General features: G+C 72.9%; 50 protein-coding genes and 3 pseudogenes (1 of these 53 only partly in view). 35 read left to right on the top strand and 18 right to left on the bottom strand.

All coding sequences use genetic code 11. From position 1 onward, the window contains the following. From ACFYZL_RS07355 to ACFYZL_RS07345, 3 genes and pseudogenes are all read left to right on the top strand, one after another. A pseudogene (locus ACFYZL_RS07355) lies at nt 1-95 on the top strand (lytic transglycosylase domain-containing protein); the annotation flags it as partial. A gap of 61 nt (nt 96-156) precedes the next feature. Continuing rightward, nucleotides 157-474: pseudogene (locus ACFYZL_RS07350) on the top strand (transposase); the annotation flags it as partial. A gap of 137 nt (nt 475-611) precedes the next feature. Then, complete coding sequence (locus ACFYZL_RS07345) at nt 612-1289, top strand: hypothetical protein (RefSeq protein ID WP_388676904.1); 678 nt, start codon at nt 612-614, stop codon at nt 1287-1289. 181 nt (nt 1290-1470) lie between these two features. Here ACFYZL_RS07345 and ACFYZL_RS07340 read toward each other — a convergent pair whose 3' ends face one another. Continuing rightward, a complete protein-coding gene (locus ACFYZL_RS07340; protein WP_388676901.1) occupies nt 1471-3804 on the bottom strand; it encodes a collagenase in 2334 nt (777 codons plus the stop codon). Nucleotides 3805-4021: 217 nt separating this feature from the next. Here ACFYZL_RS07340 and ACFYZL_RS07335 point away from each other — a divergent pair, with 217 nt between their 5' ends. Next, nucleotides 4022-4555 (top strand): hypothetical protein, encoded by a 534-nt coding sequence (locus ACFYZL_RS07335; protein WP_388676898.1) that lies wholly within the window; start codon nt 4022-4024, stop codon nt 4553-4555. A 40-nt stretch (nt 4556-4595) separates the two neighbouring features. On the opposite strand, the gene ACFYZL_RS07330 is transcribed toward ACFYZL_RS07335, so the two are convergent. The 3 genes from ACFYZL_RS07330 to ACFYZL_RS07320 are packed head-to-tail and all read right to left on the bottom strand — an operon-like array spanning nt 4596 to nt 7396. After that, entirely contained in the window at nt 4596-5216 is a 621-nt protein-coding gene (locus tag ACFYZL_RS07330) for a hypothetical protein (protein WP_388676895.1), read from the bottom strand. A gap of 55 nt (nt 5217-5271) precedes the next feature. Next, nucleotides 5272-5916 (bottom strand): hypothetical protein, encoded by a 645-nt coding sequence (locus ACFYZL_RS07325; RefSeq protein ID WP_384755267.1) that lies wholly within the window; start codon nt 5914-5916, stop codon nt 5272-5274. A 43-nt stretch (nt 5917-5959) separates the two neighbouring features. Next, nucleotides 5960-7396 (bottom strand): FAD-binding oxidoreductase, encoded by a 1437-nt coding sequence (locus tag ACFYZL_RS07320; RefSeq protein WP_388676892.1) that lies wholly within the window; start codon nt 7394-7396, stop codon nt 5960-5962. A 390-nt stretch (nt 7397-7786) separates the two neighbouring features. Between ACFYZL_RS07320 and ACFYZL_RS07315 the strand changes: the two genes are divergently transcribed. The 7 genes from ACFYZL_RS07315 to ACFYZL_RS07285 all read left to right on the top strand — a co-directional run bounded on the left by ACFYZL_RS07315 (nt 7787) and on the right by ACFYZL_RS07285 (nt 15889). Beyond that, on the top strand, nt 7787-8029 hold the full coding sequence (locus tag ACFYZL_RS07315; RefSeq protein ID WP_384755261.1) for a hypothetical protein: 243 nt from the start codon (nt 7787-7789) through the stop codon (nt 8027-8029). 581 nt (nt 8030-8610) lie between these two features. Then, a complete protein-coding gene (locus ACFYZL_RS07310; protein WP_388676889.1) occupies nt 8611-9834 on the top strand; it encodes a cytochrome P450, cyclodipeptide synthase-associated in 1224 nt (407 codons plus the stop codon). Nucleotides 9835-9946: 112 nt separating this feature from the next. Further along, on the top strand, nt 9947-10339 hold the full coding sequence (locus ACFYZL_RS07305) for a nuclear transport factor 2 family protein (protein WP_388676886.1): 393 nt from the start codon (nt 9947-9949) through the stop codon (nt 10337-10339). Between the two features lie 45 nt (nt 10340-10384). Continuing rightward, nucleotides 10385-12394, top strand: coding sequence for an AAA family ATPase (locus ACFYZL_RS07300; protein WP_388676883.1), 2010 nt, complete (start codon nt 10385-10387; stop codon nt 12392-12394). Between the two features lie 115 nt (nt 12395-12509). Next, nucleotides 12510-13994 (top strand): MFS transporter, encoded by a 1485-nt coding sequence (locus ACFYZL_RS07295; protein ID WP_384755250.1) that lies wholly within the window; start codon nt 12510-12512, stop codon nt 13992-13994. 56 nt (nt 13995-14050) lie between these two features. Beyond that, nucleotides 14051-14491, top strand: a complete 441-nt coding sequence (locus ACFYZL_RS07290) for an SRPBCC family protein (protein WP_384755247.1) — start codon at nt 14051-14053, stop codon at nt 14489-14491. A gap of 33 nt (nt 14492-14524) precedes the next feature. Continuing rightward, nucleotides 14525-15889 (top strand): carotenoid oxygenase family protein, encoded by a 1365-nt coding sequence (locus ACFYZL_RS07285; RefSeq protein WP_388676879.1) that lies wholly within the window; start codon nt 14525-14527, stop codon nt 15887-15889. 70 nt (nt 15890-15959) lie between these two features. Here the strand turns inward: ACFYZL_RS07285 and ACFYZL_RS07280 are convergent, their stop codons facing one another. Beyond that, nucleotides 15960-16238, bottom strand: a complete 279-nt coding sequence (locus tag ACFYZL_RS07280; protein ID WP_388676876.1) for a DUF6296 family protein — start codon at nt 16236-16238, stop codon at nt 15960-15962. A 337-nt stretch (nt 16239-16575) separates the two neighbouring features. Here ACFYZL_RS07280 and ACFYZL_RS07275 point away from each other — a divergent pair, with 337 nt between their 5' ends. After that, complete coding sequence (locus tag ACFYZL_RS07275; protein WP_384755539.1) at nt 16576-16743, top strand: hypothetical protein; 168 nt, start codon at nt 16576-16578, stop codon at nt 16741-16743. Between the two features lie 72 nt (nt 16744-16815). Here ACFYZL_RS07275 and ACFYZL_RS07270 read toward each other — a convergent pair whose 3' ends face one another. Continuing rightward, a complete protein-coding gene (locus tag ACFYZL_RS07270; protein ID WP_384755541.1) occupies nt 16816-17421 on the bottom strand; it encodes a phosphatase PAP2 family protein in 606 nt (201 codons plus the stop codon). 141 nt (nt 17422-17562) lie between these two features. On the opposite strand from ACFYZL_RS07270, the gene ACFYZL_RS07265 reads away from it, so the two are divergent. The 3 genes from ACFYZL_RS07265 (at nt 17563) to ACFYZL_RS07255 (ending at nt 21262) form a co-directional block, all read left to right on the top strand. Beyond that, complete coding sequence (locus tag ACFYZL_RS07265; RefSeq protein ID WP_384755544.1) at nt 17563-17937, top strand: BlaI/MecI/CopY family transcriptional regulator; 375 nt, start codon at nt 17563-17565, stop codon at nt 17935-17937. Then, nucleotides 17934-18869, top strand: coding sequence for a M56 family metallopeptidase (locus ACFYZL_RS07260; protein ID WP_388676871.1), 936 nt, complete (start codon nt 17934-17936; stop codon nt 18867-18869). Before ACFYZL_RS07265 ends, ACFYZL_RS07260 begins: the two co-directional genes overlap by 4 nt. Before the next feature lie 164 nt (nt 18870-19033). Next, nucleotides 19034-21262 carry a choice-of-anchor J domain-containing protein gene (locus ACFYZL_RS07255; protein WP_388676868.1) on the top strand — a complete coding sequence of 743 codons (2229 nt, stop codon included), beginning with the start codon at nt 19034-19036 and terminating at the stop codon, nt 21260-21262. A 27-nt stretch (nt 21263-21289) separates the two neighbouring features. Here ACFYZL_RS07255 and ACFYZL_RS07250 read toward each other — a convergent pair whose 3' ends face one another. Beyond that, complete coding sequence (locus ACFYZL_RS07250) at nt 21290-21871, bottom strand: DUF6529 family protein (protein ID WP_384755553.1); 582 nt, start codon at nt 21869-21871, stop codon at nt 21290-21292. Between the two features lie 244 nt (nt 21872-22115). Here ACFYZL_RS07250 and ACFYZL_RS07245 point away from each other — a divergent pair, with 244 nt between their 5' ends. After that, complete coding sequence (locus ACFYZL_RS07245) at nt 22116-23102, top strand: hypothetical protein (protein WP_388676864.1); 987 nt, start codon at nt 22116-22118, stop codon at nt 23100-23102. Between the two features lie 12 nt (nt 23103-23114). Here the strand turns inward: ACFYZL_RS07245 and ACFYZL_RS07240 are convergent, their stop codons facing one another. Together ACFYZL_RS07240 and ACFYZL_RS07235 are read right to left on the bottom strand one after the other, a co-directional pair. Then, complete coding sequence (locus ACFYZL_RS07240) at nt 23115-23762, bottom strand: response regulator (protein WP_388676861.1); 648 nt, start codon at nt 23760-23762, stop codon at nt 23115-23117. Continuing rightward, nucleotides 23747-24739, bottom strand: a pseudogene (locus ACFYZL_RS07235) (sensor histidine kinase); the annotation flags it as partial. The pseudogene ACFYZL_RS07235 and the gene ACFYZL_RS07240, both read right to left, overlap by 16 nt. Between ACFYZL_RS07235 and ACFYZL_RS07230 the strand changes: the two are divergent. From ACFYZL_RS07230 to ACFYZL_RS07210, 5 genes are all read left to right on the top strand, one after another. Further along, nucleotides 24740-25246, top strand: a complete 507-nt coding sequence (locus tag ACFYZL_RS07230; protein ID WP_388676858.1) for an aminotransferase class I/II-fold pyridoxal phosphate-dependent enzyme — start codon at nt 24740-24742, stop codon at nt 25244-25246. Then, nucleotides 25240-25764 (top strand): aminotransferase class I/II-fold pyridoxal phosphate-dependent enzyme, encoded by a 525-nt coding sequence (locus tag ACFYZL_RS07225; protein ID WP_388676855.1) that lies wholly within the window; start codon nt 25240-25242, stop codon nt 25762-25764. The genes ACFYZL_RS07230 and ACFYZL_RS07225 overlap by 7 nt, the downstream gene beginning before the upstream one ends. A gap of 32 nt (nt 25765-25796) precedes the next feature. Beyond that, nucleotides 25797-26288, top strand: a complete 492-nt coding sequence (locus ACFYZL_RS07220) for a DUF2975 domain-containing protein (protein ID WP_384755562.1) — start codon at nt 25797-25799, stop codon at nt 26286-26288. After that, nucleotides 26288-26548, top strand: coding sequence for a helix-turn-helix domain-containing protein (locus tag ACFYZL_RS07215; RefSeq protein WP_388676852.1), 261 nt, complete (start codon nt 26288-26290; stop codon nt 26546-26548). The genes ACFYZL_RS07220 and ACFYZL_RS07215 overlap by 1 nt, the downstream gene beginning before the upstream one ends. 94 nt (nt 26549-26642) lie before the next feature. Continuing rightward, a complete protein-coding gene (locus tag ACFYZL_RS07210; RefSeq protein WP_384755568.1) occupies nt 26643-26918 on the top strand; it encodes an isoamylase early set domain-containing protein in 276 nt (91 codons plus the stop codon). Nucleotides 26919-26944: 26 nt separating this feature from the next. On the opposite strand, the gene ACFYZL_RS07205 is transcribed toward ACFYZL_RS07210, so the two are convergent. Next, entirely contained in the window at nt 26945-27937 is a 993-nt protein-coding gene (locus ACFYZL_RS07205; protein WP_384755571.1) for a sigma-70 family RNA polymerase sigma factor, read from the bottom strand. A gap of 406 nt (nt 27938-28343) precedes the next feature. Between ACFYZL_RS07205 and ACFYZL_RS07200 the strand changes: the two genes are divergently transcribed. The 4 genes from ACFYZL_RS07200 (at nt 28344) to ACFYZL_RS07185 (ending at nt 33984) form a co-directional block, all read left to right on the top strand. Continuing rightward, complete coding sequence (locus ACFYZL_RS07200) at nt 28344-29273, top strand: DUF3626 domain-containing protein (RefSeq protein WP_388676848.1); 930 nt, start codon at nt 28344-28346, stop codon at nt 29271-29273. 474 nt (nt 29274-29747) lie between these two features. Further along, a complete protein-coding gene (locus ACFYZL_RS07195; RefSeq protein ID WP_388676845.1) occupies nt 29748-31274 on the top strand; it encodes a hypothetical protein in 1527 nt (508 codons plus the stop codon). Nucleotides 31275-31450: 176 nt separating this feature from the next. Beyond that, nucleotides 31451-32731: an MFS transporter gene (locus ACFYZL_RS07190; protein ID WP_388676842.1), complete on the top strand. Its 1281-nt coding sequence runs from the start codon at nt 31451-31453 to the stop codon at nt 32729-32731. Next, nucleotides 32728-33984 (top strand): anhydro-N-acetylmuramic acid kinase, encoded by a 1257-nt coding sequence (locus ACFYZL_RS07185; protein WP_388676839.1) that lies wholly within the window; start codon nt 32728-32730, stop codon nt 33982-33984. Before ACFYZL_RS07190 ends, ACFYZL_RS07185 begins: the two co-directional genes overlap by 4 nt. Here the strand turns inward: ACFYZL_RS07185 and ACFYZL_RS07180 are convergent. Continuing rightward, nucleotides 33971-36478, bottom strand: a complete 2508-nt coding sequence (locus ACFYZL_RS07180; RefSeq protein WP_388676836.1) for an MDR family MFS transporter — start codon at nt 36476-36478, stop codon at nt 33971-33973. The two genes, ACFYZL_RS07185 and ACFYZL_RS07180, sit on opposite strands and share 14 nt — an antisense overlap. Nucleotides 36479-36616: 138 nt before the next feature. Here ACFYZL_RS07180 and ACFYZL_RS07175 point away from each other — a divergent pair, with 138 nt between their 5' ends. From ACFYZL_RS07175 to ACFYZL_RS07165, 3 genes are all read left to right on the top strand, one after another. Beyond that, nucleotides 36617-37057, top strand: coding sequence for a hypothetical protein (locus tag ACFYZL_RS07175; protein WP_384747042.1), 441 nt, complete (start codon nt 36617-36619; stop codon nt 37055-37057). A gap of 116 nt (nt 37058-37173) precedes the next feature. After that, on the top strand, nt 37174-38415 hold the full coding sequence (locus tag ACFYZL_RS07170; RefSeq protein ID WP_388676833.1) for an FAD-dependent oxidoreductase: 1242 nt from the start codon (nt 37174-37176) through the stop codon (nt 38413-38415). Nucleotides 38416-38721: 306 nt separating this feature from the next. Beyond that, a complete protein-coding gene (locus tag ACFYZL_RS07165) occupies nt 38722-39336 on the top strand; it encodes a hypothetical protein (RefSeq protein WP_388676830.1) in 615 nt (204 codons plus the stop codon). A gap of 135 nt (nt 39337-39471) precedes the next feature. On the opposite strand, the gene ACFYZL_RS07160 is transcribed toward ACFYZL_RS07165, so the two are convergent. Together ACFYZL_RS07160 and ACFYZL_RS07155 are read right to left on the bottom strand one after the other, a co-directional pair. Further along, a complete protein-coding gene (locus tag ACFYZL_RS07160) occupies nt 39472-41523 on the bottom strand; it encodes a hypothetical protein (RefSeq protein ID WP_388676827.1) in 2052 nt (683 codons plus the stop codon). A gap of 295 nt (nt 41524-41818) precedes the next feature. Beyond that, complete coding sequence (locus tag ACFYZL_RS07155) at nt 41819-42031, bottom strand: hypothetical protein (RefSeq protein WP_384747048.1); 213 nt, start codon at nt 42029-42031, stop codon at nt 41819-41821. Nucleotides 42032-42078: 47 nt separating this feature from the next. Here ACFYZL_RS07155 and ACFYZL_RS07150 point away from each other — a divergent pair, with 47 nt between their 5' ends. Then, nucleotides 42079-42486, top strand: coding sequence for a hypothetical protein (locus ACFYZL_RS07150; protein WP_388676824.1), 408 nt, complete (start codon nt 42079-42081; stop codon nt 42484-42486). A gap of 131 nt (nt 42487-42617) precedes the next feature. Continuing rightward, complete coding sequence (locus ACFYZL_RS07145) at nt 42618-43787, top strand: amidase family protein (RefSeq protein WP_384747050.1); 1170 nt, start codon at nt 42618-42620, stop codon at nt 43785-43787. Between the two features lie 157 nt (nt 43788-43944). On the opposite strand, the gene ACFYZL_RS07140 is transcribed toward ACFYZL_RS07145, so the two are convergent. Continuing rightward, a complete protein-coding gene (locus tag ACFYZL_RS07140) occupies nt 43945-44550 on the bottom strand; it encodes a hypothetical protein (protein ID WP_384747052.1) in 606 nt (201 codons plus the stop codon). A 217-nt stretch (nt 44551-44767) separates the two neighbouring features. Between ACFYZL_RS07140 and ACFYZL_RS07135 the strand changes: the two genes are divergently transcribed. Then, nucleotides 44768-45553 carry a hypothetical protein gene (locus ACFYZL_RS07135; protein ID WP_388676821.1) on the top strand — a complete coding sequence of 262 codons (786 nt, stop codon included), beginning with the start codon at nt 44768-44770 and terminating at the stop codon, nt 45551-45553. Between the two features lie 103 nt (nt 45554-45656). Here the strand turns inward: ACFYZL_RS07135 and ACFYZL_RS07130 are convergent, their stop codons facing one another. The 3 genes from ACFYZL_RS07130 to ACFYZL_RS07120 form a co-directional block, all read right to left on the bottom strand. Further along, a complete protein-coding gene (locus tag ACFYZL_RS07130) occupies nt 45657-47045 on the bottom strand; it encodes an oxygenase MpaB family protein (RefSeq protein WP_388676818.1) in 1389 nt (462 codons plus the stop codon). A gap of 189 nt (nt 47046-47234) precedes the next feature. Then, entirely contained in the window at nt 47235-47900 is a 666-nt protein-coding gene (locus ACFYZL_RS07125) for a response regulator (protein ID WP_384747057.1), read from the bottom strand. Continuing rightward, complete coding sequence (locus ACFYZL_RS07120; protein WP_388676814.1) at nt 47897-48856, bottom strand: sensor histidine kinase; 960 nt, start codon at nt 48854-48856, stop codon at nt 47897-47899. The genes ACFYZL_RS07125 and ACFYZL_RS07120 overlap by 4 nt, the downstream gene beginning before the upstream one ends. Nucleotides 48857-49201: 345 nt before the next feature. Between ACFYZL_RS07120 and ACFYZL_RS07115 the strand changes: the two genes are divergently transcribed. Then, on the top strand, nt 49202-49606 hold the full coding sequence (locus ACFYZL_RS07115) for a cation:proton antiporter regulatory subunit (protein ID WP_388676952.1): 405 nt from the start codon (nt 49202-49204) through the stop codon (nt 49604-49606). A gap of 5 nt (nt 49607-49611) precedes the next feature. Next, complete coding sequence (locus ACFYZL_RS07110) at nt 49612-50862, top strand: cation:proton antiporter (protein WP_384747062.1); 1251 nt, start codon at nt 49612-49614, stop codon at nt 50860-50862. On the opposite strand, the gene ACFYZL_RS07105 is transcribed toward ACFYZL_RS07110, so the two are convergent. Continuing rightward, the gene (locus tag ACFYZL_RS07105; RefSeq protein ID WP_384747063.1) at nt 50825-51121 is read right to left on the bottom strand and encodes a hypothetical protein; all 297 of its coding nucleotides are present in this window, start codon (nt 51119-51121) and stop codon (nt 50825-50827) included. The two genes, ACFYZL_RS07110 and ACFYZL_RS07105, sit on opposite strands and share 38 nt — an antisense overlap. Nucleotides 51122-51398: 277 nt before the next feature. Here ACFYZL_RS07105 and ACFYZL_RS07100 point away from each other — a divergent pair, with 277 nt between their 5' ends. Together ACFYZL_RS07100 and ACFYZL_RS07095 are read left to right on the top strand one after the other, a co-directional pair. Then, the gene (locus tag ACFYZL_RS07100; RefSeq protein ID WP_384747065.1) at nt 51399-52310 is read left to right on the top strand and encodes an ADP-ribosylglycohydrolase family protein; all 912 of its coding nucleotides are present in this window, start codon (nt 51399-51401) and stop codon (nt 52308-52310) included. A gap of 367 nt (nt 52311-52677) precedes the next feature. Beyond that, nucleotides 52678-53147, top strand: the 5' end (the start) of a protein-coding gene (locus ACFYZL_RS07095; RefSeq protein ID WP_388676809.1) for an SWIM zinc finger family protein. It continues 958 nt past the right edge of the window; 470 of the gene's 1428 nt are visible here — the first part of the coding sequence; the start codon lies at nt 52678-52680; its stop codon lies beyond the right edge, outside the window.

The following is a 53147-nucleotide window of genomic DNA, read 5'->3' as shown; positions in this document are numbered from 1 at the left end:
CCACCCAGATCAAGTGGGGCCTGGACTACATGAACTCCCGCTACGGCAGCCCCGTCGAGGCCTGGAACTTCTGGTCCGCCAACCACTGGTACTAACTGATCGTTTCAGAATGAATGGCTTTGACGACTGACGGCGTAGCCGGGCAGTGTCTGCAGGATGTCTGTCGATCTTGTTCCTGACGACCTCTGGAAACGCGTGGCTACGCTGCTGCCGACACGGCCTGCACGGCGTCATCGCCATCCTGGACGACTGCCAGTGCCTGACTGGGTCGCGCTGGGCGCCATCCTGTAGGTCTTGCGCACGGGCGTGGCCTGGCGCGACGTGCCTATCCAGATTGTGGGTTGCTCCGGCGTGACCGCCTGGCGTCGTCTGCCGGACTGGACAGAGGCCGGCCTCTGGCCCCGCCTGCACGCAGCACTTCCCGCGGAGCTGCGGGCTACTGGTCTGCTGGACAAGGACGACGTGGCGATCGACTGCCTCCGGCGGCTCCGGCACTCAGTCACAGCCCAGCAGTAAGCTCCCGACGCATGACGTACCTCCCATACGACAGGCCCGCGACACGTTGCCGTGAGCCCCTCCCTGAGCTCAACACTGGGGAGAGGGACGACAACATGCTGATCGAGAGGCTGCGGGCTCGTGCGTGGGACCCGGGCCGGCGCTTCGACGCAGCGGACGTTCCTGTTGCGTGGATAACCGAGCGTTACGGCAGCGAGCGGTTGGACCAGGACCGAGACGACATCGTGTCGTATGGCAGCAACGGAACAGTCCAGCTCAAGGCAGGGGCCGAGGAGGTAGCCGTCTACTACGCCGATGCTTCCCGTGGGCCGCTGTTCCCACCGATCGCTCTGGCCGAGGTGGAGAAGGCGGAACGACGAATCGGACGCCCTCTCCCCGAACTGCTGCGGCGCGTTTACACCGAGGTCGCCAACGGTGGCTTTGGCCCTGACAGTGGACTCGCCTCCCTGACCGAGGGCAATCGTCCACTCGGGCACCTCTACGACTGGCCGTGCGCGGTCAGCGTCTACGAACGGAACCGGACTCAGGGTGTGCCGGCGTCGTGGCTCCACCTCGCGTACGCCGGCTGCACGATGGAGTGGCACGTCTCTTTGACTGCGGTCGACAACCCGGTGCTCCTTTACGACGCTGACGGTTGGGAGCCCACATGGGGCGAAGACCCGCATGACGGCCTGCGACATGCGTCGTCATCGCTGCGACGTTGGCTCTGGAGCTGGGCCGATGGCGGCGACGTATGGAACGAGGTCCTCAACCGCCGCTCCGCCTATGAGTGACGTCTTGCCATGAGCCCATCTCATTCTGAAACGATCAGTAAACCGGCGGCAGTACGCGCAGTACGCGCAGCACGCGCAGTAGACGTACGAAGACGCTCGGCAGGGAACCCCTGCCGAGCGTCTTTCGCGTAAGCGACCGCCGAACCCTCCGACACCCGTCGGCCGGCCCCGGCGGCCCGGGTCACTTGGACTGTGTGGAGAGGCTCACGCCGCTGAAGTCCTGCGCGGCGGCGAGGCTGAAGTAGACCCAGCCGGACGGCGGGTTGTCGATCGTCAGGGTCTCGGCGTTGCCGGCGTTGGTGGACTTCGCCTGGTGGCTGCCGGTGGTGGCCCAGCTACTGCCGCCGTAGTACAGGTCGGCGTTCCCGGTGCCGCCGCTGCTGGTGATGGTCAGCTGCTTGACTCCGGCCGGCAGGTACACGAAGTGGTAGCTGTAGTTGCCGGCGGAGGCCGAAAGGTTGTCCCGGCGGCAGTTCTGGTCGAACTGGCGCGGGTCCGCCAGGGTGCACTGCGGGATGGACGGGGCCTCCGGCAGCGGGCCGCAGTCGTTCGTCGCGCAGGCCGTCGACAGCCAAGTGGCGAAGCCGGCGTCGTAACCGGTGCCGATGGTCTGCTTCAGGAAGGTGCGGGCACCGGTCCAGTCGCCGGCACGGTACTTGCCGAGCACCGTCTGGACGTCGGCCGGGTGCGCCTGGAGCATGTAGCGGACCGCGAGCCAGCCCCAGCGGTAGACCCGGTTCGAGTTGACGTCCGGGTTCTCGTCCTGGCCGTAGACGGTGTCGAACAGGTCGCTGAGCTTGTACGTGTTCTTGCGGGCCTCGGCGATCGCGTCGGCGTTGCGCTCGCCGCGGTAGCCGAACGAGATGTTCTCGGCGATGCCCTCGACCCACCAGATGGTCGGCGTGGTGATGCCCGCCTCGAAATCGCCGGCCATGTTGAAGCGGCCGTCGAGGTAGTGGGTGTACTCGTGGTTGAGGTTCCAGATCTGGAATTCCGGGCGCAGCCAGCTCGCCTCGTGGGCGATGAACCGGGCCTGGTTTCCGGGCGCGGACGGGTTGCCCTCCTCGTACATCCCGCCGTTGTCGACGTCGATGTTGTAGATCGCCCAGGCGTACAGCGAGTACTGGGTGTAGTCGTCGAAGACGACGACTTCGAGGTTCGTGTTCACGTCACCGGGGATCGCGCCCTTGTCGCCGATGACCCGGTGGAAGTAGGCGTCCTGGTTGACCAGGCTGGTGCAGGTGCTTCCCAGCTGGCCGGGGGACATGTCCTGCGCGCGGATCTTCAGGCCCGGGTTGCAGGTGTGCTGGATCGGCAGGATCGCCGGGAGGACGCGTTCGCCCAGGTCGCAGATGGCGTAGGCCGTACAGTTGCCCCGGTCGTACTGGCGCGTGTACCAGCCCAGGTTCATGGTGATCGGGGCGGTGGGGCCGACGTTCGGGTAGCGGTTGATGAGGTCCTTCAGCAGCGGCCGGAGCCGGTCCTTGAGTTCGGGGACGTCGAGGGCGTAGCCGAGGTAGCGGCCGACGTTGCTGACGACGTCCAGGCGGTTCAACTGCGCGCCGTTGCGCGTGATGAAGCCGGCCCAGGTGTCGAGGACGGCGGGGTCGGCCTTGAGGGCGGCCCGCCAACCGCGGGCGTCGTTCTTGGCCTTGAAGCCGTTCTCGACGACCCATTCGACGTGCTGCATGGCGAGGTTCATCTGCCCGGGCCATGTGGCGTCGTAGCTGCCGAGCATCCACTTGATCACACCGGCGTACCGACCGGCCGTGTGGGTGCTGTCGATCAGCGTGACGACCTCGTTGAAGATCTCGCCGTTGGCGTCGGTGACGTCCTTGCTGCGCGGGGAGGCGAAGAAGGCGTCCAGTGCGCCGCGCGCCGCACTCTCCAGCGGGGTGCCGTAGTCGCCGACGACGTCGGCGTGGTTGTCCTGCACGTAGTAGCCGGCGCGCAGGAACAGCACCAACTGGCCCACGGAGGCACTGTTGTTGCCCGAGTAGCCGGCCGAGGCGTCGCGCAGCGCGTTCGCGACGGTCACCATCTGGGCTTCGCGGAAGGCCTTGCGGGCGTTGTCCCCGGTGAGGCCGAACAGCGGGTAGGTGCAGTCGATGCGGGGGAGGGCCTTGAGTTGCTGGACCAGCGCGCCGCCCGTCGCGTTGATCACGCCGGAAAGGTCGCCGCAGTCGTCCCCGGCGGCGGCCGAGGACTGCCTGTCCGCCTTGGCGGTGGGCGTGCGGACGGGCGTGGGGGCGAGGGCCGGGGCGGACGCCCGGGAGCTGTCCTGCGAGGAGATCCGGAAGCGCGAGCCGTTGTCCATCGCGTCGGGGGACTTGGGCACCGGGATCGATCGCGGCCCCGAGGCCGAGGGTCCGCTCGCGCGGCCCTGGGTCGGGGCCGCGGCGCCGACGGAGGCGGCCTGGCTCTGCGGCGTGAGCAGACCGAGCGCAATGAAGACGGCTGCGCCGAGCGCAGGAAGTCTGCGCGCGCCGGCCTTCGATATGCGGAAGGGAAGCATCTGTGGGGGCCTCCGGGGCCGTTGTGGCCACGTGTTGGGGACACGAGCCGTTGATGTGTGACATGTAAAATTTCACATGTCGCATCGCGCCGGAAGTCTTCTGGCCAGATTGCTCGGCCACCGCAATGGAAACGTTGTCACCCGCCGGTCCCCGGGCTCCGCCGGCGGCCCCACCCCATCCCGCTCAACCAGGCCTGCCGCAGGGCAGGATGGGCCGGTGAGCATCCATGTCCTCGGGGACTGGGCAGGTTTCCCGGACTCCCCGCCCGCTGCGGCCGTCCGGGACGCGGACCCGGCCGCGAGCCCGCCCGAGCTGCGCACCGTCTCGGGCGACACGGTCTTCGTATCCGCCCTGCACACCGCCGAGCTCGAACGGTTCTGCGCCGAGAACCGGATCCCGATACGCCATCGCCCCGACGTCTGGGGGGACTTGCTCGAACCCTTCCTCGACACCTGGTTCGACGCCCGACACCAGGCGGAAACCCTGGACCGCCTCGCGCGGGGCGGGGTCGGGCATACCGAAGCCGTCCGGATCCGCGAGCGCGTCGGCCCCCTCGTGACCGCCTACAACGGCGTGCACCAGGACTGGTGCCACCTCGGCCTCGCGGACCTCCTCGACGCGGCCGTCTCCGATCTCGTACCGGCCGAACTGCGCATCCGGCCGCAGGACCGTGAGGCCTTCCGCGCCTGGGCCATGGAGATCGCCGACCGGCCCGAATCGAAGCGCCTCCGGCGTCCGGGGACGCATTGAGTCGGCGGCGATGTGCCGTGGCGGTGGCCTGGTTGCCTACTCAGTCGTCGAACCACACGACCAGGCGCACGTTGTCGTCCCCGTGCTGTTCGGCGAGTTCTTCCATGGCCTCCCAAACGGGTTGCCACTCGCCGGTTTCGGTGATGGCATCTCTGCGGCGGATCGTGACGGATCTGTAGAGCGTGTCCCCGACGAGCCACTCGCTTCCTTCGGGCCACTCCCGGACCTCGCCTGCTTCGAGACCGACAGCCTCGGCGAACGCATCGCCGTTCCACGCGGCCTTGCCCGTCATCCTGAGCCCACTCGAAGTCCGCCGGAATTGGTGAAGCCGACTGTCGGGCTTCTCGGCGGGCTCGTCCCAGTCGACGGCCTTCACCTCGGCCCACGTGATCCACGTGGTGCCGTGAAAGCCGTCTTCGCCGTACCACTCGGTCAGCTGGGCGAACCGCTCGGCGACGGTGTCCGAGGCGTCGGCGGGAAATCCCCTGCCTGCCGCCAAGGGACGGAAGTTCGCGTGGTTGCGGACCCCGAAGAGACAACCGAACGCATCGTAGTTGCGGACATGGTTGAGGGAGCCGAGGTCGTGTGCGCCGTACCAGATCGGCTCCTGATCGTCCTGCGGCACCCGATACTCCAGGAAGCCGCTCATGTCCGTACCCATGCCGGGCATTGTCCCAACGCCGTCAAATGACTTTCGTCTGAGCGGAAGAGACGGCCTATTCGAAGAGGTCGAGTTCGTGGAACTCGAGTCCGTCCGGACCGAGTCCCGTGTTCTCCGCGTGCTCGGCCATCCGCGCGGCGTACTCGGGATGCTCGGCGAGCGAGGTGTAGGTGTCGAAGTCCAGGTCCAGGAGCTCGGCGAGGTCGGCGAGGTACACGTCGAGACCGGGGTACATCACGCCCACGTACGGCAGGTCGTCGATGTCCGTCACCAGCACGGGGTACTCGCCCGTGGAGTCCGGCGAGCCCAGGTAGAGCAGGCGACGCGAGTCGCAGCCGCCGACGAGCGGCAGGCACACGGCGGGCAGCAGTTCCTCGAAGTCGCCGAACATCGAGGCCATGCCGCCGCAGGAGCCGTACATCCACTCCGCCGTCGCCCCCAGTCCCCGGTCGCCGAGGACGGGCTCGGCCGGGTCCTCGTACCAGCCGACGTCGGCGAGCCAGGAGCCGTCGAAGGCCAGCCAGCGGCGCAGGCTGGGCGGCAGCGGCCGGCCGCCCGGCAGTCTCAGCCGGTCCAGCACCTCGGGCGCGAGCGGCACCGGGTCGTCGAGGTCCGGGGCGTCGCAGGTGGGCCATCCCCGCTCCCGGACCCGTTCGATCACCCGGTCGATCAGCGCGGCACCGTGCATGTCCTCGTTCATGCGGTGCACTGTGCCACGCGCCACTGACAGAGCGGGCCGCGGGTCACGGGAGCGGCGGCCCGAGCAGCCCCGTGCGGTCGTGGCGGTGCTGAAGTGCCCGGAGCCTGGCCAGGTTTCCGCCGTAGGCCGCCCGCGTCTCGGTCTCGGTTTCGGGGAGGCCCGGCCGCAGTTCGACGTTGTAGATCCCGATGGTGTGCCCGGTCAACGCCCGCTGCGTGTCGCGCGCCCACGTCCGGCAGGCCTCGGTGTCGGCGTCGTCGTCCCAGATCGCGTTCAGCGGGACGCTCCATTCGGCGCCTCTGCCCCAGAAGGCGGTGTCGCCGTCGGCGACGTCGGCCAGTGCCCCGCCGGTGTGCTGGAAGTCGATGCGGCACGCCTTCGTGGGTGCGGCGCGGATCCGGTCCGCGAGGGCGTCGGCGAGCGCGGCGTCGAGCGTGGGACCGGTGAACGTCGCCTTGCCGAAGAAGGAACCGCGCGGACGCTCGCCCGGCTCGGGCAACCGGAGTGGTTCGGGCTCCGCGCCGGCGGCGCCGGGGATGGCGAACTCGGGCAGCCCGGCCGGATAGCGGCCGCACGACTCCGAGCGGTGGAGCGGCGAAGAGCCCGAGCCGGCGACGACCGCCGACACCGCGGCCCTGGCCCGCTCGACGGCACTGTCCTGCCGGCCGGTGCAAGCGGTGTAGAGGAACAGGACCGGCTCGTCCGGCGCGAGGGCGGTGTGGCCGAGGACCGCGCTCATGGCGGTGTGTCGCGGCAGTTCGGGAGCGACCCGGAAATACGTGGCGAGGGCATCCGGCCCCACCACTGTCCGGTCGACCCAGACCGGGGCGATCTCGTGGGTCCGGAACACGGCGGAGTCGACCACTCCGACGTACGGCGCGCCGCCCCGGACAGCCCACCACAGATCGGCTTCCTCGCCCGAGCTCCGCTCCGAGAGGCGGACGACGTCACCGGACGGGAGTACCAGTTCGACCCCTACGAGATGGTCGACGGTGAGGCCCAGGGACCTCGTCAGATGGCCGATGCCCCCTCGGGTGGCCATCCCCAGGCCGGTGTGGCCGAGGACACCGACCGGCACCGCACGAGCTGCCGGGGCGAGGGCCCCGTGCATCGTGCCCATGGTCGCCCCACCGGCGACCACGACCCGGTCCCCGTCGGGGCGGGCGGTGTTCAGGTGCTCCGAGAGGTCCAACATGACGGCCCCGTCGGTGACGCAGTTCGAACTCAGCCCACCGCCACGCACCGTCACCCGGACGCCGGCCTCCGCGGCGACCTTCATGACGGTCGCGACGTCCTCGACCGTACGGGGTGCCACGACGCACGCGGGTCGACGGCGGGCGGCCTCGGGGAAGAAGACGCGTGCCAGGGCGTTCTGGTACTGCATGGTTCCGGGGGCGTGGACGGCCGGTCCGAGCGTGGAGCGCAACGGCTCGACGATGTCGTCCGGTGGACGGACCGGCGCGGTGTCATGACTGGGCACGGTGGCTCCGATTCCCGGTGATCGGGTTTCGGGCGGAGGGCCTTCGGTTGTCCCGGACGGCAGAACGGCAACCTCAGGAGAGTAGGCAACTCCTCTACTCCGCACAAGATTTCGAGACCGGGACGGTCCGAAAGTCGCCTCTGGCCCGAAAGCGATGGTGTCGAAGGGGGCGGGTGTCGTTGATAGCACACGGGCGGCCTCTGGGTGGGGACGTCGGGTCGGCTCTGCTCCGCGTGGCCCTCGGGCGACGGAGGGCGTATTGGCCTAGACCTATTGTGCGGCTCTGTCCGTGCCGGTACGTTCGTGCCCGGCTGCGCAGCCGGCACGTACCGCACACACGCATCGTCGGGCACGATGCCGGGGCATCCCGGCGTTTCAGGAGGACATGCCATGTACCGCCGCGCAGCAGCCGCTTTGGCCACCGTCGCCACGGCCGGAGCCTTGGCGCTCGGCATCACCGGCACGGCCGAGGCCGCTCCCGGCCCCGGCTTCTACGCACGCAGCCACCACACCTCGTACGCCGACTGCCAGGCCACCGGGCAGGCGGGGTACGGGATCTGGGGACCGATCTTCTTCTGTGAGCCCCTCAGCTCCACCCGCCAGGACATCATCGTCCTCTGGGTCCGCTACTGACGGAGACGGCCGGCCCCGGGCATGCCCCGGGGTCGCGCCGCGCCGCGCCGCCGGCCGGGGCCCCGGTGGCGTAAGGATCAGGCGACTTCGCAGGACCGGCGGACGTGACGCAGCTCCCCGGCCCCCGGCCCGCAGATCCTCGTCACGGATCCAGAACGAGACGTTGACGACCTCGAACCGGTCGGCCCCCTCCTCCGCCGCCCGATCCGCCTCCGCGGATCCCCGGTACGGGAGCGAGAGCAGCGCGCGGGCCTCCAACGACAGGGCCGGCAGTGCCATCGGCTGCCCTCCGTAGTGGGGCCATTCGAAGGATGCGGGGATGCGCGGTGGGCCCCCGATCGTGCGGCCCGCCTCCGGGGAGTCGTCGCGTGGGGAGTCGGCGTTCGCGGCAAAACCCACGGACTGTCTGAGTCCGCCCGGCGGATCCGAGCGTCCGCCCGCTGCGCGGTTGAAGTCGTGCCCCTGACAACATGGGGGCAACGGAGGCAACCCGCGGGTTCGTTCGTTCGTCCTGCCCACCGGGCGGGTCCGAGGGACGGACCGGCTCCCTCCGCACCGTGCACGTCGAGAGGTCTCCCCCCATGCCCTTGGCCGATCCCGATGTCAGCGTCCTGTCAGAGGACTTCGCGGCCGACCCCTCCCGCTGGTTCGCCCGGCTCAGGGAGCGGGCTCCGGTGCACTACGAGCCGGGGATCGACAGCTATTTCCTCTCCCGCCACGAGGACGTGAGACGGGTGCTGACCGACCACGAGGCGTTCACGACCGAGACCCTCCAGGCGCGTGCCGAACCGGTGATGCGCGGCCGGGTCCTCGCGCAGATGATCGGGGCCGAGCACACCGCCAAACGGAAGATCGTCGTACGGGCCCTCACCGGTCGTGCACTCCAGGACCACGTCCACGCCGTCCGCGCCCACGCGGCGGAACTCATCGCACCCTTCCTCCCCGAGGGCCGGATCGACCTGGTGGGCGACTTCGGCAAGCCGCTCGCCGTCCGGGTGACCCTCGCCGTGCTCGGCCTGGACCCGCAGGACCGGGAGCGGGTGGCCGCCTGGAACTCGGGTGTCGTCGAGTTCATCACCGGCCTGGACCTTTCCCCCGAGCGCCGCCGGCACTGCCTGGACTGCGCCGAACAGCTGGAGGCGTACCTGCGCCCCGTCATCGCGCAGCGGCGCCGGGACCCCGGCGAGGACCTGATATCGCAGCTGTGCGCCGCGGAGTTCGACGGCGTCGCGATGAGCGACCGTGACGTCACCGCACTGGTCGTCAACGTTCTGGCCGCCGCCACCGAGCCCGCGGACAAGACGCTCGCCCTGCTCTTCAAGCACCTGATCGACCACCCCGAGCAACTGGCCGAGGTGCGCCGGGACCCCGAACTGCTCCCCGCCGCGATCGCCGAGACGATGCGCTTCACTCCGCCGGTGCAGCTCATTCCGCGTCAGGCCGAGGCGGACGCCGTGTTCGCCGGCGCCACCGTCCCGGCGGGCGCCACGCTCTTCTGCATGATCGGCGCGGCCAACCGCGACCCCGCGGTCTTCACCGCCCCGGACACCTTCGACACCCACCGCCCGGACCTGGGCACCGCCCGCTCCTTCACCGCGGCCGCCCAGCACCTGGCCTTCGGCGCCGGACTGCACCAGTGCGTCGGCGCGGCCTTCGCACGCGCCGAGATCGAGACCGTCGCCGGAATGCTCCTGCCCCTGCTCGACCAGGTGCGTCACAGCCCCGGCTCCCACTACCGGGAAGCCGGGCTGTACACCCGGGGTCCCGTGGCCCTGCCGCTCGACTTCACGCCCGTCCGCGGCTGACGGGCGTCCTTGCCACAACCTCTCGTCCTTGCCACAACCTCCCGTACTTCCCACAACCTCCCGTACTTCCTGCTTCCGTGCCAACTGCCCCCCACACCCTGCGAAGGCAACCATGAGCGCCACCGACATCTCCCGTGCCCTCAACGACCTGCTCTTCACCCCCGGCCTCGGCCTCGAAGAGGCCGTCGAACGGCACTTCACCCCCGACTACCGCCAGCGCACCAACGGAGTGTGGAGCGATCGGGCCGACTTCGTCCGGCACATGACGCGGCTGCGCTCCCTGGTCCGAGGCGGACACATCGAGGTCCACGAGGAACTGCGCGACGGACCGCGGTACGCCGACCGGCACACCGTCACCGTCGAACGGGACAACGGGCGCATCTCGCGCATCGAGGTCCACCTCTTCGCCGTGATGGCCCCCGACGGCCGGTTCCAGCGCGTCGACGAGACCACGCTGCTGGTCGACGGCCACCCCGAGGACGCCAACCTCGGCTCCGTCAGATGAGATCCGCAGGACAGCGCCGGAGGGCACGAGAGGCGAGGAGCGGTCGTGGTATCCGTCGGTGACAGGCTGAGCAGGGCGCGCGTACGGGCCTTCGTCGGCCGGGAGGAGCAACTCGGCCGCTTCGAGGGGGCATTGGCCGGTGACCCGCACGCCCCGTTCGCGTTCTACGTGTACGGGCCGGGCGGCATCGGGAAGTCGACGCTGCTGCGGCGCATGGCCGACCACGCCCGTGTCGCGGGCCGGCTCCTCGTCGAACTCGACGGCCGGTTCGTCAGCAGGGACCCGGCCGACTTCGAGCGTGCCGCAGGCCCCTTCCTGGACGTTCCGGGCGCCGTCCTGTTCGTGGACTCCTTCGAGCACTGCCAGTGGTTGGAGGACTGGCTGTGGCAGCACTTCCTGCCCCGCGCCGCCGACGACACCCTGGTCGTCCTGGGCGGGCGGCGCGCACCGCGGCCGCAGTGGGCCGCCGACCCCGCCTGGGCCGGGCTGCTGCACGTGACCGAGCTGAAACCGTTCTCCGAGGAGCAGGCGCGACGCCTGCTGATCGCGGCGGAGATCCGGCCCGAACTGCGCGACCGGGTGCTCCGCTTCGCCGGGGGCAACCCGCTGGCCCTGTCCCTCGCGGCCGCCGCGGGATCCGAGGGCTGCGGCCGCGAGGCGGTCTGGGCCCCCTCGGCGGGAGTGCTGCGCACCCTGCTGGCGGGCCTGATCGGCGAGGTGCCCACCGCGGCTCACCGCCGGGCCCTGGAAGTGGCGGCGCAGGCGCACTCCACGTCCGAGGAGCTGCTCGCCGCGGTGCTGCCCGAGGAGGACGCCCATCTGCTCTTCGCCTGGCTGCGGGACCTGCCGTTCATGGAGTCCGCGTTCCGCGGCCTGTACCCGCACGACGCGGCCCGCGAGACGCTCGCCGCCGATCTGCGCTGGCGGGCACCCAACGCCTTCGGCGCGATGCGCCGACGACTGGCGGACGAGTACCTGCGCCTGCTGCGCGAGGCGCCCGAGGACCGGGTGTGGACGGTCACCGACGATCTGTTCCACCTCTTCCGGGAGGGCGAGACACTGGCCCGGCTGCGGACCTGGTCCCGCGAGGACGAGGTGCACGACCGCCCCCTGCACCCGGACGACCTCGACGTCGTCCTGCGCATGGCCGAGGAGACGGAAGGGCCGGCCTCCGCGGAACTGGTCCGCTACTGGGCGCGCCGCCAGCCGCAGGCCTTCAGCGTCTACCGCCTGGTGAGCTCGGGCCGGATCGTGGCGTTCACGGCCCGGCTGGCCCTGCCGGCCCCTCCCGACCCCCTGGACCTGGCCACCGACCCGGTCGTGGCCGCGGCGTGGGCGTACGCCGATGCCACCGCGCCGGTGCGGTCCGGCGAGCACATAGGCGTCAGCCGCTTCTCGGTCTATCCGGAGCGCTACCAGGTCCCGTCGCGCGTCACCGACCTGAGCAGTTCCCGGGCCCATGCCGAGAGCGCCCGCGCGCGTGGGCGCGCCTACGGGTTCGCCGTCTTCCGGGACGCCGAGACCTGGGCCGAGCGGGTGCGGGGGACCCTGGTGGACACCGGGGCGCGTCCGCGCGTCGGCGCGTACGACTACGGGCTGTTCGGTGTGGACTGGCGTCAACTGCCCGTGGAGAACTGGCTCCTGCGGTTCACGGAGGCCGCCGACGCCGCGGCCCTGCCCGTGCCCGAGGGACCTTCGCCCCTCTCCCGAGCCGCGTTCGACCAGGCCGTACGGGAGGCGCTGGCGCACTGGCGCGACCCGGGGGCCTTCGCCGCCTGCGCCCTGCTGCGCACCCGGCTGGCGGCCGACCTCGCCGAGCCCGTCGCCGAGTTGCGCGCCCTGTTGCGCCGAGCCGTCGACGACCTCGCCGGCGACCCGCGCGGGGTCCGCGCCCGCGAGGCACTGACGGCGGGCCACTTCTCCGGCGCACCCACCCAGGAGGCCGCCGCGCGCCGCCTCGGGCTCCCGTACGGCACCTACCGCCGCCATCTGCGGCAGGGCCTGGACCTGCTGTGCGACGCCCTGTGGCAGCGGGAGTTGCACGACCTCCGGTAGCGGCACCGGGGGAGGGGCCCTGCGGGACCGGGTGGACAGCTGCGGACAGCAGTGGACAGGGCTCGGCGCCGCAGGGCCTGGAGAGTGGACGGTGTCCGGCGCGAATCTTCGTGCCATGAACGCAGTACGGACACACACGGCCCCGGCGGCCCGCCGGGCACCCCGGCCGGGCGCGGTGCTCGCGGCGCTCGCCGCGGCCCAGTTCACCGTCATGCTCGCCACCTCGATCGTCAACGTGGCCCTCCCGCAGATCCGTTCCGGGGCAGGGCTGTCGGACGGCGGGACCACCTGGGTGGTCAACGCCTACGGCCTGGCCTTCGGGGCGCTGCTCCTGGCCGGCGGGCGGCTCGCCGACCTCCTCGGCCGCCGCCGGGTGCTGATCGCGGGGCTCGCGCTCTTCGGGGCCGCCTCGGCGGCGGCGGGACTGGCCACGTCCTCCGGCGTACTGATCACGGCCCGAGCCGTGCAGGGCCTGGGCGCCGCCGCCATCGCCCCCGCCTCGCTCGCCCTGGCGATGGAGCTGTTCCCGTCCGGCCCGGGGCGCGGGAGGGCACTGGGCGTGTGGGGAGCCGTCTCCGGTGCGGGAGGAGCGGCCGGGGTCCTGCTGGGCGGTGCGGTCACCCAGGCATGGGGCTGGCCGTGGATCTTCCACTCGGTCGTGCTCGGGACGGCGTTGGTCCTCGCCGCCGTGACGGTGTGCGTACCGCCGCGGTCCGGGCGGGGGGCCGACGGGCCGTCCGGGCGGTTCGACCTGCTGGGCACGGCCACCGTGACCCTCGCCCTGACCTGCCTGGTCTGGGGGCTGACCACCGTCCGGGCCACCGGCTGGAGCGACGCCCGGGTGGTGGGCGCCCTCGGCGCCGCCGCCGTGCTGTTCGCGGCCTTCGCCGTGATCGAGGTCCGCTCGCCGGACGCGCTGGTACCGCCCCGGCTGTTGCGCGCCGGCCGGGTCGCCGCGGGCAACCTTCTGATGGCCCTGCTGGGTTCCGTATGGATCGCGCTGTTCTTCTTCCTGCCGCTCTACCAGCAACAGGTCCTCGGATCCGGCCCGTTGACCACCGGTGCGGGTCAGCTGCCCTTCGCCGCGGCCAACATGCTCGGCTCCGTTCTCGCTCCGCTGCTCGCCCGGCGGATCGGCGCCCGGGCGGCGGTGACCGCGGCCCTGCTGACGGAAGCCGCCGGACTGCTCTGGCTGTCCCGGCTGAGCGTGGACGGGAGTTACGCGGCCGACGTGCTCGGCCCGAGCGTCCTGGTCGGCCTCGGCCTCGGCGCGGCCTTCGTCCAGATCACCGCGTTCGCCGTGGAGGGCGTCGGCCCGCAGGACGCGGGCCTGGCGGGCGGGCTCGTGAACACCACCCGGCAGGTCGGCGGCGCGATCGGTCTGGCCGCCCTGACGACACTGGCCGGATCGGTCACCGCTCACGCCCCGCACTCCGCGCCCGCCGCGGAGGCCCTCACCGCCGGCTACCGCACCGCCTTCGCCGTCTCCGCCGCGGTGCTTGCCGCGACGGCGGTGCTCGCACTGCTCTTCACCCGGCGCGCCCCGGCCCCTCCCGGCACCCCGCCGGCGGCCACGCCGCGCCTCTCCCGCACGGGCTGAGCCGACGGATCAGCCCCCGCACACCCCCACCACCCCCTCCGACAGGAAGAACGACCATGGTCACCATCGACGAGACCGCTCCGGCGACAGCCCGCCTGAGCACCCGAGTCCACGCCCCGCTCGCCACGGTGTGGGAGGTGCACACCGACATCGCCGCCTGGCCCACCTGGAACCCGGACATCGACATGACCGAGCCCGACGGCCCGACGGCACCGGGCAGCACCTTCGCCTGGCGCACGCACGGCATGGAGATCACCTCCACCGTGTACGAAATGACCCCCGAGCGGCGAATCGTCTGGGGCGGACCCTCCGCCGGGATCACCGGCATCCACGTCTGGACGTTCGAGCAGGACGGTGACGCGGTCGTCGTCCGCACCGAGGAGTCCTGGAGCGGCGCCCCGGTCGAGGCCGCGGCCGAGGAACTGGGCAAGGCCCTCTACGCCTCGTTGGAGGCCTGGCTGTCGCACCTCAAGGTCCGTGCCGAGCAAGCCGTCTGATCAACCGTCACATCTAAAGGGAGAGGTTCCGCAATGACCGTTTCCAAGCCGTACCTGACCGGCCACTACACCCCCCTCGTCGAGGAGGTCACCGCCACCGAGCTCACCGTCGAGGGTTCCCTGCCCCCCGAGCTGACCGGCAGGCTGCTCCGCAACGGGCACAACCCGAAGCCCGGCGTCACCCCCACCCACTGGTTCAAGGGCAGCGGCATGGTCCACGGCATCCGGCTGCGCGACGGCCGCGCCGAGTGGTACCGCAACCGCTGGGTGCACACCCCCGCCCTCGACGGCGCCCCCTACATGACCGAGCGGGGCCCCGACTTCACCGCCAGCACCGCCGGCACGCACGTCATCGAGCACGCCGGGCGGCTCCTGGCCCTGTGCGAGTCGAACTTCCCCTTCGAGCTCACCCCGGACCTCGACACCGTCGGCGCGTACGACTTCTCGGGGAAGCTGACCGGCGCGATGACCGCGCACCCCAAGACGGACCCGGTGACCGGGGAGCTCCACTTCTTCGGTTCGTCCCCGTTCCCGCCGTTCCTGACCTACTACGTCGCCGACGCCAAGGGCGAGGTCACCCACAGCAGCGAGGTCGCGGGGGCCACGGCGGCGCTCAAGCACGACTTCGCCATCACCCGTCGCCACGTGGTCTTCATCGAAGGCAACGTCACCTTCGACCCGACCGAGCACTCCGGCATCCCGTACGCGTGGAACGACGGGCAGCCCGCCCGCATCGGCATCATGCCGCGCGGCGGCGACGGGGCCCGCGACGTCCGCTGGTTCTCCATCGAGCCGGGCAACGTGCTGCACGTGGCCAACGCCTTCGAGGACGGGCGGGGCCGCATCGTCCTGGAGGGTCCGACCGTGGACCGCGAGGGCTTCGAGCTCTCCTGGAACTGGTGGACCGGCGCTCCGGGACGCGGCAGCGAGCCCGCGTCCCGCTCGTACACGAGGCGCTGGGTCCTGGACCCGGCCGACGGCACCGTGTCCGAGCAGATCGTCGACGACCTGCCGGTGGAGTTCCCGACCCTCAACGAGGACTACACGGGCACGGAGAACCGCTACCACTACGCCATCTCCTTCCCCGACGAGAAGGGGTTCGGGGGCTACGGAGTGGTCAAGTACGACCGCACCACCGGCGCCCGCCGCATCCACCAGGTCGGCGACGCCCGGCTGCCCGGCGAGGCCGTGTTCGTCCCGGCCGCGAACGCCTCCTGCGAGGACGACGGCTACCTGCTCACCGTCGTGTCCGACCTCAAGCAGGACGCCTCGCAGCTGCTGGTCCTCGACGCCTCGGGCCTCGACCGCGTCGCCACCGTCCACCTGCCCCACCGGGTACCGGCCGGGGTCCACGGTTCCTGGGTCCCCGACGGCGCACTGGAGGACACGGCGGGCTGAGACTCCCCGCGCGGGTGCGCCCGTCCGGCCGGGGCCGGACGGGCGCACCCGCGCGAGCGGCAACGGGGGGTCAGGTGACGGCCTTGGCCCGCAGCACGCGGGCGGCCTGCTGACCGCCTCCGGTCGCCAGTACGCGCACCTCGCCCTTGTCGCTGATCTCCGCGCGGACGATGCCGGTGGCGTCCTCGTAGACGGGGTGGCCGCCCGGTCCCGTCCCGCTGGTGCGGGTCATGCGTACGACGTCCTCCCCGAGGCCGTCCACGGCCGCGAAGACCACCTCGAAGGCGTCCAACGGACCGGTGTCCCCGTCCGGAGATCCGGGGCCCTCGGGTTCGTTCGGCGTGCTCATGGCTGGTCCTCCTGCCGTGATTGCGTCCGCCGTGCGCATGGCGGTGGTCCCCTACCCGCCACGCTAAGCCCCACCCGCCGGCCGCGCAGGCCGGCCGCGGCGCGCCGACGAAAAAGCACCCCACCTGGCCCGGTGAGGTGAACCTGTACGTCGGATGGCGGCGGGGACGGACGGCAGCGGTGGCACTGCGCCGGGGCGCGCCGGAGGCTCGTTGCCCGGGCCGACCACGAGGGAAGGGCAGGAGCCGATGCCGCAAGCCGGGGAAGAGGGCCTCACCGCGCGTCCGATCGGGACGCCGGATCAGCCGCGGAGCAGAGCCGGGCACCTGAGGACCGCGTTGACGCGAACCAATCTGCTCCCCGCGTTCCTCGTCCTCACCGTCATGATGCTGGCGCTGTGGCTCATGGGCATGCCGTTCCTCCAGGCCCTGACCATCTCCACGGCGGTGAAGATCGCGGTGGCCATGCTCGAACTCCGCCGGTTGCCGGATTCCTCCGCGAGGTGACCGGCGTCCGGTGACCGGCGCCCCGTGTGACGGCGAGGCCGCCGGCGCCGGACTCGTGCCGGAGGCGGCTGGTCACGCCGCGGCCACCAGCCGTCGCAGCGGGCCGTCCTTCAGCCGGGCGGCGAGTGCGGTCTGCCGGCGCCACACCGCCCAGGTGGCGAGGAGCGCGACGAGGGCGCCGACGACGAAGCCGACGAGCACGTCGTGCGGGTAGTGCACGCCCACCCACACCCGGGAGGCCGCCATCAAGGCCGCCGCGGCCATGGCGACCAGGCCCAGCCGGCGCGATACGAGGAGCAGCGCGAAGGCCGCGGCCGAAGCGAGGGCCGCGTGGTTGCTCGGGAAGGACCAGTCTCCGGATGCGGGGCACGCCTCGAGGGTGAGCACGTGCAACCGCTCGCAGGGACGGTCCTCGCGGACGGCCAGTTTCAGCAGCGAGTCGACGCCGAAGGCGAGGACGGTGACCAGCGGGACCGCCAGGGCGGTGACGGCGGCCGGGGTCCCCGCACGGCGGGCCCGCCACCACGCGACGAGCATCAGCAGCGCGAACACTCCCAGCCCGTAGTCGGACCAGCCGGTGATCAGCCCGTCGACCCAGCCGGGCGCCCGGTGGGCGAGGCCGACGACCTCCAGGTAGGCGGGGCCGTCGATGGCCGAGCCGTCATATGCGAGATTCATGCAGGGGCCTCATTCCGGTGCGTGGCGGCCCGCCGGGAGCGGATCGGTCCGGCTGCCCGCGGCAGCGGCGATGCGTGGACCGACTACAATCGTGTAGACGGTCTACTGAACTGTAGACGATCAGGAGACGAGGGGGACGCCATGGTGGAGGGTGCTGCCGAGCGCAGAGGGGCGGGGGAGCTGGAGGCGAGCGTGCTCGCCGCGCTGTGGGCGGCCGACGGCCCCCGCACCGCCGGCCAGGTGCAGCGCGGCCTGGACGTGGAGCTGGCCCGTACGACGGTGACCACGATCCTCTCCCGCCTCTTCGAGAAGGGGACGGTCGGCCGGGAACGCTCCGGCCGCGGATTCGCCTACTTCCCCGTACGGGACGCCCACGGCCTGACCGCCCGTCGTATGCACCACGAGCTCGACAAGGACAGCGACCGGCGGACCGTGCTGGCCCGGTTCGTCTCGGACCTCGGTCCCGAGGACGAGCGCATACTGCGCGACCTCCTGGAGGGGGGTGGCGGGCGGTGATCGCCGCGCTCCTCGTGTCGCTGCTGATGCCCTTCGCCGCGCCCGTGCTCGTGCGCGAGGCCGCTCCCCGCATGCGGCCCGTGGCCGCGATGTGGGCGCTGAGCGCGACGGCGTGCGTGCTGGCGGCCGGATGGCTCGCGGCCCTCGGCGGCCTGCTCCTCGCCGGCGCGCTCACCGTGCCCGCCGTGGCGCGTCTGGGCCACCTGATCCATCCCTGGAACGTCGAGCCCGCCGCGGTCGCCTATCCGGCGACCGCACTCGCCGTCGGCGCGCTGTCCGTGTGTGCCTGCGCCATCACCCGGTCGGCAACGCGCCGACTGTGCGAGTACCGCGCCGCGCACGCGCAACTGCGGTACGCGTCCTCCGCGGGGGACCTCAGCATCCTGGACCGCTCCGATGCGGACGCCTACGCCCTCCCGGGGAACCCGGGGCGCGTGGTCGTGACCTCCGGCATGCTGCGCGCGCTGGACGGACCGGAGCGGGAGGCCCTCCTCGCCCACGAACGCGCCCACCTGGCCGGCCGCCACCACTACTTCCTCGCCGCCGCCGATCTGGGCGCCCGCTGCCATCCCGCCCTGCGCGGACTGCGTGATGCCATCGGGCTGGCGGTCGAACGCGTCGCCGACGAATCCGCGGCGAGCGCGGTGGGCGACCGCACTCTGACCGCCCGGGCCATCGGCCGCGCGGCCCTCGCCGGGAACGCCGGCGGGGCGGCCCGCCCCTCCTTCGCCGCGGGAGCCGCGGGTGGCCCCGTACCGCAGCGCGTGCGAGCGCTGCTCCGGCCGACGGCTCCTCGACGCGGGCAGACGGTCGCGGCGGCCTGCCTGCTCCTCGCGGTCTCGGCCGCGACCCTCGCGGGTACCACGGACGGGCTCGTGAGCCTGCACCGGAAGGTCGAGATCGCACAGGGCGAGGCGCCGCGGGGCGACTGACCGCACGTCAACCGTCGGGCCGCGACCGGCGCCTCGCTCGCGGATGCCGCGTCCTCCAGCGCCCGCACGACACGTCCCGCATGACACGCCCCGCTCGACATGCGCGGGAGAAATGCCGGGTTTCGCTAGCTTTCCGCATCATCCACTTCTCCGGAAGAAGACAGATGCGCCGGCCTCCCCCGACCACGGCGAGTACGCGAGCCGCATGGTGGTCCCTGGTCCTGACCGCACTCCTGGTGGCGTGGTTGCCACCACCAGGTCCGGCCCAGGCCCGACCTCAACCCCAGCCCCTGCCCCGGTCGGCCCCGGACGCGCGAGGGCGCGGGGGCCACGACGGTCACTCGTCGCACCACAAGCGGCGCCATTCCCCCCGGCTGTCCGAGCAGGCGAAGGCCGGCCGGTACGGGGGCGGTGAGGCGGTCGTCGGTACGCTCCGCTCCTGGCCCACGATCGACTTCTCTGGCCAGGCCGTACTGCGGGAGTTCCGACTGCGCTCCCTCAGCCCGCACGCCGAGTTCTGGGTCCCCACCGGTGACCTGCGGGTGGACACCGACGACTGCAGCACCTCCAACGCCGACGACCTCGTGATCACCGACCGGCAGCTGCGCTACCTGGGCGACCAGTTCGAGCACGTGATCCGCCCCCGCCAGGCCAAGGTCTTCGGCGTCCCCAGGCCCCGTGACGGCAGCCACGCCAAACCGGAACTCCTCGACCCGAGCATCCCGGCGGACGCCTGGCGCGGCAAGGGGGACCGCGTCGTCGTCCTCGTCGACAACATCGCGGCCGGTGGGGAGTTCCTCAGCGCCGACGTCGAGACGGTCGACCGCAACATGCTCACCATCGAAGCCGCGGGCTGGAAGACCATGCTGGGCGCCAAGCCGGCCGACCTGGGCGGTACCCCCTGCCGCATCTGGGAGGGCTTCCCGCTGCCGAACTACATCGAGGGCCTCCTCGCCCACGAGTACAACCACGTGCTCTGGTACAGCGGGGCGAAGGACCCCCAAGGCGCCGCCTGGACCATCGAGGGCACGGCCGAATGGGCCCGATGGCTGGTCGGCTACGACGACCGCAGGCAGGACGCCCTCAAGAACCTCAAGATCGGCTGCTTCCAGGGCCGTCAGCAGGCCATGTTCCCGCCCGGCTACACCGACGCCTACGGCGACCGCGACGGCGGCCCCGAGAACTCCCTCAGCGTCTGGGGCGACCCCGGCCATAGCTTCCTGTGTGACTACGGCGCCGCGGAGACCATGATCCACACCCTCGCCGAGCGCCACGGACACGGCTTCGTCAGGGACCTGCTCTTCGAAGGCGGCGGCTCCGGGATCGACCGCCTCGCCAAGACGCTCGCCCGGCACGGCGCCCACGAGGACCCGTTCGCCCTCCTGCGCGACTGGTCCACCACCGCGGCCCTCGACGGGATCCTCGACGACGGTGCCGAACTCACCGGCGCCGACCCCCGCCGCTTCCGGGCCAAGCCGCTCCACTCCACCGTCAACCTGGACACCCCCTTCGCGTACTCCCGCCCCGGTGCCCCCTCCAACGGCGCCGATTTCGTCCGCCTGCGCGACGCCTCCGGCGGCCCCCTGACCGCGGCCGCGCTCCGCTCGCTGACCTTCGACTCGCCCGCCGACTACCCGGTGAGCCCGGTGGAGTGGACCGTCGACCCGGACGGTCACGCGTCCGGCGACCCTGCCCTCCACTCCGGTCCCGCGCAGAACGCCCTCGACCGCAGCATCGTCCGCTCGGTCACCGTCGACCCGGCGGACCCCACCCTGTCCTTCGACGCCCGATGGGAGATCGAACAGGGCTACGACCTCGGCGTGGTCCAAGTCTCCACCGACGGCGGAGCCACCTTCACCTCACGCCGCAACGCCGCCATGACCACCACCCTGAACGGCGACGCCGACGCCGGGATCACAGCCCTGCTACCCGGTTTCAACGGCGACTCCGGTGGCTGGACCCACCAGAGCATCGACCTCTCCGACCTCGCCGGCCAGACCGTACTCGTCGCCTTCCGCTACCGGACCGACGCCTTCTTCGCCGAGGCCGGCCTGTGGATCGACAACATCAGGTCCGGCTCCACCCTGATCTCCGACGGTTCCTCCCTCACCGGCTGGCAGACGATCAGCAACTACCAGATCCACAAGATCCCCGGCATCAGCCTGCGCCTCGTCGCCTACACCGGTGACCACAAGCGCGCCTGGACCGCCGACGTCCCCCTCGACGCCGACCGCCACGCGGCCCTCGACGAACGCCGACTGCACCGCCTGCTGGGCGCCAGGGCCGAAACGGTCTTCGCCATCGTCGACCACTACGAACCCACCGAGACGATCATGGCCCCGGCGCCCTACCGGCTCACCGTCAACGGTGCGCTCCAGCCGGGCGGCAGCTGACCCCCTGCCACCGCAGTGCCGGTGCCGTCACCCGACCGACAGCACCGGCACGCCGTCCCCGTTGAAGTGCCACAGCGCGCTCGAATACCAAAGGACCACCACGGCGACCGCCAGCGCGCCCCCGGCCAGGGGCAGCGCCCAGCCCGGCAGGCGGCGGCTGTGCACCAGCAGGACCTTGGCGGCGAACGCCCCGTAGAAGAAGCACCCCGCGATCGAGTGCACCGCCACGCGCGAGCCCGTCAGCTGTACGCCGTACGCCCGGACGCAATGCACCGCGATCGGGACGGTCAGGGCGAACAGCAGCACACCGACGATCCGGTGGGTGATCGGCACCGGGCCCGGCACTCGGCGCGCGCCGGGCAGCCGGCCGTACATCCACAGCGCCAGCAGCAGTTGGAGGACGGCCAAGGCCAGGACGCCGGTGGCGAGCTGTGCCTTGAGGCGCAGGGCATCGGCGTCGCCCCGGCCGAACAGCGTCGCGGTGTAGTCCGGCGTGTTCGCCCGGCCGAACAGGAACAGGGCGACGAAGACGGCGGCGGCAGCCCCCGACGCCAGGACGAGGGCGAGCCCGCCCTCCGGGCGGCGCAGAGCGGGCCGGGCGTGCGACATGGTGCTCCTCGTCTCGGAACGCCGAGGGTCGGCGGTTCGTCATCCCTTGTACTCGGCCGGTGCGACGAACACGGGGCGACGCGGCCGCAGAACCGGCTTCATCGGCAACCGATTGCCCCCGCCCCCCGGTGCGGGCACTCGTGGTGCGCGCCCCCGCGCTTGCTTCCCTCCCGGGCCCATCGGTGGGATGTTTGCGGGTCGAAGGGGCCTGCCGCAGGCCGCAGGGGGGATCGGGATGGACAACGTGACACGTCATCAGCACCGTGCCGCCGACGACGCCAGAGCCACCGGAAAGCCGCGCGGGACCGGCGCGAGCCGCATCGCGCACCACCGCCGGGCGGCGCTCTACGCCATGGCGGTCACCGTGGCCGTTCCACTGACGCTCGGAGCGGCCGGGGACGCGGTGCCGGCGGGGGACCGCACGATCGTCTTCGCCCGCTACACGACGGCGGCGCCCACGGAAGACCTCTACGCGATCTCTCCCGGTGGCGGCACACCGGGGAAGCTCACCCACACCCCCTCCGTCAGCGACGTGATGCCCAGCTGGTCCCCGGACGGCAAGCGGGTGGCGTTCGTACGCTACGGCTCCGGTGGCGCCGTCGACGGGATCTGGACGATGACGGCCACGGGCGGCGACCCGAAGCCCGTCCCCGGCACGAAGGGCGCCTGTGACCCGGCATGGTCCCCGGACGGCAAGCGGATCGCCTACGCCAAGCCGGTCGGCACCCAGCGCGAGATCTACGTGGCGGACATCGACGGCACTCCCGCCACCCGCCTCACCCACACCGCCGAGGACGACCTCCACCCGACCTGGTCCCCGGACGGCACGTACCTGGCGTTCAGCCGTGCGGACACGGCCGGGCACAGCAGGCTGATGAAGATCCGGCTGTCCACCCTGGCGCAGACGGCGGTCACCGGGCCCGACTCCCACGACGGGACCCCGGACTGGTCACGCGGCAACCGGATCGCGTTCAGCCGAGTGGACGCCTCCGGCTTCGCCCACCTCTACCTCGTCCGCCCCGACGGAACCGGACTCCACCGCATCACCTCGGACCGCTTCAACGACAAGAACCCCTCCTGGTCCCCGGACGGACGCCGCCTGGTCTTCACCAGGGGCGGCACCGACGACGCGGACCCCGAACACCTCTACCTGGTACGGGCGGACGGCACGGCCCTGACCCAGCTCACCAAGACCCCCTCCCACGACCTGGAGGCCGACTGGCGCCCGTGAGCGTGGCGGCGGCTACGACTCGTTCAGGTAGGCGAGGACCGCGCGGACGCGGCGGTTGGTGTCCTGGTCCTCCGTGATGCCGAGCTTGCCGAACAGGGACGTCGTGTACTTCCCGATGGCGCCCTCACTGAGGAACAGGCGCCGCCCGATGGCCTGGTTGGACAGTCCCTCGGCCATGAGACCCGGCACGGGGTGCTCGCGCTCGGTGAGCCGTGCGAGCCCAGGGCTCGGCGCACCGCCGGCCAGGAGCCTCGCGATCACGGCCGGGTCCATGGCCGTCCCGCCCGCCGCGACGCGCTCCAGGGCGTCGACGAACTGGTCGGCGTCGAACACGCTCTCCTTGAGGAGGTAGCCGACGCCGCCGGAGCCGTCGGCCAGGAGCTCGCGGGCGTACAACTGCTCGACGTGCTGGGAGAGGATCAGGACCGGCAGCCCGGGTATGTCGCCGCGGGCCGCGAGCGCGGCCCGCAGGCCCTCGTCCGACTGGGTCGGCGGCATGCGGACGTCGATGACGGCCACGTCCGGGCGCCAGGTCCGCAGCGCGTCCAGCGTCTCGGGCCCGGTGGCGGCGGTGGCCACCACCTCGTGCCCGTACGCCTCGATCAGGCGCACCATCCCGTCACGCAGGAGGTAGAGGTCTTCCGCTACGACGATTCGCATGGCAGCGCCATCCTCACACACGTCGGTCCGCCCGCCGGGCTGGTGATCTCCAGGGCGCCGCCGAAGACCGCGAGGCGCCGACGCAGGCCTGCGAGCCCGCCGCCCGCCCGGATGTCCGCCCCGCCCCGGCCGTCGTCCTCGACCTCGGCGACGACGCCGGTGCCGTCCTGTACGAGGGCCACGCGCGCGCGGCGGCCCCGGCCGTGCTTGACCGCGTTGGTCAGCAGCTCGGCGATCCCGAAGTAGAGGGCGGACTCGATCGGCGGGTCCAGGCGCAGCGCGGTGTCGGCGCGGACGGTCACGTCGAGGGGAACGTCCAGGGCGAGGGCGCGGACGGCGTCGACGAGTCCCCGCTCGTTCAGCACGGGAGGGCTGATGCCCCGGACCAACTCACGGAGTTCGGTCAGCGAGGCGCCGGCCCCGGCGCGGGCGTCCCGCATCAGCGTCCTGGCCTGTTCCGGGTCGGTCTCCATGAGCTTCTCGGCGGTCGCCAAGGACAGGCCGAGCGCGACCAGACGGGCCTGCGCTCCGTCGTGCAGGTCCCGCTCGATCCGGCGGATCTCGGCGGCCTGCGCGATCGTCGCGTCCGCGCGCATGGCGGTCAGCTCGTCCACGCGGTCCGCCAGCAGCATCGCGGGCGACGGGCGCAGGAAGCGGACGGCCACCGGCTCGACGGTCCGCCACGCGTAGGGGGACGCGGCGACGGCCACGACCAGGCCGCACGCCCCGACGATGCGTGCCGGCCAACCCGGTTGGGAGAGTCCGAGGACCGCCGTGGCCACCGCGGCCGGCGGCAGCGCGGCGACCACGCCCGCGGTCACCGGCGCGACCACGGCGAACCTCAGATCGCGCCAGGTGGCCGGGTCGCCCCACCAGATCCGCCACCTCTGGTCCATCAGGGCGTCCCGGCGGGTGCGTTCGTATCCGAAGCCGTTCCACCAATAGCCGGTGGCCATCCGCGTCACCGGCCCGGCCTGGTGAGCGACGCCGGCTACCACCCGGCCGGCCTGCCCGCGCTGCGCACGGCGATCGCCGACCACCACAGCGCCGACGGACTGCCGACCCTGCCCGAGCAGGTCGTGGTGACGACGACCGGGGCCACACAGGCGGTCGCCCTGATCGCCCGGCTGCATCTCGGGCGGGGATCGACCGCGATCGTGGAGTCCCCCGGCTGGCCCGGCTGCCTGGACGTGCTGCGCGCGGCCGGTGCCCGGCCGGTCGGCGTCGAACTCGACGCCGACGGCGTACGGATCGACCGGCTCGCCACCGAACTGGCCACCCACACGCCCGCGTTGCTGTACGTCACGCCGACCTTCCAGAACCCCACCGGCATCCTGATGTCCGCCGGACGGCGCCGCCGGGTGGCCCAGCTCGCCGCCGAGCACGGCGCCGTCGTCGTCGAGGACACGCGCACGCGGCGGCCCTCGCTCCCGGTCAGGCACCGCCGCCGATCGCCGCGCACCCCGCCGGGGGAACGGTGCTGACAGTGGGCTCGCTGACCAAGGCGGTCTGGGGCGGGCTGCGGATCGGCTGGATCCGCGGGCCCCGTGAGGCCGTCGAACCCCTGGCGCGGCTCAAGGCGCTCGAAGACCTCGGCAGCCCCCTGCTGGACCAGGCCCTGGCCGCGCGTCTGCTGCCCGGGCTCGCCACCCTCGCACCCGACCGCGAACGCCTGCGCCGCGAACGGCTCGCGACGATGACCCGACTGCTCGACGAGCACCTCCCGGACTGGCGCTGGCAGCCCCCGCAGGGTGGTTCGGCGCTGTGGATCCCGCTCCCACCGGGCACCGGCGCCCACGGCTACGCCCAGCTGGCCCTGCGCCACGGCGCCGAGGTCATCCCCGGCAACACCATGGACACCACGGGGGCGCACGACGACTTCCTCCGCCTGCCCTTTTCCTTCGCCCCGGACACGGCGAGGGAACTGGTCACCCGCCTGACCGCCGCCTGGACGGCTCTGTCGCGCGACGCATCCCTTGCCCCACCTATCGAAATTCGATAGATTCCCATCGTAGCTCGATGGGAGGCTGGGTCATGGGAAAGCTGACGGTGGGTGCACTGCGCGCCGTGCTGGTGGTGGTGCTCACCGGCACCGTGCTCGTACAGGCGATGATGGTCTGGACGTTGGTCAGCGGGAACGACCCCGAGGACGGGACGGTCCCGCTGACGCCGCTGCGCGTGATCACGATCCTGGGCATGCTGTCGGCCCAGGTCACCGGGGTCTGCGTATGGCGGCTGGTGTCGATGGTGCGACGCGGAACCGTGTTCTCCCACGCCGCGTTCCGTTACGTGGACGGCGTGATAGGCGCGATCGTGGCGGCCGCCCTGCTGTGGTTCGCGGTCACGGCCGTCAACGCGCCGGGCCAGCGGGAGGACCCGGGTGTCACCGTCATCATGGGCGGGGTCGGCGTCGCCATCCTGGGCGTGGCACTCATCGTGCTCGTGCTGCGGATGCTGCTCGCGCAGGCCGTCGCGCGCGACGTCGAGGCGACGCAGATGCAGGCCGAACTGGACGAGGTGATCTGATGCCGATCGCCGTCGACATCGACGTGATGCTGGCCCGGCGGAAGATGTCCGTGGGCGAGCTCGCTGAGCGCGTGGGGATCACACCCGCCAATCTGGCGGTGCTCAAGAACGGCCGCGCCAAGGCGGTGCGCTTCACGACGCTCGCGGCACTGTGCGAGGTGCTCGAATGCCAGCCGGGCGATCTGCTGCGCTGGGAGTCCGAGGCGGAGGCGAAGTCGGAGCCGGAGGACGTGGCGGGGATCCGGCGGCCAGGCGGGTGACGGCCGGGCCGTCGGCGGTGTGTACGGGGAGGCGGCGGCCATGCCTGTGCGAGGGTGCGGGTTCCTCTGTCCCGCTTCACCGCCGGGAGTTTCGATGCTCGAACGCAAGTCGCTCAAGGGCCGTACCCAGGTCACCTTCGTCCTCCCAGAGCACACCCCGGACGGCCCGGTCAGCGTGGTGGGGGACTTCAACCACTGGAACCCCGCCGCGCATCCCCTCACCTCCCGGGGCGACGGCACCCGGGCCGCCACCGTCGCGCTGCCCAACCACGGCGGCCACTCGTTCCGCTACCTGGCGGCCGGTGACTACTGGTTCGACGACGAGCACGCCGACGCCCACGACGGTGCCAACAGCCGCGTCCACACCTGACGGGCAGGTGGGGAACCCCTTCCCGGTCAGCCGGGAACGCCGGGCCCGTCCTCCTCGTCGAGGCGGTCCGGCAGGCCGAACAACGGGAAGAACCGGTCGGTGTCGCGAAAGGCCGTGATGCCGGAGATCCTGTCGCCGCAGAACTCGACGACCTGAAGGGCCCAGGGCACGTACCCGGTGCCGCCGTCCGTGCGGGGGCGGTACTGGCCGAAGGCGGGGGAGCCGTTCGCCGTCGTCGGCACGAGGCGTGAGCCGCGGCAGCCGATCGCGGGGCCGGTGAGCCAGGCCCGGATGTCGGGGACGCCGCGCATCCACTTCGCGTACGGGGGCAGGCACAGGGTGGCGTCGACGTGGAGGAGCATGTTCAACTCCTCCATGTCGTGACGGGAGAAGGCGGCCGCGTACCGCTCGGCGAGCACCCGGCGGACCCTGTCGTCGTACGGCCGGCCGGCCGGCGCGTCCGTCGCCCCGCGGCGGACGGCCAGTGTGGCGCGAGCCCGCTGCAGTGCGCTGTTCGCGGAGGCGACGGTGGAGCCGTGCAGATCGGCGACCTCCAGGGCCGAGAACCCCAGGACGTCCCGCAGGATCAGCGTCGCCCGTTGCCGCGGCGGCAGGTGCTGCAGCGCGGCGACGAACGCCAGCCGCACGGACTCGCCGGTCGCCGCGGCCGCCTCCGGATCGCCGCCGGGGCATGGCTCCACCCACAGGGCGGACTCCTCCACGGGCATCGGCGGCGCGCCGCCCTCGCTCGGCCCCGCCAGATCCATCGGCAGCGCCCGCCGCTTGCCGGAGGCGAGGGCGTCCAGGCAGACGTTCCCGGCGATCCGGTACACCCACGACCGCAGCGCCGACCGCCCCTCGAAACGGTCGATGCTCCGCCACGCCCGGACCATCGTCTCCTGTACGGCATCCTCGGCCTCGACGTACGACCCCAACATCCGGTAGCAGTAGCCGATCAACTCCCGCCGGAATTCCTCGATCCGCTCCGCCGCGGCGCCGCCCGCCCCGTCGTCCCCCATGCCGCACCCCTTCGAACATCATCCCCGGCAACTGACAGCAGTGTCGGCTCCATGATCGCCCGCGATGCCGTCGACGCGCTGCCGGAGGCGGGTGTCCCGGGTCCCTACCGGTAGAAGGTCCGGCCTGCGGCGCCCGAGGACACCGACCACACCTCGGTGATCAGACCGTCCACGACGCGCAGCGTGTCGGTCCCGCTGCGGGACACGGTCGAGCCGTCCGGCGCGGTGAAGCTCGCGAGGTACGGGCGGGCGACCGCCCCGGACGGCGATGCGGCGGATGCGCCCGGTTCGAGGTCGACGACGGCGAGTCCTTCCGCCGCGAACCGCAGTCCGGTCCGGGTCCCGTGCCAGGTGCGGCGGGGGAATCCGCGTGCACCGGGTGATCGACTTGGGGGACACTGCGCAGATGAGCGCCGAAGTCTTCCGGACACCGCAGGAGCGGGCCCTTCGTCATGTCACCGCGCTGTCGTCGGGTCCTGCCATGGATCCCGGGCTGCGGGTGACCCTCAACTTCCACCCGGACCGCCTGGCGACCCACGGCAGGCCGCTCCTGGAAGTACTGGGCGAGGACGGCGGCTACCGCTCGCAGTTCGTGACGGGGACGAGCAACGGTGGGCTGACCGCCCATCCCGGCGGAGACCGGTGGCGCTGGGAGAGCCGGATCTTCGACGGGGCGTACGACGACGCGGCGGCTCACGAGCGGCCCGTGTACGGTGCGCTGAACTTCCGCCGCAAGACGGTCGGCGCGGCGCCGCGGTTCGGTTCCGCGCACTTCCGCCTCACCGCGCGGACGCTGGCCCGGACGACGTTCTGCTACCCGGACAGCGTCTTCGAACCGTCGGACTTCGGCGTCGCCACTCGCATGCGGTTGGTCGAGCTCGCACGGGCCGACACCCAGGACGCCCTCGACGACTACATCGAGGCGCAGGTCCACGGGCACGTCCGGCTGGAACACGATGTGGAGGCGCTCGTCCTGGACCCCTGCTACCGGGGCACGGACGTGGAAGCGGCGGCCCGGGCCCTTGCCTGCCCCGTGGAATGGCACTCCGGCTTCCGCCTCACGACCGAGGAACTCCGCCTCCACCCCGACTACCGTGGCCCGGAACACGTCGAGTTGGGCCGGAAGATCGCCGTTGACGGCGTCCTCGATCCCCGCATCGTCGGAGACGCGGTGCGCACCGGCATCCACGACCCGCAGGCGATCAAGAAGGTGTGGCACTGCCTCGCGCGCTTCGGGGCGCCTCCGTGCCCCTCGGAGGAATCCCCGGGCGGGCCGGAGGCCGGGCGGAGCAGCCGCGGCCACCGTGAGCAGCAGGTCGAGGAGGGGCACCGATGAACGACGCTCTCGCGGGGCTCGACGCCATCCCCTGGGCGTCGCTGAAGCACGCCTACGGGACGGCTGAGGACGTACCCGGACTGCTGCGGGACCTGTACCGCCCGGAGAAGGCCGTCGACGCGGTCGACGAACTGTCGGCCGGCGTCCACCACCAGGGCGGCGGGGTCTACTCCGCGGCTCCACCCGCCCTCCCGTACGTGCTCCGGGCCGCGGCGGATCCGGCCGTCGACCCGGTCGTCCGCCGTGAACTCCTGGAGTTCGTGGGGGCCTTGGCCCATGCGGCGAACACCTCCGCGTCCCGCTCCGTCACCCGGACCTGGCCCGCCGCCTGGGACCGGGCGGTGACGGACCTGCTGCCGCTGCTCGACGACCCGGCGACCGGGCTCCGGATCGCCGTCGCGGACACCCTCGCCAAAGCCCACCACCGCGCCGACGAGGTGATCGCGGCGCTGCGGGCACGGTGGACCGTGGACCGTGGAGCGGGAACGGGACGCCGGCATCCGACTCGTCGCCGCGGTCGGCTCGTTGGTCTCCCACGCCGACGCCCAGCGGGACGGCTCCCTCGACTGGCTGCGGCAGCTCGTCCACGCCGCCGATCCGGCGATCCGTCTCGCCACCGTCCAGGCCCTGCGGCGCGCGCTGCCGGGCCAGGACGACGGCGACGACACGTACGCGCGGACGGTGTCCGAGGTGCTGTTCGGCAGCGATCCGGCCACGTGGTCACCCGGGGGCCGTTCGATCACGGCGACGGCCGTCTGGGCCCTCGGTCTGCTCGGGGACGACCACGCGGGACGGGTGGACGTGACCGGGAAACTGCTCGCGCACCCGGACGCCGCCGTGCGCGCGGGCGCACTGCGGGCCGCCGCCGACATGCTCAGCCGCCGGCGTTCCGTCGTACCGCTGCTGCTGCCGGGAGTGGCGCGGCTGCTCTCCGACCCCGAACCCGACAACCGGCTCTTCGCCGCCCGCGTCCTCGGTATGTGCGGGCACGCCGCACACCCCTGGGCGGACTCGCTGGCGGACATGGTGACGGACGACGGCGAGCCGTTCCTGCCGGCTCAGACCCATGCCATCTGGGCTCTGGCCCGGCTCGGTGACGCGCGCTGCGCGCCGCCGTTGGCGCGGCGCCTGTCGGGGGAGCGGCTCGGGTTCGCGTACGACTCGTCCCACTCCGACGGGTGGTGGACGTACGACCTCAGCCTGACCGAGACCGCCGCAGGCCTCGGCACCCACGCCGACCTGCTGCTGCCCGCGCTGCGGGCCCGGCTCACCGCCGCCGCCGCCCTCGACGAGCGTCGAGCGCTCTGCCGGACACTGCAGTCGTGGGGTGAGGCCGCCGCCCCCGCCATCCCGGAACTGATCGCTCTCCTGGACACCGACGGCGCGGTGTGGGCACTGGACGCCCTCGCCGCGATCGGGCCTGCCGCCGCGCAGGCCGTGCCCCGGCAGCGGCTGCGCGCACTGCTGGACGCCCCGCCCGAGGGCCAGTCGTTCGCACCGCGTGCCCTCGCGCTCGCCTACGGACGGCTGACCGGCGACCGGGATCCCGCGCTCGCCCTGCTGCTCCCGTGCCTCGGCGAACCGTACGGCCAGTACGACACCGTCACCCTGCTGGGGGAGCTGGGGGCGGCGGGCACCCCGTACGTCGAGCGACTGCGCGAACTCCTCCCGGTGCACCGGGAAGGATGGCTGCCGCTCCGCGTCTGCGAAGCGCTGTGGAGGACCACCGGACGGGCCGACGAGATCGTGCCCGTCCTCGTCCGGGCCATCGCCCCGTTCGCCGAGGGCGGCGGCGCCTATCCGGCGGTCACCGAAACGGTGAGGCTCCTGGCCGAGATCGGCCCGCCCGCAGCCCCCGCCGAGCCCGCCCTGAGGGCGTTCCTCGACGCCGACGAGCGGCCGGTCCGGCACGGGACCTGGCGTTCCGTACCGGAGGACGACGAACTGTGCGCCGCCGCCCGCACCGCGCTGCGCGCGATCAACGGCTCCGGCCCGCGCTGACTCCCGCAGGGCCGCACCCCGGCACGAGTACGCACCGGGGTGCGGTCGTGCGGCCGATCCGCTGAAATCCGGCCGCGCCGGGCTTCGCCAGGACTGCGCCCGGGCAGCCAGCCTCCGTGGCCCGTCCCGCTTCCCGCCCGAACAGCCGGCCCGCGGTGTCCGCCGCGGCAGCCCCCGTGCCCGTCCGACCGCCGAACGTCCGGCACGCCCTCGTCGCCGGATCCGTCGGCAACTTCGCGGAGTGGTACGAGTTCGGCGTCTACGGCTCCTTCGCCACCGTCATCGCCGCCCGTTTCTTCACCCCGGAAGGCGGCGACGGGGGTCAGGCGCTCATCGCGGCCTACGCCGCCTTCGCCATCGCCTTCTTCTTCCGCCCCCTGGGCGCCCTGCTCTTCGGCCGACTCGCGGACCGGGCGGGCCGCCGGCCGGCGCTCGTCCTCGCCGTCTCCCTGATGACGGGTGCGACCGCCCTGATCGGCGTGCTGCCCGCGTACTCCGCCATCGGCGCCCTCGCGCCCTGGCTGCTCACCCTGCTGCGCTGCCTGCAAGGCCTCTTTGCCGGAGGCGAGTTCGGCGGCGCCGTGAGCCTGCTGACCGAGACCGCACCGCCCGGCCGGCGGGGCCGCCACGGCGCCTGGCAGTCGTTCACCGTCGCCCTCGGGCTCCTGACGGGCGCGGGCCTCGCCGCCGGACTGGCGACCCTGCTCTCCGAGAGCGCCCTGTACGCGTGGGGCTGGCGCGTCCCCTTCCTGCTGGCCCTGCCCCTGGGCGCCGTGGCCCTGTGGCTGCGCCTGCGCCTGCCGGAATCCGTCCCACCACCGCTGCCTCCGGAACACCCGATCCGGTTGGAGGGCCCGGCTCCGAAGGGGATGCCCGGCGCCGTCCTGCTCGGCATCGGGCGGATCATGGGCTGGTCCGCGGCCGGGTACACCTTCCTCGTCGTCCTGCCCTCGTACCTCCAGGCCACCCTCGGCACGAGCTTCCGGCAGGCCCTGGCCGCCGGCTTCGTCGCCAACCTGGGCTTCGCCGCCGCGATCCTGCCCGCCGGTGCGCTCAGCGACCGCGTGGGACGGCGGGCCGTGATGCTCACCGGCAGCCTCCTCGTCGTCCTCACCGCCCTGCCCCTGCTGCACCTGCTGCGCGACCCCGGCACCCCCGTCGCCGCCAAGGCACTCCTGCTGGCGGCGGCCGGCGCGATGATCGGACTGCTGGCCGGGCCCGGGCCCGCCCTGCTCGCGGAGATGTTCCCGACCCGGGTGCGCAGCACCGGACTCGGACTGGCCTACGCCCTCTCCAACGCCGTCTTCGCCGGCTGCGCGGGCCTCATCGTCACCGCGCTCGTACGGCACACCGGCAACCCGGACGTCCCCGCCCTCTACGCGGCGGGCGCCTGCGCCCTGGCCGTCCCCGCTCTGCTCACCCTGCGCCCCGACGACCACCTGAGGCCCCTGACATGACCCGTAGGCGTGTGACCGCGACGGCCCGGCACTTCGCACCGCCCACCCCCGAGGCGACGCGCACCACCGTCATCGGCCTGATGTTCGGCACCTCCTGCGACGCCGTCGACGCCGCGGCCGCCCACATCACCCACGACGGCACCGCATTGCGCCTGACCCCGCTCGGCATGGTCAGCGCGCCGTACGACGACGAGTTGCGCCACGCGCTCGCCGCGGCGCTGCCGCCCGGCCGCACCACCCTCGCCGACGTGTGCCGCCTCGACACCCACATCGGGCAGGCCTTCGCCCGGCTCGCCGTCCGGGCCGATCGCGAGCTCTGCGCGGGGCGGGCCGAACTGGTCGCCTCCCACGGCCAGACCGTCTTCCACTGGGCGGACGGCGGCCGCGTGCACGGCACCCTGCAGATCGGCGAACCCGCGTGGATCGCGGAGGCGACCGGACTGCCGGTCGTCTCCGGCTTCCGGACCAGGGACGTCGCCGCCGGCGGGCAGGGCGCGCCCCTCGTCGGACTGATCGACCGCATGCTGCTGCGCGGACGCCCGGGCGTTCCGGCCGCGTTGAACGTGGGCGGCATCGCCAACGCCACCGTCCTCACCCCCGACGGCACCCCGGCGGCCTTCGACTCGGGGCCCGGCAACGCCCTCCTCGACGCCGCCGCCCGCCACTTCACCGCGGGGCGGCTCGACCACGACACCGACGGCCGCCTCGCGTCACGAGGCACCGTCCACCGACCACTGCTCGACCGACTGCTCGCCGAGCCGTACTACGGGTTGCCCGCGCCCAAGACCACCGGCCGGGAACTGTTCCACTCCGGCTATCTGCGGACGGCCCTGGACGCGGTCGGACCACTCGCCGCCCCCGACGTACTGGCCACCCTCACCCGGCTCACCGCCCGTACGGTCGCCGACGCGCTGCGCCCGTTCGGCGTCACGGAGGTACTGGCCTCCGGCGGCGGCACCCGCAACCCCGCCCTGATGGCCGCACTCCGGCGGGAGCTCGGAGCCGACGTACGCCTGCGCACCTCGGACGCGCTCGGGCTGCCCAGCGCCGCCAAGGAGGCGTACGCCTTCGCGGTACTGGGCTGGCTCACCCTGCACGGCCTGCCGGGCACCCTCCCGCAGTGCACGGGCGCCGAGGGCCCCCGGGTCCTCGGCAGCATCACCCCGGGCCGGGCGCCGCTGCACCTGCCCGCACCACCGGCGCAGGCACCCCGCACCCTCACGGTCGACCCGGCGCCGCTCACCGCGCGTTGACGTCGGCGGCCGCCCTGGGGGCCCGGGCCTTGACCAGCAGGCCCACGACCAGCGCCGCCAGCAGCAGGGCGCCGCCCGACCACCAGAGGGCGTCGGTGTAACCGTGCATGATCTCCTCGGACTGGCTGTCCTCGGACGAAGCGGCCAGCCGGGCGCTGATCAGTGCGACGAGCAGCGCCGCACCGCTCGTCTCTCCCAGCTGCCGGCCCATGAGGACGCGCGCCGAGGCCGCGCCGGAGACCTGTGGGGCGATGCCGGAGGTGGCGGTGGCGTAGAGCGGCCCGAAGGCCAGGCCGCCGCCGAAACCGGCGAGGACCATGCCGGGCACCAGATGCGGACCGTACGCGCTGCCGGAGTCCACGAAGCCGAGGACCAGCAGCCCGGCCGCGGCGGTCACCAGGCCCGACACGATCAGCACGCGGGGCGCGGTGCGGTGCTGCAGACGGGCCGAGACCTGCGTGGCGGCGATGACGGCCGCCGCGGCCAGCGGCAGCAGCATCACAGCGACCATGCCCGGGGCGTAGCCGAAGACGTACTGCATGGAGAGGGCGAGCGCGGGGAGCAGCGCCAGGAACCCGACGCCGCTCAGGGCCAGCGCCACGACGCTGCCGAGCCGGTCGCGGTCCCCGCCGCGGTCTCCGGCAGACAGCGCGCCGGCAGCCGTGGCCTGCCGCCACACGAAGGCCACGAGCAGGAGCACGCCCGCCGCGACGAGAACCAGGACCAGAGGAGCGGCCCAGCCGAGCCGCCCCGCCTCGCCCATGCCGTAGATCAGGGCGGCGAGTCCGGCGGAACCGAGCAGCACGCCGGGCCAGTCGGAGCGGGCGCCGGCACGGGGCGGGCGGCCCGGCAGCAGGGTGGCCGCGCCGGTCAGCGCGATGGCCGCGAGCGGGAGGCACAGGTACTGCGACACGCGCCAGGACGCCAGTTCCGTGAGCCAGCCACCCGCCAGGAGTCCGAGGGCCCCGCCGCCGGCCGTGATCGCCCCGTAGACCCCGAAGGCCCGGGCGCGTTCCCTCGGGTCGGTGAAACCGGTGGACACCAAGGACAGTGCGGACGGGGTGAGGAGCGCGGCGAAGGCGCCCTGCAGGGCGCGCGCCGTGTTCAGCAGGACGGGATCGCCGGCCGAGCCGCAGAGCAGGGAGGCCAGCGCGAAGCCGCTCAGTCCGATGATCAGGGCCCGCTTGGCGCCGAGGAGGTCGGCGATCTGCCCGCCGAGGAGCAGCAGCCCGCCGAAGGCGAGCACGTAGGCGGTGATCGGGTTGAAGCCGTCGCTCGCGAAGCCGAGATCGGACTGGACGTACGGCAGGGCCGTGCTGAAACCCATCACGTCGAGCAACACGATCAGCTGTGTCAGGGCGATCACGCCGAGGCCCCACCAGCGCCTGGGGTGCGGTGCCGCCGGATCCGCGAGGGCGGCCGGGGGCGGCCCGAAGCCCTGCGCGGGGACGAACGGCGCGGACGGCGGGGGAGCGGGCGCGTACGGCGGTGGCGTCGGCACCGGCTGGTGCTGGTGCTGGTGCTGGCGCGGGACGGAGGGGACGCGAGGGTCCGGCCGCGCGGCGGGCTCCGCGGCAGGGCCGGCGGCGGGCGTCTCGGGGGCCCAGTCCAGCAACCGGGCCGCACGGCGACCGAGTTGCGCCAGTACCGTGCCCGGCAGCCACTCCTCGGCCTGGTCCACCGCCGTCCGGTCCGCGACCTCCCCGGGGGTGGGCCGGGCGGCCGGGTCCTTCTCCAGGCAGGCGCGTACGAGACCGGTCAGCGGCTGCGGGACTCCGGTGAGGTCCGGTTCCTCCTCGGCGACCCGGAAGAGGTGGGCGTTCAGCCCGGAGTCGGCGGCGCCGAACAGGAGCCGTCCGGTGGCGGCGTACACCAGGACGGCACCGAGGCAGAAGACATCGCTGGCCGGGGTCAGTTCGCGGCCCCGGACCTGCTCCGGGGACATGAAGCCGGGCGAGCCGATCAGCATGCCGGTGCGGGTGTGCAGGCTGTCCCCGGTGAGGCTGTCCATCGCGCGCGCGATGCCGAAGTCGATGACGCGGGGGCCGTCGACGGTGACGAGCACGTTGGACGGCTTCAGGTCACGGTGGATCAGGCCCGCCCCGTGCACGGCCTGGAGGGCGACGGCGAGCCGGTTGGCGAGCGTGTGGACCGAGTACTCGGGCAGCGGCCCGAAGTCCTCGGCGACGACGGTCCGCAGGTCCGGCCCCGGGATGTACTGCGTCGCCACCCACGGCACGGCGGCCTCCGGATCGGCGTCGAGCACGGCGGCCGTCCAGTCCCCGCCCACCCGCCGGGCTGCGGCCACCTCGCGTGCGAAGCGCCTGCGGAACTCGGGGTGCCCGGCGTGCTCGGCCTGTACGACCTTCACGGCGACGGTCCGCCCGCCCTCGGAACGGCCCAGATAGACCAGGCCCATGCCGCCCTCACCCAGCCGGGCGATCAAACGGTACGGGCCGATGCGGGTCGGGTCTGCTGCGATCAACTGGTCCACGGGAGCGAAGTATGCCAACTGCCCGGCGGCGGCGGACCCCTCCCCCGGATGCCGGTACCCGGAAGGTACGCTCTGGCTTTTCCGCGCGCGGTCGGACTGCGGATCCGACGCGTGCGGCAGCCGAGGGCGGGAGGGGGCATGGGGACGGTCGAGGAGCTCTGGCGGGCCGGGGAGATGCCACTGCGCGACGGGCTGTACCGCCGGGACGACACCGGCACGGAACTGCACGTGGACGGTCCGGGGGCCTACCACCCTGATGCCGGGCAGCCGATTCCCTTCCGTTTCGGAGGGCCTCTGGACGTGCTCCGGGCCATCGAGGAAGACGGCGTCGAGATGGTCGACACCTACTTCGAGAGTCCGCTGCCGGACGGCTCCGGGCGGATGTCCGGCGGGGGCGGCGGCATGGGCAACATCGGCTACCTCGCCCGCCTCGACGCAGGCGGCTCCCCCCGCTGGATCGCCGTGATGTTCCACTCCAACCCGTTCGTCGGGGTGCGCTACGAAGGCACGAGTGCCGTCTTCACCAACGACTGGGGAAACCGGCTCTCGCTCGACCTGCGGAGCCCCGCGCTCGGCTGACCCGTGGCACCCCCGCGCTCGGCCGCGGCACGGAGTCGCGCTACCACCCCCACCACCGCCGGTGCGGTATACGTCCTGTGAGGCCTACCCGATGCCGGTGAGAGGGAGTGGTTGCCGTGGAGCGTACGGGCTGCTGTGTGGTGGGCGGTGGGCCCGCCGGGATGGTGCTGGCCCTGCTGCTGGCCCGCGCCGGGGTCGAGGTGACCGTACTGGAGAAGCACGGCGACTTCCTGCGCGACTTCCGCGGCGACACCGTGCACCCCTCCACCCTGTCCCTGCTGGACGCCATCGGCCTCGCGGACAGGTTCGCCGCGTTGCCGCAGCGCCGGGTGACCTCGGTGCAGCTGCCCATCGGCCCGGACCGGTCCCTCGTCACGGTGGGGAACATCGGGGCGCTGCACGGGAAGTACAACTACATCGCGATGGTGCCGCAGTGGGACCTGCTCGACCTGCTCGCCGACGAGGCCGGCCGCGAGCCTTCCTTCACGCTGCGCATGAACACGGAGGCGACCTCCTTCATCACCGAGCGCGGGCGGGTCACGGGCGTGCGCTACCGCACGGCCGACGGGTCCGTCGGCGAGCTCCGCGCCACGCTGACCGTGGCCTGCGACGGACGGGGCTCACTGGCACGCGACCTGCCCGAACTCGGACTGGAGGGCTTTCCCTGCCCCATGGACGCGTGGTGGTTCAGGCTGCCACGCCGGGAGGACGACCCGAGCGGCCTCGTGGGCGGCCTCGGAGACCGCTTCTTCACCGCGCTCATCGACCGCGGCGACTACTGGCAGTGCGCGGCGCTCATCCCCAAGGGCACCGACGTCCAACGCCGCGCCGAAGGGCTGGATCGCTTCAACGCCCGGTTCGCGCAGGCGGCCCCCTGGCTCGCCGACCGGACCCACTCCCTCGCCTCCTGGGACGAGGTCAAACTCCTCGACGTCCGACTCGACCGGCTGCGCCGCTGGCACCGCCCCGGGCTGCTGTGCATCGGCGACGCCGCCCACGCCATGTCGCCGGTGTTCGGCATCGGCATCAACCTCGCCGTCCAGGACGCCGTCGCCGCGGCCCGCCACCTGGTGCGCCCGCTGCGCGAGGGCACCGTCGGACTCCAGGACGTACGCCGCGTGCAGTACCGCCGACTGCCCACGACGGTGGCGACCCAGGGCCTCCAGCGCCTCGCCCACGCCCAGGTGATCGAACCGCTGCTGGCCGGCCGGGTCGCGTTCGGCAACCCCCGGCGGGCCGCGCGGCTCACCGGACTCGTCACCGAGTCACGTTGGCTGAACCGACTGCCGGCCTACTTCCTCGCCTACGGGGCCCTGCGCGAGCGCCCGCCGAAGGAATCGCTCCGCACGAGCGGCTGACCGCCCCGGAGTTCGAGGCGCATGCGCGGGGCCGCGCGCGGGGTCCGCGCGGGTTGTCCGCGGACAACCCGGCGTTGTCCGACGCCGCCACCCCCGATGAGCTGGGCGCTCCGGACAGGGCCCGCACGGCCAATTCCCGCGGCTGTCAAGGTCGGTGCCGACGGGGGCAGCGACGACTGCCCGTTCACGGCAGTCGTCCGGTCGGGGCCCCTGTGTCCGTGCCGCACCGGCACACCCACGGGGGAGGACGCAGGGGCCCGCAACCGGCCGGACGGCAGACCACAGACCACGGTCCTAGGAGGACTTGTGTCCCAGATACGCATTCGCATGCTGGCCGGGGCGGCCGCGCTGCTCGGCGCGTTCGCCCTGGCGGGCCCGGCGCACGCTTCCGGCACCGAGACCGGTCCGGCCGGTTCCCAGGGAGACCGGCACACGTCGGTACGTACCGAGGCGGACGCGGCGGCGTCCACCGGCATCCGCATTCCGGCAGCCACCGGCGAGCGGAACGCGACCGAACCGCGCCACGTCGAGATCGGCCGGCAGCGGGTGCCGGACGGTACGGCGCACGCCGGCCTCGCCAACGCCGGTACCTACCGTGCCTCGTTCACGATCAACGGGCATACCAGCAAGGTGCAGATGAACGTCTTCACGGGCAGCGACGGACACGACTGGGCCTGGGGCGAGGCCTGGCTCTACGGCGACGGTGAGGCCCTGTACCTCGACATCTGGCGCCCTGGTCAGGCGAGTTGGGACCCCTGGCAGGACTATCAGGTGCCGGCCGGCGTCCACACCAGTACCAGTACGGCCTACTACGACGGGCCCGGTTACCGGATCCGGGCCTGCGGCGCCAACCCGAACTTCGGCGACCCCTACGGCAACCCCCAGTGGGGCTGGAACATCGCCTGCACCGTCTGGAACTGACAGCTGTGACTGACTGACGGCTGTATCCGACGGCCGGGGCGGGCGGCGGGGCGGAGGCGGTTCTCCGCACCGCCGCCCGCCTTGCCGCGCGCTCGGCCGCCCGCCTTGCCGCCGGCCCGCCCCGAGCTGCCTTGCTCAGCCGACCGTGGCGATGGAGCTGGCGGAGATGCCCAGCGGCGTCCACTGCTCTCCGTTCCCCGTCCAGCGGGACACGGCCAGGCCGTCGGCGATGCGGTACACGGAGTGGTCGCCCACGGCGAGGTCGATGCCCGCCGCGCCGATCGGCGTCCAGGATCCCGGCGCGCCGTCGTACTTGAGGATCCGGCCGGTGGTCGCGTCCACGGCGAAGAGCCCGGCGCCACCGGCGTACAGCTTCCGGGCCGGGCCGCCGATGGGGCGCCAGTTGCTGCCCTTGGCATTGGCCTGCCAGATCTCCTTGCCGTCCGGAGAGATACGGGCCACGTAGTCCGCTCCCACGGCGAAATCGGCGCCGGGTCCCCCGGCGTCCACCCAGGAATCGCCGTAACCCGCGTACCGGAACAGGGCGCCGGAAGTCGGGCTGGTCGCGAAGAGGCCCGCGCCGCCGGCGTACAGGCGGGCGGCGGCACCGCCGATGGGGACCCACTCCGCGCCCAGACCCGTCCACCGCATCACGGCGTCCCGGTGCTCCGTGATCGCGTACAGGCCGTCGCCCGCGGTCACGAACTGCTCCCCGGGGAAGCCGATCTGGGACCACGAGCTGGACGGCTCGTCGTACTTGAAGATGCGCCCGTCACCCGGATTGGTGGTGAACAGTCCCGCCGCCCCGGCGTACACGTGCTCGGCCGCCGGACCGATCACCTTCCACGAACCTTCCCGTCCCGTCCACCGCAGGACGCTGTGGCGGTCCGGCGAGACGGCGTAGGCCGTGCCGGGCCCGTCCGGGGCCGGTGCGGAGGGTGGCTGTACGGGGGCGGTGGGGCGGACCGGATCCGGATCGCGCGGAGTGCGCGAGGGGACGGTCCGGGGCACGGCGGGCGAGGGCGACGGCGTGACCGATGGCGAGGGAGAAGGGGACGGCGTCGTGGGCTTCGCGCCCGGTGCGACGGGTCCGGACGGCAGCGGCAGCGGTGTCGAGCCGCCTCCGACGCCGAGCACGATGTCCTGCCGTCCGAGGACCATCCCGAGGAAGGCGGCGCCCGCGCCGAGAGCCAGGACGAGGGAGACCGCCAGGACGGCGAGCGAGGCCCGGCCGGGTGAGAACCGGCCCGTGGGCCGCGGCCCGTGTGGTCCGGGCGGAACCGGCGAGTACACGGCGGGCAGGGTGTCGAGCCGCTCCAGCACGACACCCTCGACGACGTCGGAGTACGGCCGGCCGCCCCGGGCCCGTTGCCACAGCCAGTGCGCGTCCTCCCGCTGTTGCGCCACGAGGTGGTGGACGCGGGCGAGTTCGGTGGACAGGGTCAGGTCCACCGCCGTGGTCCCCGGGACGTCGTCCCCGGTGCGGAGCACCGCGTCCCCCGTCTCCGTCTGCGTCTCCGTTGTCGGCACCGGCAGCCAGGGCAGCCGGTGGGCGCCGTCGCACTGGGCCCGGACATCGGCGACCGCCTGCCGCGCGGACTCCTCGACGGCCCGGGCGGCGACGAGCTGGTCGAGCACCTCGTCCAGCCGGATGCGCGGTTCCGCCGACGGCCCGTACTCGGGCTCGTCGCCAACCGGTCCCCCCGCACCCGTACCCGTCCCCGTCTTCGTGCCGGTCTCCGAGGTTTCCGTCCTCCCCGACCGTTCGGCTTTGGCTTGTTCCCGAAGCATCGTCATCAGCGCAAGCAGCCCCTCCACCAACCGGCCGGAAGCGGCGAGGTCCTCCTGGGCCCGGCGCAGCGCGTCCTCCAGACCGGGCTCGGGACTGGCCTCGGCCTCCGCTTTCGCCGTCAGGGCCTGATCGTGCAACCGGCGGGCCCTGGCCAATGACTCCTGACGGCCGCGCGGATCGCGCACGCACTCCTTGATGACGAGGCCGAGGCGCCCGAGCGGGATCACGCGGGCCCCGGACCGGTACTCGCTCCAGGCGGTCTTGCCACCTCCGAACCGCTGCGCCAGCTCCCGCACCGTCAAGCCGGCGGTCACCTCGCGCAGCAGCGCTGCCAGCTCGTTCGCAGCGCGCGATCTGCCTCTCGGCGCTCCCTGCGGACGTCCTGCTTTGGCCATGAGCTCGCCCCCTGTCGTCCGCGGGCAGTTCCCCCTGCCCGCGCCCCCGCCCTGTGCCGTGTGGGCGCTGCCCCATCAGCACCTCGGCCGGCGTCCGAAAAGTCCTGGGACGCCTTCCAGAGCGCGCAAAGACAACCCGCCCGAGAGCAAAACGTCCATCACTCGCCCGACCCGGTGTCCGGAACCGTGCGCCGCCTCCGGGGGCCATGACGCACACGGGACGGCGGGAGGACCGCGGTGTCACGCCGGCCGGCGGGACGCGATGGCCGCGGTGCGGTGCGGCCGTCGCGGCCGTTCAGGCGAGGCGTCGCTCGACCTCGTTCTTGAGCACTCTGCCGACCTTCGAGCGCGGCAGGTCCGGCCAGATCTCCACCTGCTTCGGCGCCTTGACCGAGCCGATGCGCCCCTTGGCGAAGCCGATCGCCTCGGACGCCTCCAGCACGGCGCCCGGCCGCAGTTGGAGGGCCGCCGTCACGCGCTCGCCCCACTCGTCGTCCGGCAGGCCCACCAGTCGTCAAGATATTCTTGGACAACTGCCCAAAGTTTCTTGGACGCTTGTCAAGGGAGGGGGGTTCGTCAAACTGCCACCGCACAGAGCTCGTTCCGGCGGGCGAACTGCGCGCGGGGTTCGCCGCGGGCCTCGCCGAGACGCTGGTGGAGGACGCCGCCATGCACCGGCTCTGGTACGACCTGCGCTCGCAGGCGCTGTTCGAGGAGTCGTTCCGCGCGGACGTCCTGGAGATCGCCGGGACGCTCCAGGGCATGATCTGGCGCATCGTCACCCGGTACGCGGAGCTGTCGGGAACGAAGGTCGCGCCGTCACCGGCCGCGACGTACGCGATGCTGGACGGTCTCTTCCAGCAGCAGTTGCTCCACCACCTGGCCGGGGACGAGTACGCCAGGACACGCCTCGCGCAGGACGCCGGGAGCCTGCTGGGGCTGGCGGTGCCAGGGGGAGGGTGAGGCCCGGCCGGGCGGAATCGCCCCTCACGGCCCGGCCGATGGGCATACGCGCCAACACCACGCGCCAACACCACGCGCGTTCACCCCGCGCCGGTTCCCCGCGCCGACACCCCGAGACCGGAAGGGTCCGCATGCTCGACGCGCACGCGTACGCACGCCTCTCCGCCACCGAAATCGCCGACCTGGTCAACCGCGGCGAGGTCACGGCGGGCGAAGTCGTCGACACCGCGCTGGCCGTGTGCACCGAACGCGACGGCGCCCTGCGCGCCTTCACAGCGATGTGGCCCGAATCCGCCCGGGCCCTGGCCGCCGAGGTCGACGCCTCGCGGGCCGGCGGGACCCGCCTGCCCCTGGCCGGGGTGCCGATCGCGGTCAAGGCGAGCCAGGGAGTCCGTTCCGTACAGAACCGGCGCCTGATCGCCGCCGGTTGCGTGCCGATCGGAGCGACCTCCGTACCGTGCGCCGGTACCGCCCACCAGACCTACGGATCCACCGACCGCGGCCCCACGCTCAACCCGCTCGACCCCGCCTGGTCCCCGGGCGGATCGTCGGCCGGGTCCGCGGTCGCCGTCGCCGCCGGAATCGTGCCGCTCGCCACCGGATCCGACGGGGCCGGATCCGTACGCATTCCCGCCGCCTGGTGCGGCGTCATCGGCTTCAAGCCCACCAACGGCCTCCTGCCCGCCCCGGACCGAGCCGGCCTCAACAGCCCCGGCGTGCTCACCCGCACCGCGGCCGACGCCGCCGCCTACCTCCGCGCCGTCGCTCCCGTCGCCGCCGCCACGTCGACGGCGACCGGAACGCCCACGGTCCTCTGGACGCCGACCCTGGGGTACGCCGACACCGACCCGGACATCGCGGACACCGCCCGCCGCGCCCTGCACCGGATCGCATCCGCCGGACTGTGCGGCCTCGTCCGGAGTACGGTCCGACTGCGCGACCCGGCTCCGGCCTGGACCGCCCTGCGCGCCGGCGCCTCCGACCGGGACACCGAGGCGCTGATCCGGGCCAACGAGCAGGCCCTGTACGAGGCCTTCGAAGCAGCGGACCTCATCGCCACCCCCACCACGCCGCACCCGCCACACGGCCACGACGGCCCGGGAACGCGCATGAGCGTGGCACTCACCTGGGCCTTCAACCTCTCGGGCCACCCGGCGATCAGCCTCCCCGCCGGAAGGACCCCGAACGGCGAGCCGGCCGGCCTCCACCTGATCGCCCGCCGGCACGCGGATGCCGCACTGCTCGACGCCGCCGAAAGATGGCACCACACGGCGACCGGCGCTGAGCGGCCCGCTCGGTGAGATGCTGGGTACATGACAGAACACGGCGCCTTCGTCCCTGGTCGACGCGGGCCGACGGGTCGGCGGGCTGTTCCACTCGACCTGCTGACACCGGCCCCGGAGGCGAGCCGACCTCCGCCGGGCCGTGGTCGAGCGCGGCCCGGCGTGGAACCGGTGGTCAGGGGCGCAGCCCGGCCTGCCTGAGTGCCACCCGCGACAAGTCGTCGATGACGTACGCGTCCCCCCGGCGCCAGGCGTCGGCGAGTCCCCCCGGCGGAACGGGGACCGTCGCGAGGGCCTTCACGGGCCCGGTCAGGGCGCGCAGGGCGAGCAGGTCGGCACCACCCGGGGCGTCGAGGAGACCTCGGACCAGAGCGCTGCGCCGGATCCAGCGCACCCGTGGGGGAAGCCACAGTGCCAACACGAACAGCACCGAGGTGACGATGAGGGCGAATGCGGTGAGGTCGGCGACACGGCCCACGACGTCCTGCATGGTCTGCCCGGCATCGGAGAGCCCGTTGCCGGCCTCGGCGGCGGACTGGAGGGGCTTCTTGAGGACGCCCCCGACCAGCGGAACGTTCGAGGCAGCGTCCCCGGCATGGCCGAGGCCGGAGGCGAGGCTGTCGCCCGCGTCCTCCACCTTCCGCCCCGGCTCGGCCAGCAGCATGATCCCGTCCCGGACGGCCAACGCGAACCACACGGCGGCCGCGATCAGGAGCACCGCGATGAGATCGGCGAGCATCTGCCGGCAACGACGTGCGCGAGTCTGGGCGTAAAGGCGCATCGGGGCGCTCCTGTTCCGGCGGCATCGAAGGGCAGGACCGGTCTCCAACCAGGCGGGCCGGACATCCGTGACGGCGAGCCGCGACCCACCACCCGACCGTACGCGGCACGCGCCACATCCGGGACCCGTGGCACACCGGTGCGCCGAGCGGCCCACTGTGCCACGCTCGGCCCGGACCGGCCGCCGAGCGAATACCGGACATGCGTACGATGCGCCGGTGATGATCCACCTTGCCATCGACACCACCTCCGAGGCGTACCAGAGCGGGAGGGCAGTGGGCTTCGTCTTCGGCGTCGCCGTGCTGATGCTCGTCCTCTGGTTCGCCACCGCCTCATGGCGGCGGGCCGCCACCCCGCCCCCTGGCGTGGCCGTCGGCGGGCACACCGCGGCGCTGCGCGCCCGCCGACGTCGCACCGTCCTGATCGTCCTCGGCGTGCTCGGGGCGGCCGCGGTGGTGGGTGGCGTACTCCGGTACCAGCCGGAGCCGCGCGCCGCGGAGACCGCCGCGGCCGCCGACCGCCCGGCGGAAGCCGCCGCCCCGGCCGCTCCGCGCACGATCACACCGCCCGACGCCCTGGACGGCTTCCGGCTGATGAGCGAGGAGGAGACGGCCTCCTACCGCGAGGCGGAGGCCGCGCGCCTTCCCCGTGGTCGCACCTGGTACTACGACCGGGACGCCGACGGTCGCGCCGACGGCGTCCTCCACATCGACACCACCCAGTGGTCGCAGAAGCTGGCCGCGGAGAAGCGCAGGGACTCGATCACGCAGGAGTTCCGGAACTTCTTCGCCGGAGCCCGGAGCAGCGACCCCGCGGAGTACCCTGCCGGCCCGCTCGGCGGCCGTCTGGCCTGCGGGCACTACGAGAACAACCCCGCCATGTCCATCTGCGCCTGGAGCGACGCGACCACCCTCGGAACGTTCCTGCAGTCCGGAGTCCAGGACCTGGACTCGGCCGCCAGGACCACGCTCGGCTTCCGGAACGCTTCCGACCGGCGCACCTGAAACCGTCGGACCCCACGCCGTCACGCCGAGCGCCGTGGAGCGGTCCGCCCGCCACCCGGGCCGGGGCCGCGCGAGGGCGCGGACCCGGCCCGTGGCCGGCGGTTCAGGCCCGTCCGAGCAGGCCCGCCGCGGCGGTGCTGTCGGCTCGGGAGGTGAAGAAGTCGCAGAACGCGGCGACGAACTCCGCTTCCTCGACCTGCCCGTCCCCGTCCGAGTCCAGCTGCCTGAACCCGTCGTTGAGTTCGGCCGGGTGCACCCGGGGTCCCCCGAACAGCTTCCGGTACTCGTCCACCCCCAGGCAGCCGCTGCCGTCGCCATCCGCGGCACGGAACAGGGCCCGCACCGCCGGTACGAGGCCCTTCTCCAGGTACGCCGGGTCACGGTCCACCCCGGCCAGCATCGCGGACACGAACTCGCGGCAGTCCACGCCCCCGTCGCCGTCGGTGTCGGCCGCCTCCCGGAGCTGCCGCCACCAGCCCTCGAACGCGGCGTAGATCTCGTCCTCCCGCTCGGCGGGCAGTTCGAGCCGCCAGCACATGGCGTGCACCATCGCCTGCAGGTCCGCGGAGTCGACGCGGCCGTTGCCGGTCTGGTCCAACACCTGCCGGAAGAACGCCTCCAGCCGGGCCGGACGCGAATCGCCGCCGGTCCGGGCCCTCGGCACCACCACCCGCGCGGGCGCACCGCTCACGGACCGGCGGCGGTAGCGCACCCGGTCGGGAGCCAGGTTCATGACGTGGCGCAGCCCGTGGTGAAGCGTCCACGACAGCGCCGCGCCCCCGGGCCCGCGCGACGTCCCGAACCTCTCGTGCCAGGCCGGCGGCAGATCGCTCACCGTGAGGGAGGCCAGCGCACGGGCGATCACCACGCGCAGCAGCGGCCACGCGGGTGCCAGCCGCCCGAGCCGGCGCGGGACGGGGGCCTGGCGGAGCATGCCGTACAGCATGTCGCGGACCTCGGGCCCGTACTCCAGGACCTCCCGCACCATCCGCTCGACGTACGCCGGGACCTCGGCCGCGCCCGCGGGCAGGACCTCGCCCGGAATCCCCAGGGCGGCGCACACGTCCAGGAACTCCGTGTACAGGGCGTCGCGTTCGGCGTTCGACAGCGGATCACCGGACAGCTCGCGCATGGCGGTCATGGACTCGTACAGCGTCACCATCACCCAGCCGCGGACCTCGGGATCCTCGGCGCTGAACGCCCGCCCGGCCGCGTCGGTCCCGTTGATGCGCCGGTGCGTCCTCTGGAGACGGGCCACTTCCAGGCGCCGCTCCTCGGGCCCGGCGAAGAACAGCCGGCTGCCGCTCTCCATGGTGTGCTCGATCCGCCGCCAGGGGTGGGCGCGGTAGGTCGAGTACCGGTCCATGCCGGCGGCGACGACGGGATGGGCGATCTGCAACACGAGCAACCGCCACGCCACGAGCCCCATGCGCCGCTCGCCGAGGGTCCGCCGCAGCAGGGTCTCGACAGCGGGTAAGGCCACAGAGGTCACAGGAGCTTCCTTTTCTCACGGGGACACCGACACCCCGTACAACGCCCCCACCCCCCGCCCGTCCCACCCGAGCCCCCGCCTCCACTCTGACGTGCGTCACCCCGAACGCCCGACCGCCCACAACTGGACGATCGGCGACCGCACCGCCCGGTTACGTGCGGACGTGCGCACGCCGTGATGATGGGATGGCTACGGCTCGATCAGGCCGGCCCGGATGGCGTAGCGCGTGAGTTCGAGGCGGTCGCGCAGGCCGAGTTTCTGCAGCAGGTTCGCACGGTGGCGCTCGACCGTCTTGGGGCTGATGACGAGGAGATCGCCGATCTCCTTCGAGCTGTGGCCCTCGGCGACCAGTTTGAGGATCTCCTCCTCGCGTTCGGTGATGGCCCGCTCCGGCAGCGGGCCGCCGCTCCGCGCGCGGTCGAGGTAGCTGCGGATGAGGGTGGTCTCCGCACCGGGGTAGATGAAGGGTTCGTCGCGCAGCGCGGCCCGGCAGGCTTCGACGAGATCGCGGTCGGCGACGGACTTCAGGACGTAGCCGGAGGCGCCGGCGCGCAGCGCCTCGAAGAAGTACTGCTCGTTGTCGTACATGGTCAGCATCAGGATCCGCAGGTCCGGCCGGATACGGGCGAGTTCGCGGGCGGCCTGGAGGCCGGTCCGGCGGGGCATGGCGATGTCGAGGACGGCGAGGTCGAGGTCCAGGCCGCGGGCCTGGGCGACGGCCTCCGCCCCGTCGGCCGCCTCGGCGACCACGGTCAGGTCCGGTTCTGCGTCGAGGATGAGCCGTACGCCGCGGCGTACGAGCGTGTGGTCGTCGGCGAGGAGGATCCGGGCGGGTCCGGCGTCCGGCTGACTCATGGTGTTGCCCCCGGGATGTCGGTGTCGTGGATATCGAGGCGGACCTCGGTGCCGCCGTGCGGCCCGGGCCCGACGAGGAGTTCTGCCCCGATGAGCAGGGCGCGTTCGCGCATCCCCTGGATGCCGGCGCCCTCGGGAGCGTCCCTCAGGCCGTGTCCGTTGTCGTGGACGAGCAGCCCGGTGCCCCCGCCCGGCAGGGGACGCAGGTGTACCTCGACGCGGGTGGCGCCCGAATGGCGGGCGGCGTTGGTCAGGCCCTCCTGCGCGACCCGGTAGAGGACGAGTTCGGCGGCGGGGTCCAAGTGGGGGAGCCCCGGGGTGATGTGGGCGGTGACGCCCAGGCGCGCCGTGGTGAACTCGGCGGCCAGGGAGCGCAGGGCGCTGTGCAGGCCGAGCTCCTCCAGGACCCCGGGACGCAGACGGCGGGCGATGCGGCGGATCTCGTCCAGGCTGGCGCGGGTGGTCTCCTGCGCCTGGTGGAGGTCGCTGCGTACGGGTTCCGGGGCGCGGTCGGCGGCGTGCTTGATCTGCAGGAGGACGGCGGTGAGGGTCTGGCCGACCTCGTCGTGCAGTTCCTGGGCGATGCGTTTGCGCTCGGCCTCGAGGGCGGTCAGGACCCGGCCGCTGCTGGTGGCCCGCTCCGCTTCGAGGCGGTCGAGCATGGCGTTGAAGGACCGGGTGAGCGCGGCGATCTCACCGCCCCCCGTGACGGCCGGACGGGTTCCGGGTTTGAGGAGGTCGGCGGTGGCCATGGCCCGATTCAGCCGGGCGAGCGGGGCCAGACCGACCCTGAGGAGGACCGCGTTGGTGACCAGCATCGCGGCCAACCCCGCGAGCAGGACGATCGCCTCGCCGAACCGCACCGGCGTGGAGACGGTGACCGGACCCAGCAGCAAGGCCACCGCGATCGCGATGACGCCCGCGTTCAGGAGGAAGATCCGCCAGTACAACGACACGGCCACACGCCTTTCCGACCGGTCTCCCGGCATCCGCCACGGCCCTGCCGCCACCGCGTCCCCATCCCCTCTGAACTGCGACGGAGCCCACTTCTCCGCTCCCATCCTCATGCTGCCGGAAGGCCACTGTCCATCCGTGCCGACACCCATATTTCCGGCACGCGGAAAGTGGCACGATGACCCCGCCGAGCGGCTTCTCCTGCCCGGGATCGAGCGCCCGCCGCACCGGCATCACGTACGGAACGAACACGAGGGGGGACAGCTGTGCCTGCTCCACGGATGAGCACCACACCACTGCCCGGCATCGGGGTCCAGTACGACCTCACCACCCGCTAACACCGCCACCTGTCGGTGGTCGCGCACCGCGACGGCACCCGGACCGTGAACCTCTACCGGGCCGACGACCCCGACGCCTGCGCCCAGTCGCTGCACCTGACGGGCGCCGAGACGGCCTCGCTGATCGACGCGCTGATGCCGGCCCACCACAGCCCGAACGTCCTGCACACCACCGATCTCGGCCTGGTGGCCGAGCGGATCGAGCTCTCCGCCCACTCGTGGTGGAACGGCCGGCTGCTGGGGGAGACCCGGATGCGTACGGAGACCGGTGTGTCGATCGTGGCCGTACTGCGCCGCGCGGAGGCCCGGCCTTCGCCCGCGCCGGACTTCCGCCTCGCGGGCGGGGACACCCTCATCGTGATCGGCACCCGCGAGGGCGTCGACGCCGCCGCGTCCATACTCGGACGGGAGTGACGCCCGTGCATTCCGCTGTCTTCCTCATCGAGTTCGGCGCGATCATCCTCGGCCTGGGCCTGCTCGGCCGGGTCGCCGGCCGCCTGAAGTTCTCCCCGATCCCTCTCTACCTCCTGGCCGGGCTGGCCTTCGGCACCGGCGGACTGCTGCCCATGGGCGCGAGCGAGGAGTTCGTCGCGATCGGCGCGGAGATCGGCGTCATCCTGCTGCTGCTCATGCTGGGCCTGGAGTACACCGCGTCGGATCTGGTCTCCAACCTCAAGACCCAGTACCCGGCCGGGTTGGTCGACTTCGGGCTCAACGCGGTCCCCGGCGCCGTCGCCGCCCTGCTCATGGGCTGGGGCCCGGTCGCCGCGGTCGTGCTGGCCGGAGTCACCTGGATCTCCTCCTCGGGAGTCATCGCCAAGGTCATGGGCGACCTGGGCCGGGTCGGCAACCGCGAAACCCCGGTCATCCTCAGCATCCTGGTCCTCGAAGACCTCGCGATGGCCGTCTACCTTCCGATCATCACCGCCCTCCTCGCCGGCGTGAGCCTGGCCGCGGGCAGCGCGACACTGGCCATCGCCCTCGGCGTGGCCGGGGCGGTCCTGTTCGTCGCGGTCCGCTTCGGACGCCACATCTCCCGCTTCGTCTCCAGCGACGACCCGGAGAAGCTCCTCCTCGTGGTCCTCGGCCTGACCCTGCTGGTGGCGGGCATAGCCCAGCAACTGCAAGTCTCCGCGGCCGTCGGCGCGTTCCTCGTCGGGATCGCGCTCTCCGGCGAGGTCGCCGAGGGCACCCACACCCTGCTCAGCCCGCTGCGGGACCTGTTCGCGGCCGTGTTCTTCGTCTTCTTCGGCCTGCACACCGACCCGGCGAGCATCCCGCCGGTCCTGCTGCCCGCGTTCGCCCTGGCCGTGGTCACCGCCGGTACGAAGATCGCGACCGGTTACTGGGCCGCGAAGCGCGCCGGAATCGGGGTCAAGGGGCGCTGGCGGGCCGGTGGCACACTGGTCGCCCGCGGCGAGTTCTCCATCGTCATCGCGGGCCTCGCGGTCACCGCCGGCATCGAGCCCGCCATGGGTCCGCTCGCCACCGCGTACGTCCTGATCCTCGTGGTGATCGGCCCGCTCACCGCACGTTTCACCGAACCGGCGGCCGCCTGGGTCGCGGGGCGCCGGGCCAGGCCGGCCCGCGCCCTGACCGGCGTGCCGTCCCAGCCGGTATCACCGGAGGAGCTCACGGACCCGGCCCAGGATCCGGCCGGTCGCGCGTGAGTCTCCGGCGTCGTTCCGACCGCGTCGGCCAACGGCGCGGTCGGGTGGGGTCGAAGAGGTCCACGGCGAGCGCGGCCATGACGAGGCCGGCCGCCAGCAGCATCCCGTGGGGCACCACCGCCCCGGTGACGATGGCGGCCAGGGCGGGCAACAGGGCCACCCAGGGCAGGACTTGTCGATGCCCGCGGGTGAAGCGGGGATCGTCGGACCTCGGCACGGCCCCGAGGTCGGTGAGCCGCTCGTCGTCGGATTCCGTCATGGCCTTGCCTCCGTTCATCGGTCGGGCGAGGACGGGGATGCGGGGTCCGGCGCGGTCGGGGTCGGCATCGGCGCGGTTGCGCTCGCGGCTGCCGACGTGAGCGGGCGCGCCCCCTGCGTGTCCCGAACGCAAGGTGCTCCCGACTCCACCATTACCCGGCGGCCGCGCCCGCTACATCGGGGGCGGCACCCATCTTCACGACACCCCGGCACGGCAGAGTGCCCCTCGCCCCGAAATCGAAGTGCCGGGTGCGCGGGTGCGTTGTGATACTGGGGCGATGATCAAGCCACCCCCCGCCGCGCTGGACTCGTTGGCCGGACTCGCCTTCGGCGATGCCTTCGGCGACCGCTGGTTCGGCATCCTCCGCCGCGAGGGCACGGCAGCCCTGGAGGCGCGGATCCTGCCCCCCGAGCCCCTGTGGCAGTGGAGCGACGACACCGCCCAGGCGCTCGTGCTCGTCCGCGAACTCGCCGAGGGCGGCGGGACCGTCGACCAGGACCGCTTCGCCCTGCGGCTGGCCGAGGCCTACGCGGACGACACCCACCGGGGCTACGGAGCCTCGATGCACGACGTGCTCCGCCGGATCGGCGCGGGCGAAGCCTGGCGGGAGGTGGTCGCCGGACAGTTCGGCGGCCAGGGCTCCTGGGGCAACGGCGCTGCCATGCGGGTGGCCCCGCTCGGCGCTTGGCTCGCCGAAGACCTCGACGCGGTCGCCGAGCAGGCCGCCGGACAGAGCGAGGTCTCGCACCACCACCCCGAAGCCGTCGCCGGGGCGGTGGCGGTCGCCGTGGCCGCGGCGCTGGCCACCCGCAGCCGGGGCGGGACGGTCCCGACGCGGCCGGACTTCCTGCGGGCCGTCGCCGAACGGCTCCCCGTCGGCGACGTCCGGTCCGGGCTGCGGATCGCGGCCCGGATGCCGGAGCAGACCTCGGTCCGGCACGCAGCGGAGGTACTGGGCTCCGGCTATCGGATGTCCGGGCCCGACACCGTGCCCTACGCACTGTGGTGCGCGGCGACCCACCTCGACGACCTGCACGAGGGCCTGTGGTCCACCGTCGCCGGGCGCGGGGACATCGACACCACGTGCGCCATCGCGGGCGGGGTCATCGCCGCCCGTACGGGCGTCGCGGCCCTCCCGCCCGCCTGGCACGCGGCCCGCGAGCCGCTGCCCGTGGCCGCGTACGGTTAGGAAACCCCGCCCGGTGCGGGCGGCGCACCGTGGCCCGGCCCCGGCCCGGCCCGACCCCGGCCCGACCCCGGCCCCGGTCACCACGGCCGGCTCGGATGCGTGCGGATCGGGGCTCCGGGCCCGGCCCTGCCCGACTGCCCGCCCGCCGGACCGCGCGCCGGCGCACCTCCGTGCGTCCGCCCAGGCTCGGCGAGGCCGAAGGGGTCCACCGCGCGGAAGAATTCCGCCACCAGGGTCATCGGCACGCACCCATGCGTCGCCTGACGTTCCCTCAGGCGGTCGCCGCCAGACCGCGCGCTCACCCGGCATCGCTGAGGATCGCGCGGGCGGAACGCCGTTGTCAGTGGTCCCGCTTAGCGTTCCGAACATGACGCGAACCGCACACACCTTCGCCTACGCGGGCTCATCCTCGCTGACCACCGCAGGGACGGGACGGATCCTCGGCCTGGAGACCGCGGGCGGCTTGACGCCGGCCGGCGCCGAGGCCCACCCCCAGTTCTTCGCAGGGTTCCTGAACAGCCCTCAGGCCGCCGCCCGCGCCCTGCTCGCGGTCGCCGACGTGGCCGCCGCCCGCTACTACCGGCGGACCCTGCGGGCCTCCCTCGACCCGGTCGTCACGGGCAACGGCGACCGGCTGCGCTTCGAGTCCTTCTCCGGGTGCTGCGGGGTGTACGCCCGGCTCGACGTGCTCCCCGAAGGACTGGGCGGCGCCGACACCGGCCACGGCACCACCAACGTCGACGTCAACAACCCGCTGCGCGAGGCCCTGTCCCGGCTGACCGGCGACGACCCGCTGCACCTGCGCGTCGGCCCCGACGAGCTGACCGTCACCACCCT

The sequence above is a fragment of the Streptomyces sp. NPDC001717 genome, from assembly GCF_042892775.1.
Lineage (GTDB): Bacteria > Actinomycetota > Actinomycetes > Streptomycetales > Streptomycetaceae > Streptomyces.
This window is presented reverse-complemented; position numbering and strand designations above follow the sequence as displayed.

Excerpts from the sequence above, each read along its gene's own strand:
- ACFYZL_RS07325 (WP_384755267.1), bottom strand. The coding sequence starts at position 5,916 with ATGAACGAGGACATGCACGGTGCCGCGCTGATCGACCGGGTGATCGAA.
- ACFYZL_RS07280 (WP_388676876.1), bottom strand. The coding sequence starts at position 16,238 with ATGAGCACGCCGAACGAACCCGAGGGCCCCGGATCTCCGGACGGGGAC.
- ACFYZL_RS07270 (WP_384755541.1), bottom strand. The coding sequence starts at position 17,421 with ATGAATCTCGCATATGACGGCTCGGCCATCGACGGCCCCGCCTACCTG.
- ACFYZL_RS07285 (WP_388676879.1), top strand. The coding sequence starts at position 14,525 with ATGACCGTTTCCAAGCCGTACCTGACCGGCCACTACACCCCCCTCGTC.
- ACFYZL_RS07140 (WP_384747052.1), bottom strand. The coding sequence starts at position 44,550 with ATGCGCCTTTACGCCCAGACTCGCGCACGTCGTTGCCGGCAGATGCTC.
- ACFYZL_RS07305 (WP_388676886.1), top strand. The coding sequence starts at position 9,947 with ATGAGCGCCACCGACATCTCCCGTGCCCTCAACGACCTGCTCTTCACC.
- ACFYZL_RS07160 (WP_388676827.1), bottom strand. The coding sequence starts at position 41,523 with ATGGCCAAAGCAGGACGTCCGCAGGGAGCGCCGAGAGGCAGATCGCGC.
- ACFYZL_RS07265 (WP_384755544.1), top strand. The coding sequence starts at position 17,563 with ATGGTGGAGGGTGCTGCCGAGCGCAGAGGGGCGGGGGAGCTGGAGGCG.
- ACFYZL_RS07205 (WP_384755571.1), bottom strand. The coding sequence starts at position 27,937 with ATGGGGGACGACGGGGCGGGCGGCGCCGCGGCGGAGCGGATCGAGGAA.
- ACFYZL_RS07340 (WP_388676901.1), bottom strand. The coding sequence starts at position 3,804 with ATGCTTCCCTTCCGCATATCGAAGGCCGGCGCGCGCAGACTTCCTGCG.
- ACFYZL_RS07105 (WP_384747063.1), bottom strand. The coding sequence starts at position 51,121 with ATGACGGAATCCGACGACGAGCGGCTCACCGACCTCGGGGCCGTGCCG.
- ACFYZL_RS07210 (WP_384755568.1), top strand. The coding sequence starts at position 26,643 with ATGCTCGAACGCAAGTCGCTCAAGGGCCGTACCCAGGTCACCTTCGTC.
- ACFYZL_RS07125 (WP_384747057.1), bottom strand. The coding sequence starts at position 47,900 with ATGAGTCAGCCGGACGCCGGACCCGCCCGGATCCTCCTCGCCGACGAC.
- ACFYZL_RS07255 (WP_388676868.1), top strand. The coding sequence starts at position 19,034 with ATGCGCCGGCCTCCCCCGACCACGGCGAGTACGCGAGCCGCATGGTGG.
- ACFYZL_RS07315 (WP_384755261.1), top strand. The coding sequence starts at position 7,787 with ATGTACCGCCGCGCAGCAGCCGCTTTGGCCACCGTCGCCACGGCCGGA.
- ACFYZL_RS07330 (WP_388676895.1), bottom strand. The coding sequence starts at position 5,216 with ATGGGTACGGACATGAGCGGCTTCCTGGAGTATCGGGTGCCGCAGGAC.
- ACFYZL_RS07145 (WP_384747050.1), top strand. The coding sequence starts at position 42,618 with ATGCTCGACGCGCACGCGTACGCACGCCTCTCCGCCACCGAAATCGCC.
- ACFYZL_RS07200 (WP_388676848.1), top strand. The coding sequence starts at position 28,344 with ATGAGCGCCGAAGTCTTCCGGACACCGCAGGAGCGGGCCCTTCGTCAT.
- ACFYZL_RS07175 (WP_384747042.1), top strand. The coding sequence starts at position 36,617 with ATGGGGACGGTCGAGGAGCTCTGGCGGGCCGGGGAGATGCCACTGCGC.
- ACFYZL_RS07345 (WP_388676904.1), top strand. The coding sequence starts at position 612 with ATGCTGATCGAGAGGCTGCGGGCTCGTGCGTGGGACCCGGGCCGGCGC.
- ACFYZL_RS07100 (WP_384747065.1), top strand. The coding sequence starts at position 51,399 with ATGATCAAGCCACCCCCCGCCGCGCTGGACTCGTTGGCCGGACTCGCC.
- ACFYZL_RS07185 (WP_388676839.1), top strand. The coding sequence starts at position 32,728 with ATGACCCGTAGGCGTGTGACCGCGACGGCCCGGCACTTCGCACCGCCC.
- ACFYZL_RS07310 (WP_388676889.1), top strand. The coding sequence starts at position 8,611 with ATGCCCTTGGCCGATCCCGATGTCAGCGTCCTGTCAGAGGACTTCGCG.
- ACFYZL_RS07290 (WP_384755247.1), top strand. The coding sequence starts at position 14,051 with ATGGTCACCATCGACGAGACCGCTCCGGCGACAGCCCGCCTGAGCACC.
- ACFYZL_RS07295 (WP_384755250.1), top strand. The coding sequence starts at position 12,510 with ATGAACGCAGTACGGACACACACGGCCCCGGCGGCCCGCCGGGCACCC.
- ACFYZL_RS07250 (WP_384755553.1), bottom strand. The coding sequence starts at position 21,871 with ATGTCGCACGCCCGGCCCGCTCTGCGCCGCCCGGAGGGCGGGCTCGCC.
- ACFYZL_RS07240 (WP_388676861.1), bottom strand. The coding sequence starts at position 23,762 with ATGCGAATCGTCGTAGCGGAAGACCTCTACCTCCTGCGTGACGGGATG.
- ACFYZL_RS07220 (WP_384755562.1), top strand. The coding sequence starts at position 25,797 with ATGGGAAAGCTGACGGTGGGTGCACTGCGCGCCGTGCTGGTGGTGGTG.
- ACFYZL_RS07215 (WP_388676852.1), top strand. The coding sequence starts at position 26,288 with ATGCCGATCGCCGTCGACATCGACGTGATGCTGGCCCGGCGGAAGATG.